This is a genomic window from Pseudomonas sp. NY15435, assembly GCF_048068295.1.
Lineage (GTDB): Bacteria > Pseudomonadota > Gammaproteobacteria > Pseudomonadales > Pseudomonadaceae > Pseudomonas.
This window is the reverse complement of record NZ_JBLUQA010000002.1, coordinates 501,185-555,995: the sequence shown is the minus strand read 5'-3', so window position 1 is coordinate 555,995 and position 54,811 is coordinate 501,185. Positions and strand designations below refer to the sequence as shown.

Sequence of the window (54,811 nt, the reverse complement as noted above, 5' to 3'; positions counted from 1 at the left end):
GGGGTTTACCTAGCCACGAACTGTTGCCAGCCGTGCGGTGCGCTCTTACCGCACCTTTTCACCCTTACCGGCGCTTGCGCGCTTAGGCGGTTATTTTCTGTGGCACTTTCCGTAGGCTCACGCCTCCCAGGCGTTACCTGGCACTCTGCCCTATGGAGCCCGGACTTTCCTCCACCCCATGGTGGAACACCACGGAACAGCGACTGTCCAATCGACTCTCAGTCAGCAAGGTTAGCGGCTGACGGCGCTCAGGACAAGCTCAAGCCTTGCCCTGACGCTCCAGCGCGATCTGATAAAGCTGGTTCTTCCGCGCCCCGGTGATCTCCGCAGCCAGCGCTGCGGCACGCTTGACTGGCATTTCAGCCAGCAGCAGGTCGAGCACCCGCAGGGTCTGCGCATCCACCGCGTCATCACCTTCCGGCGCGGGCTTGCCGGCCACCAGCAGCACGCACTCGCCCCGCTGCTGGTTGCTGTCGGACGCCACGAACTCGCGTAACTCGCCCAGCGGCAACCCTTTCAGCGTCTCGAACGTCTTGGTCAGCTCGCGAGCCAGCAGTGCCGGCCGTTCGTCGCCGAAGATCGCCGCCATGTCCTCGATGCACTCCAGCACACGGTGCGGCGCCTCGTAGAAGATCAGGGTGCGCGGCTCATCCACCAGCGCCTCCAGTCGACCACGTCGCCCCGCGACCTTGGCAGGCAGGAAGCCTTCGAAGACGAAGCGATCGGAAGGCAGTCCTGCAGCGGACAGCGCGGCAATCAGCGCGCAGGCGCCCGGCACCGGCACTACCGGGATGCCCGCCGCGCGCGCTTGCCGCACCAGGTGGTAGCCCGGGTCGGAAATCAGCGGCGTGCCTGCATCGGAAATCAGCGCGACGTCCTCGCCAGCCTGCAGCTTGGTGAGAAACCGGCCGCCCTGCTCCCGTTCGTTGTGCTCGTGGCAGGCCGCCAGCGGCGTCTCGATCCCGAAGTGCTGCAACAGACGGACGGAGTGCCGGGTGTCTTCGGCCGCAATCAGCGCCACGTCGGCCAGCACCTTCAACGCCCGCGCACTGATGTCATCCAGGTTGCCAATCGGAGTGGCCACCACATAGAGAGTGCCTAGGGTCACGCGCTAACCTCGCCGGAAGTATCTGAAAAAGCCGCATTGTATCCCGATTCCGGCAGCCGCCATCGCGTCACCCTCGCCGCTTGGGTACAATCGGCAGCTCTTTGAATGCGTCACGAGAAGCCCGATATGATCGCTCGCCTGCGTCCGCTATCCGCTCTGTTCCTGGCCGGCATGCTCGCCGCCTGTGCGTCTTCCCCGTCGTCCAATCTCGGCGAACTGCCGCGCACCCCGGACGCCAGCATCGAACAGCTGCTGCAGCAGGCCTCCACTGCCAAGCCGGACGAAGCCGCCGTACTGCGCCTGTCCGCCGCCGACCTCGCCTACAAGCAGAAGGATCTCGGCCGCTCCACGCAGATCCTCGAACAGATTCCGATGGACAGCCTGAAGCCAGCCCAGCAGGTCTTCGCCAGCACCCTGCGCGCCCAGCTGGAGCTTGCCCGCAACAAGACCAAGGCCGCCCTGAAGGCCTTCGAAAACCCCAACTTCCAGCGCCTGGGCGAAATGCCGGTGGACCTCCAGGCCCGCGCTGGCATGGTCAAATCCCTGGCCCTGGCCGCCGACGGCCAGACCCTGAGCGCCGCCCGCGAGCGCGTGTTCATCGACCCGCTGCTCAACGCCGAGGCCAGCAAGGCCAACCATGAGGAAATCTGGAAACTGGTCTCCAGCCTGCCGCTGGCCCAGATGCAGGCCAGCAGCAACGAAGGCGACCTGAACGGTTGGCTCGAACTGGCACGCATCACCAAGTCGTCCTCGACCCTGAAGGAACAACAGTCGAACATCGACAACTGGGTCGCACAGAACCCGGACCACCCGGCCGCCAAGCAACTGCCGGACGCCCTGACCAAGCTGAAGTCCCTGGCCGCCCAGCCGCTGAACAAGATCGGCCTGCTGCTGCCGCAGCAAGGCCAACTCGCCTCTGTCGCCCGCGCCCTGCAGGACGGCTTCCTCGCCGCCCACTACCAGGCGCAGCAGGGCGGCCAGACGCAGCCAGCCATCAAGCTCTATGACAGCACCCAGGTGCGCTCGCTGGACGAGTTCTACCGTCAGGCCCAGGCCGACGGCGTACAACTGGTCGTGGGCCCACTGGAGAAAAACCTGGTCAAGCAGATGAGCAGCCAGCCGCAACTGCCGATCACCACCCTGGCCCTGAACTACGCCGACGGTAGCCAGGAAGGTCCGGCCCAGCTGTTCCAGTTCGGCCTGTCCGCCGAAGACGAAGCCCGCGAAGTCGCCAACCGCGCCTGGAACGACGGCATGCGCCGCGCCGTGGCCCTGGTGCCGCGCGGCGAATGGGGCGACCGCGTCCTCGCCTCCTTCAGCCGTAACTGGCAGGCCGCTGGCGGCACGCTGATCGCCGCCGAGCACGTCGACCAGCCAGTGGAGCTGGCTCGCCAGATCGCCGACCTGCTGCAACTGCGCCAGAGCGAAGGTCGCGCCAAGCGCCTGCAGGGCGTGCTCGACAGCAGCGTCGACACTCAACCATCGCGCCGCCAGGACATCGACTTCATCTTCCTCGCCGCTACCCCGCAGCAGGCCCGCCAGATCAAGCCGACCCTGGCCTTCCAGTACGCTGGCGACCTGCCGGTCTACGCCACCTCGAACCTGTACACCGGCGTGAACAACCCGGCGCAGGATCAGGACCTGAACGGTATCCGCTTCTGCGAAACCCCGTGGCTGCTGAATCCGAACAACGCCCTGCGCCAGCAGGTCGCCGCGCAATGGCCAGCCGCCAATGGCAGCCTCGGCCGCCTGTACGCCATGGGCGCCGACGCCTACCAGTTAGCCCCTCGCCTACCGGAGCTCAAGGCTGTGCCGAGCATGCAGGTGGACGGCCTGACCGGCACCCTGAGCGTCAGCGCCGGCCAGCGCGTGGAGCGCCGCCTGCCCTGGGCCGAGTTCAAGAACGGCCAGGTCCAGCCGCTGGAGAACAGCGGTATTTGATCGGCAACAGCCCTACCCAGAAGGCCGGGCAGCAGGCCGAAGCCGCTGCCCTGGCTCATCTGGAACAGCATGGATTGCGCCTCCTGGCGCAGAACTGGACTTGCCGCCGAGGCGAGCTCGATCTGGTCATGCTGGACGGCGATACAGTAGTATTCGTCGAAGTTCGCTCCCGCCGGCATTCCGCCTGGGGAGGAGCGCTGGAAAGCGTGGACATGCGCAAGCGTCAACGCCTGGCCATCTCCGCTGAACTCTTCCTGCAACAGAACGCCCGCTGGAGCAGTCATCCCTGCCGATTCGACGTCGTCGCCATCGACAGTCGCGCCCCAGGCTCCGCAGGGCACTTGAACTGGATCCCCAACGCTTTTGACACCTGATCAGACGCCCGACGAAAGGTCACACCTGATGGACATGCAATCCCGTATCCGCCAGCTCTTCCATGCCAGCATCGAGACCAAGCAACAGGCCACCGAGGTGCTCATTCCGCATATCGAGCAGGCCAGCATGGTCATGGTCAATGCCCTGCTGAACGAGGGCAAGATTCTCTCGTGCGGCAACGGCGGCTCCGCCGGCGACGCCCAGCACTTCTCCTCCGAACTGCTGAACCGCTTCGAGCGCGAGCGCCCGAGCCTGCCAGCGGTCGCCCTGACCACCGACAGCTCCACCATCACCTCGATCGCCAACGACTACAGCTACAACGAAGTCTTCTCCAAGCAGATCCGCGCCCTGGGCCAACCGGGTGACGTTCTGCTGGCGATCTCCACCAGCGGCAACTCGGCGAACGTCATTCAGGCGATCCAGGCCGCACATGATCGCGAAATGGTTGTCGTAGCTCTGACCGGCCGCGACGGCGGCAACATGGCATCGTTGCTGCTGCCCGAAGACGTGGAGATCCGCGTCCCAGCCAAGGTCACAGCGCGCATCCAGGAAGTCCACCTGCTGGTGATCCACTGCTTGTGCGACCTCATCGACCGTCAACTGTTCGGGAGTGAAGAATGACCCGTACCCCCCTGATCGCAGCCGCACTGGCCGTGACCATGGCACTGGGTGGCTGCACCAGCTTCGTCAGCGCCACCCGCGACAAGCCGATCGACGACGACAAGGGCACCCGTACCCTTGGCAGCAAGATCGACGACTCGCTGATCGAAACCAAGGTGGCAGTGAACGTCGCCAAGGCCGACCCAGCCCTCGACCGCGACTCCCACGTCGTGGTGATCAGCTACAACGGCGTGGTGCTGCTGGCCGGCCAGACGCCGCGCGCCGACCTGAAGAACAAGGCCGAGCAGGCCGCCAAGGAAGTGCAGAAGGTCAAGACCGTGCACAACGAGCTGCAGATCCTGCAGCCCTCCTCCCTGGCCGCCCGCAGCAACGACACCTGGCTGACCACCAAGATCAAGAGCCAGATGCTCGCTGACGCGAACGTGCCCTCCACCCGCATCAAGGTCCTGACCGAGAACGGCATCGTCTACATGCTGGGCCTGGTGACCCGCAAGGAAGGCGACCTGGCCACCCAGGTGGTTCAGGGCGTGGACGGCGTGCAGAAGATCGTCCGTCTGTTCGAGTACATCGACTGATCGGACTCTTCATTGCAGGCATGAAAAAGGCGACCCTCGGGTCGCCTTTTTTATTACTTCACAACCTTGAGGCTCGGCCGGCCACTGGGGCGCGGCGGCTCGTCGGAGGGGCCGTCATCCGGCAAATCCTCGTCGTCGGTGGGTACCGGCGGCTCCAGATCGAAGACCATGCCCTGGCCATTCTCCCGGGCATAGATCGCCATTACGGCCTGGGACGGGACGTAGAGGCTCTGGGCGACACCACCGAAGCGACCTTCGAAGCTGACCGCCTCGTTGTCCATCTGCAGGTGGCGCACAGCGGTCGGCGAGACGTTCAGCACAATCTGCCCGTCGCTGGCATAACCCGGCGGCACCCGCACGCCCGGGTACTCGGAGTTCACCAGGATATGCGGGGTACAGCCGTTGTCGACGATCCACTCATAGAGGGCTCGCACGAGGTAGGGACGACTGGAGTTCATCATCGGGCTCCTTAGCGCATATCACGTTCGATAGAGGACAGGCTGGCACGGAAAGTCTCCCGTGCAAACTGCCGCTCCATGTAGTCCAACAGAGGTTTCGCCGGCCGCGGAAGTTCAATGCCCAGGATCGGCAGGCGCCAGAGGATCGGCAACAGGCAGCAATCCACCAGGCTCAGCTCATCACTGAGGAAGAACGCCTTATCGGCGAACAGCGGCGACACCCCTGTCAGGCTCTCACGCAACTCCTTGCGCGCCAAGGCTCGCTCGGCATCCTTGCGGCGGGTATCGAGGATACGGTCCACCAGGCTGCACCAGTCGCGCTGGATACGGTGCATCAGCAGGCGGCTGTTTGCGCGAGCCACCGGGTAGACCGGAAGCAGCGGCGGGTGGGGATAACGTTCATCGAGGTACTCCATGACTACCGTCGACTCGTAGAGCGCGAGATCGCGATCCACCAGAGTCGGCAGGCTGCCATAGGGGTTCACTTCAGCGAGCTTGGCCGGGATGTTGCCGGCAGGTACATCGATGATGTCAGCAACGACGCTCTTTTCCGCCAGCACCAGGCGCACGCGATGGCTGTAATGGCAGGAAGGGTCGGAGAAGCAGGTGAGCTTGTTGATAGCGGCCATGCCGCGCGCCTCCTCGCAGGATTTCTTGTGGGAGGTAGAAAAACGCACGCGCGCCCCGTAGGGCGCGCGCTTGTTACTACGACTGGTTGTGCTTAGTGCACGTCCTTCCAGTATTCGCGCTTGAGCAGGTAGGCGAACACGAAGAAGAAGGCCAGGAACAGCAGGACGTAGGTGCCGATGCGGTGGGAATCCAGCTTGTTCGGGTCAGCCGAATAAGCCAGGAAGGTCACCAGGTTCTTCACCTTCTCGTCGAACTGGGCTTCGGTCAGCTGGCCGGATTTCGGCACAATGGTCAGCTGATCGCAGGCCTCGTGGGTCAGCGGGGTACCGGTCAGAGGATCGTACTGCTTCTTGCCATCCTCGACGACCTGAACCTGCTTGCAGCCGACGACCTGGCGACCCTGCAGGCTCACCAGCACGTTCGGCATGCCGACGTTCGGGAAGATCTTGTTGTTCACGCCCCAAGGACGCTTGGGATCTTCGTAGAACGAACGCAGGTAGGTGTACAGCCAGTCAGCGCCACGAACGCGAGCTACCAGGGTCAGGTCCGGCGGCGCAGCGCCGAACCATGCCTTGGCGTCAGCCGGCTTCATGCCGATGTCCATGTGATCACCGATCTTCGCGCCGGTGAACACCAGGTGGCTCATCATCAGCTCTTCCGGGATACCCAGATCGCGGCCGACACGCTCATAACGCTGGAACTTGGCGCTGTGGCAGCCCATGCAGTAGTTGGCGAAAGTACGCGCGCCATCCTGCATGGCGGCCTTGTCGGTCAGGTCGATGTCGACCTTGTCCAGGGCCGGACCATGGCCTTCGGCAGCGAAGCCGAAGACGGGCAGCAGAGCCAGAACAAATGCAGCGAATTGCTTTTTCATCAGCCAGTCACCCTTTCCGGAACCGGTTTGGTTTTCTCCATCCGGGTGTAGAACGGCATCAGGATGAAGAAGGCGAAATACAGAATGGTGCACAGGCGGGACAGCGTGGTACCCAGCGGCGACGGCGCTTGCGAGCCGTAGTAGCCGAGGATCACGAAGGAAACCGCGAAGATCACCAGCCAGATCTTGCTCAGCCAGCCCTTGTAGCGGATCGAGCGAACCGGGCTACGGTCCAGCCACGGCAGCACGAACAGCACGGCGATGGCAGCGCCCATGGCGATGACACCCATCAGCTTGTCCGGAACGGCGCGCAGAATGGCGTAGAACGGAGTGAAGTACCAAACCGGAGCGATGTGCTCGGGGGTCTTGAACTGGTTCGCCATCTCGAAGTTGGGCTTCTCGAGGAAGAAACCACCCATTTCCGGGAAGAAGAAGATCACAGTGCAGAAGACGAACAGGAAGACCACGACACCGACGATGTCCTTGACGGTGTAGTAAGGGTGGAACGGGATGCCATCCAGCGGGATGCCGTTCTCGTCCTTCTTCTTCTTGATGTCCACGCCGTCGGGGTTGTTCGAGCCGACTTCGTGCAGCGCGAGGATGTGCAGCACGACCAGGCCGAGCAGGACGATCGGCAGTGCAATCACGTGCAGGGCGAAGAAGCGGTTCAGGGTGATGCCGGAGATCAGGAAGTCACCACGAATCCACTGGGCCAGGTCTTCGCCGACGACCGGAATGGCACCGAACAGCGAAATGATTACCTGGGCGCCCCAGTAGGACATCTGACCCCAGGGCAGCAGGTAGCCCATGAAGGCCTCAGCCATCAGGGCGAGGTAGATCAGCATACCGAAGATCCACACCAGCTCACGCGGCTTCTGGTACGAACCGTACAGCAGGCCACGGAACATGTGCAGGTAGACGACCACGAAGAACGCCGATGCACCGGTGGAGTGCATGTAGCGGATGATCCAGCCGTAATCTACATCTCGCATGATGTACTCGACGGACGCGAAAGCTTCTTCGGCCGACGGAGTGAAGCTCATGGTCAGCCAGATACCGGTGAGGATCTGGTTAACCAGGACGAGCAGTGCGAGGGAGCCGAAGAAGTACCAGAAATTGAAGTTCTTCGGGGCGTAGTACTTGCTCAGATGGTCTTCCCACATCTTGGTCGCGGGGAAGCGGGCATCGACCCAAGCCATGAACTTGTTCATCAGGCTTTCTCCTGGTCCACACCGATGGTCAGCTCGTCACCATCAAGCGAATAGGGCGGAATCGGCAGGTTCAGGGGCGCGGGCTGTCCCTTGTAAACGCGGCCGGCGAGGTCGTAATGGGAGCCGTGACACGGGCAGAAGTAACCACCCTTCCAGTCCGGACCGAGGTCCGCAGGAGCGACTTCCGGACGGAAAGTCGGCGAGCAGCCCAGGTGGGTGCAAATACCGACGATCACAGCCAGCTCAGGCTTGATCGAGCGCACCTTGGGATCGACATAGGCAGGCTGGTCCGAAGCCTTCGACTCGGGGTCCGCCAGTTGCCCGTCGAGGGTCGGCAGCGCATCCAGCATTTCCTTGGTGCGATGCACCAGGAATACCGGCTTGCCGCGCCACTCAGCGATGACCTGCTGGCCTGGCTCGATCTTGGCTACGTTGTACTTCACCGGCGCGCCAGCGGCCTTCGCCTTGGCACTGGGGAACCATGACCCCACGAACGGGACCGCAGCTCCGACCGCTCCTGCCGCACCAACCACCGAAGTGGCCGCGACAAGGAAGCGACGCCGGCCTGCATTCACGCCGTCATTACTCATTCAGTCGTCTCCCATCAGCTTCAAGCCTGTTCAAATCAGGCTTTTAAGTAAAAATTCGAGCCGCGCAAAAAATTCGCCAAATGGTAAAGAAAAGCCCTTGTGATGACAAGGTAATAGCCTGTTACGCAACCCCTGAAACCCTTGCGCCGCGCGGCTTGCGCGGATGCGACACCTTGCCGCACGAACTTATTGAAGACATAAAAAAACGCCCAGTCCAAAGGATCTGGGCGTTTTTTTCGAAGCGTCGTATTAACGCTTGGAGTACTGCGGACGCTTACGCGCTTTACGCAGACCGACTTTCTTACGTTCAACTTCGCGGGCGTCGCGAGTGACGTAGCCGGCTTTACGCAGCGAGCTGCGCAGGGTCTCGTCGTACTCGATCAGAGCGCGGGTGATACCGTGACGGATCGCACCAGCTTGACCGCTTACGCCACCGCCAACGACGGTTACGTAGATATCGAACTTCTCGGTGTTCTCGGTCAGCTCGAGCGGCTGACGGACAACCATGCGAGCGGTCTCACGACCGAAGAACTGCTCGATAGTGCGATTGTTGATGGAGATTTTGCCAGTGCCCGGACGCAGGAAGACGCGAGCGGTAGCGGTCTTACGACGGCCAGTGCCGTAATTTTGAGTCGCCGACATAATGAGCTATCCCGTTAAATCTTCAGTTCTTGAGGCTGCTGAGCGGTGTGCGGGTGATTGGCACCCTTGTACACTTTCAGCTTGCGGTACATGTCGCGGCCCAGCGGGTTCTTCGGCAGCATGCCTTTGACGGCAGTCTCGATAACGCGCTCAGGAGCCTTGGCGATCAGCTTCTCGAAGTTGATCGACTTGATACCGCCCGGGAAGCCCGAGTGATGGTAGTACATCTTGTCGGTAGCTTTGGCGCCAGTGACACGAACCTGCTCGGCGTTGATGACGACGATGTAGTCGCCGGTATCAACGTGCGGGGTGTATTCCGGCTTGTGCTTGCCGCGCAGGCGGGTAGCAATCTCGGTAGCCAGACGACCCAGGGTCAGGCCAGCAGCGTCGACGACGAACCAGTCGCGCTTAACAGTTTCTGGTTTCGCGGTATAAGTTTTCATTCGTTATAGCCTCAGGGGCCGCCTGAAAATAAGACGGCGAATCTTACTGGACAGTGGTTGCCTTGACAAGTCAAGGACAGCCGAAGACAGACACGAATTGGGGCTCGGGTCGGTGTGCGTCCGTAACGACTAGATGTATCAATCGGCAGGCTTTGGCATCCCCCACCGATGAAAGGCTGCGGAATTATGCAGATTCCGGCAGAATTTTCAACTGTATGACGCACTTGTTTTCATGAGGAGACCCGCATGGAGTACCGCCCGCTCGGCCGCACCGAACTGAAAGTCAGCTCCCTCTGCCTGGGGACCATGACCTGGGGCGAGCAGAACACCCAGGACGAAGCCTTCGCCCAAATCGAACGGGCCAAGGCCGCCGGTCTGAATTTCATCGATACCGCCGAGATGTACCCGGTGCCGCCGCGCGCGGAAACCTACACCCGCACCGAACAGATCATCGGCAACTGGTTCGCCCAGCGCGGCGATCGCGCCGACTGGGTGCTCGCCAGCAAGATCGCCGGCCCCGGCAACTCCATCAGCCACATCCGCGACGGCCAGCCGAAGCTCGACCGCAAAAACATCGTCGCGGCGCTGAACGGCAGCCTGAAGCGCTTGCAGACCGACTGGATCGACCTTTACCAGTTGCATTGGCCCGAGCGCAGCACCAACTTCTTCGGCCAGCTGGGCTACCAGCACAAGGAAGAAAGCTTCACGGCGCTGGAAGACACCCTGGAAGCGCTCGACGAGCAGGTTCGCGCCGGCAAGATCCGCCATGTCGGCCTGTCCAACGAGACGCCCTGGGGCACCATGCGCTTCCTGCAGATCGCCCAGGAGCGCGGCTGGCCGCGTGCGGTGTCGATCCAGAATCCCTACAACCTGCTCAACCGCAGCTTCGAGGTGGGCCTGGCAGAAATCGCCATCCGCGAACAGATTGGCCTGCTGGCGTACTCGCCGCTGGCCTTCGGCATGCTCTCGGGCAAGTACTTCGGCGGCGCGCGCCCGGCCAACGCACGAATCACGCTGTTCAGCCGCTTCACTCGCTACACCAACCCGCAGACCGCCCGCGCCTGCGACCGCTACGTGAACCTGGCCCGCGAGCACGGCCTGGACCCGGCGCAGATGGCCCTGGCCTTCGTCACCAGCCGGCCATTCGTGACCAGCAATATCATCGGCGCGACCAACCTCGAGCAGCTGGAAGCCAATCTCGGCAGCCTCAAGCTGAAGCTCTCCGACGAGGTGCTGGCCGGCATCGAGGCGATCCACAAGGACCAGCCGAACCCGGCGCCGTAGCGCTTTGCTCTCTTTGCTCTCGTAGGAGCGAGCTTGCTCGCGAACGATCCAGCGCTGGATTTCCCGGCGGAACCTGTTCGCGAGCAAGCTCGCCCCTACAGGGGTAGCTCGATCACAAAGCCCTGGCGATGATCTCCTTCATGATCTCGTTGGTGCCGGCGTAGATGCGCTGCACGCGCGCATCGGCCCAGGCACGGGCGATCGGGTACTCCCACATGAAGCCGTAGCCGCCGTGCAGTTGCACGCACTCATCGAGCACCTTGCATTGCAGGTCGGTGGTCCAGTACTTGGCCATCGCCGCGGTCGGTACGTCGAGCTTGCCCTCCAGGTGCTGCTCCAGGCAGCGATCAACAAAGACACGGCCGACCTGGATCTCGGTGGCCATTTCCGCGAGCTTGAAGCGAGTGTTCTGGAAATCTGCGACGGACTTTCCGAAGGCCTTGCGGTCACGGGTGTAGTCCAATGTCCATTTCAGCGCCGCCTCGGCCGAGGCCAGCGCGCCGAGGGCGACGGTCAGGCGCTCCTGGGGCAGTTCCTGCATCAGATAGATGAAGCCCTGCCCGTCCTTGCCCAGCAGGTTTTCCTTGGGGATGCGCACGTCCTGGAAGAATAGTTCGGAAGTGTCCTGCGCCTTCATACCGACCTTTTCCAGACGCTTGCCCTTGCTGAAGCCCGGCGTGCCCGCTTCCACCAGGAACAGGCTGGTGCCCTTGGCCCCGGCCTTGGGATCGGTCTTGGCGACCACGATCACCAGATCGGCCAGCCAGCCGTTGGTGATGAAGGTCTTCGATCCGTTGATCACGTACTCGTCGCCATCCAGCACGGCAGTGGTCTTCACGCCCTGCAGGTCGGAGCCGGCGCCCGGCTCGGTCATGGCGATAGCCGAAACCATCTCGCCGGAAATCAGCTTGGGCAGGTAGCGCTGCTTCAGCTCTTCGCTGCCGTAGTGAAGGATGTAGGGCGCAACGATGTCCGAATGCAGCGAGAAGCCGATGCCGGTCAGGCCCAGGCGACCGATCTCCTCGATCACCACGGCGCTGTAGAGGAAATCAGCCGCCATGCCGCCGTAGGCCTCGGGCAGGTGCGAGCAGAGCATTCCGGCCTCGCCGGCCTTGTTCCACAGCTGACGGTCGACATGACCGTCCTTTTCCCACTGGGCGTGGAAGGGCACCGCCTCCTGTTCGAGGAACTTGCGGACGCTGTCGCGGAACAGCTCGTGGTCGGAACTGAACAGGGTTCTCGGAATCATGCGGTGCACCTGCGGATCGGTTGTAGGAATTATTGGAAGGCCGACTGTAGGCCAGCACGAACCGCTCTGCACTGGACACTTTCGCCAAAAAATAAGACGATCCAGCCGCATCATGACCGCTTTAGCGTCATGCAAAGACATCCATAAGAAGTACAAGAACCGATGCCCAACCCAGCTTCCCGCGTGCTGCGCCGCGTCAGCATCCTCGCCACCCATGGCGTGTTCGGCTCCACCCTGATGCAGGCCAAGGACTTCTTCCACATGGCCGCCCTGCGCCATGGCCGCCAGCAGGGCCTCGGCCTACAGCCCAGCTTCGAGACCCGCATCGTCAGCCCCGACGGCCAGCCGGTGACGAGTTTCAGCGGCGACCTCCTGCCGGTACACGGCGCCCTGGACGAACCGGAGCTGATCATCCTCCCCGCCTTCTGGGGCGACTTCGACGAACTGCTGACCCTCTACCCACAGGTAACGGCCTGGCTGCGCGAGCGTCATACCGCCGGCTGCGTGCTATGCGGTGAAGTCTCGGGTGTGTTCTGGCTCGCCGAAGCGGGTCTGCTGGACGGCAAGGAAGCCACCACCTATTGGCGCTTCTTCCGCGAGTTCGCCGAGCGCTACCCCAAGGTGCTGCTCAACCAGGACAAGCACATTGCCGACGCTGACAACATCTACAGCGCCGGCGGCCTCACCTCGGTGCGCGACCTGTACATCTACCTGATCGAACATTTCTGCGGCGCCGCTGTGGCTCAGGGCGTAGCCCGCGACATCCTCTACGAGGTGCAACGCACCTACACGCCCGGCCGACTGGGTTTCGGCGGACAGAAACTGCACCACGACCCGGCGATTCTGCAGATCCAGCACTGGCTGGAGGAGCACTTCTCCGACAAGTTCCGCTTCGAGGATGTGGCCCGCGAACACGGCATGAGCATCCGCAACTTCATGCGGCGCTTCCAGGCGGCCACCGGCGACAAGCCGCTGCACTACCTGCAGCGACTGCGCATCGAGACTGCGCGCAACCTGTTGTCGACCAGCCGCAAGAGCATCAAGACCATCAGCTACGAAGTCGGCTACGACGACGCCAGCTTTTTCGCTCGACTTTTCCGCCAGCACACCGGGCTGTCGCCGAATCATTACCGGCGCCAATACGAACAGAAGGAAGCCTGAAACAGGCCATCCCTAGGATGGGTTCACGGACTCGGGAGCGGCCCTATGATCGGGGTAGCTTCCGACAACAAGAACTTCACGGGATATCGCCATGCGCCGCTTTCTGCTTGCCCTCCTGACCGTCTTCAGCCTCAACGCTGTGGCGGACGACAGCTGGAAACCCTTCCCCTACGACCAGAGCGCCTTCAATTACAGCGGCGACAAGTTGCGCGAGGCCTGGCCGCGCCTGACCCGCGGCTTCGGCACCAACTATCCCTTCCCCGATGCGGACTGGGTGGTCACCATGGCCACGAAGCATCCCGAAGCTCTCGAGAAGACGGTCGCAGCCGGCACCGGCTTCAGCGGCAAGCCGGAAGAGGCGCAGGTCTACGCCGAGAAGCTGCAAGACGTGTGGCGCAAGGTGTTTCGCGGCGACTTCGCCCAGGCCAAGAAGGACGGCCTGGCGCTGGGCGTCGGCGGACAAGTGCCCGGCATGTTCGCCCAGGTGCTCTACGCCATGTTCCTCGCGCCGAACCAGGAGGAGAAGCAGCGCCTGCTGGAAGAAGTGATCAGCTACACCGACGACGCCGGCCCGCTGCTCAACGCCGACCCCATTGCCCAATTCGGCCGCGCCTACGCCAAGGCGCGCCTGGCCGAAGACCTGCCGGTGCCGGTGGTGCTCAAGCGCGGCTATACCAGCGAGATCCCCAAGGAGCTGGACGCCCTGCTGGCCAAGCAGCCGAACCAGCCCTTTGCCCTGGCGCTCTACGGCGGCTATGAAGCCGGCGTGATCCGCAAGGTCGGCAAGCTGGTAGGCAAGATGACCTACGGGGTGAGCGCGGACAAGATGGAGCAGTACTTCGCCCGCTCCTTCCGCGCCGCCGACGACCTGCCCATCGGCCACTACGAATACGCCAATGCGCTGGCCTACGTGTACGGCGAAGATGAAGAGCAGAAAGCTCTGGAGCAGTTGAAGAAAGCAGTGGCAATCAAGCCGATCAACGCTATGGAGGCGCTGGAAATTGCCCACGCCCAGCAATTGCTGAAGAAGGCGCAGCAGGAAATGGCCCAACGCTGATTCTTGATGTGCAGGAACGAGCTTGCTCGCGAACCGCCCAGCTATTGAGCCGCCGACAAAAGATTCGCGAGCAAGCTCGCTCCTACAAAGAGCCAAAACGAAAAAGGCTGCCCGAGGGCAGCCTTTTTTATTCGCCGAACCGTCAGGGACGGTGTGGGCGGCTCAGGTATTCGTGGGACTGCATTTCCAGCAGACGGCTCAGGGTGCGCTGGAACTCGAACTCCAGGCGGCCGCCGGTGTACAGGTCTTTGAGCTCGACCTCGGCGGAGAGGATCAGCTTGACGTTGCGGTCGTAGAACTCGTCCACCAGGTTGATGAAGCGGCGAGCCATATCGTCCTTGGTCACGCCCATCTGCTCGACATTGGAGATCAGGATGGCGTGGAAGATCTTCGCCAGCTCGATGTAATCGTTCTGGCTGCGCGGGCCGTCGCACAGCTCGCGGAACTCGAACCAGGCCACGTCATCGCAGGTGATGCGCGCGCGGATTTCGCGGTTCTCGATCATCAGCGCGTCATCGCGGGTGGCAGCGGCACACTCCGGGGTCAGCGCCTTGAAGTCGCGGGTCATGGCCTGCTCGGCCTGCTCGGACAGCGGCCAGTGGTACAGCTCGGCCTGTTCCAGGGCGCGCAGGCGATAGTCTACGCCGCTGTCGACGTTGACCACTTCGGTGTGCTGCTTGACCAGGGCGATGGCCGGCAGGAAGCGGGCGCGCTGCAGGCCGTCCTTGTACAGGCCGTCCGGCACGATGTTGGAGGTTGCCACCAGGCTGACGCCGTTCTTGAACAGTTCTTCCAGCAGGGTCGCGAGGATCATCGCGTCGGTGATGTCGGAGACGAAGAACTCGTCGAAGCAGATCACCCGGGCCTCGTCGGCGAAACGCTTGCCGATGATGGTCAGCGGGTTCTTCTCACCCTTGAGGGTCTTCATTTCCTCGTGGACGCGCTTCATGAAGCGGTGGAAGTGCGTGCGCATCTTCTGCTTGAAGGGCAGCGCCTCGAAGAAGGTATCCACCAGGTAGGTCTTGCCACGGCCGACGCCGCCCCAGAAGTACAGGCCCTTCACCGGCTCCTGGGTCTTCTTGCCCAGCAGCTTGCCGAACAGGCCAGTCTTGCCTTTATCAGCGGCGACCAGGTCGTCGTAGAGGCGTTGCAGATGCTTCACGGCGTTCGCTTGCGCGGCGTCGTGGAAGAAGTCGGGGCGTTTGAGGTCTTCCTGGTAGCGCTGAAGAGGCGTCATGATCGGTAGCAAGGCAACGAAAACGGGGGCGCACACTTTAGCGGCGCCCCCGTTTCTTGGCAATTGGCCGGTAGTCGGACCGGCCTGCTGCACCTCACTCCTGCGGAGCGAGAGCCTCGTGCAGACGCTGCATGGCAGCGTCGCGCTCCGCGTCGGTGGAGAACTCCGGGCTGTACGCCACGGCTTCGCCATCCAGGCGCACGCTGAAGGTGTTCAGCTCGGCGTGCAGGTCCAGTTCCTCGGACTGCAGGCGCTTGGTCACCTGGCCGGCAGCCTTGCCATCGGCGAAGGCGATGGAAAGCAGCAGTTGCTCACCGGCGGCGTCCAGCAGGCGGAAGCGGAAGCCGTCGTCCTCGCGGAAGCTGACGAAACGCGCAGCCTTAGCCGCCTTTTTCTTGCCTTCGCTGGCCACCTGCACCTGCTCGCGGAACGACCGCAGACCGACGGCCTCGCGCAGTTCGCCGAGGAACGGAGTGGCGATGCGGCGAGCCTTGGCGGCACCGGCCAGGAGGATGTCCTCCAGGTCAGCCGGGCGGGTGATCAGCGCGTGGTAGCGCTCGCGGGCCTCGCCCAGCTCGTTGTCGAGCAGATCGAACAGGCGCTGCTTGGCTTCGCCCCAAGCCAGGCCACCGAGCAGTTCAGCGCGGAACGCGGCCTGTTGCTCGTGGGTGGAGAAGGCCTGATAGAGGGTGAACAGGTGCGAGTTATCTGGATCTTTCGGCTCGCCCGGCGCACGGGAGTCAGTGACGATGCGCGCGACAGCGTCCTTGAGCTGCTTGGCAGTGCCGAACAGCGGAATGGTGTTGTCGTAGCTCTTGGACATCTTGCGACCGTCCAGGCCCGGCAGGGTCGCCACGTCTTCCTCGATCACCACTTCCGGCAGGGTGAACAGCTCCTTGCCGTTGCCGAACAGGTGGTTGAAGCGCTGGCCGATGTCGCGGGCCATTTCCACGTGCTGGATCTGGTCGCGGCCGACCGGCACCTTGTGGGCGTTGAACATCAGGATGTCCGCGGCCATCAGCACCGGGTAGCTGTACAGGCCCATGGTGACGCCGGCATCCGGGTCTTCGCCGGCCTCGACATTCTTGTCCACCGAAGCCTTGTAGGCGTGGGCGCGGTTGAGCAGGCCCTTGGCGCTGACGCAGGTGAGCAGCCAGGTCAATTCGGGGATTTCGGGAATATCGGACTGGCGATAGAAAGTCGCCTTGTCCGCATCCAGGCCGCAGGCCAGCCAGGTGGCGGCGATTTCCAGGCGTGAACGCTGGATGCGCGTCGGATCATCACATTTGATCAGCGCGTGGTAGTCGGCCAGGAAGTAGAAGGAATCTGCCTGCGGATCGCGGCTGGCGACGATGGCCGGGCGGATGGCGCCGGCGTAGTTGCCCAGGTGCGGAGTACCGGTGGTGGTGATGCCGGTCAGGATACGGGTCGTCATGGGAATCCAGGAATCAACACAAATGAAATGGCGGGCCGGATGGTAACGCGGCTTGGCGGCCTAGGCGAGCCGGGCCTGAATCAGGTCCTTGAGCTCGATCAGCTTGCCGTGGAAGAAATGACTGCACTCGGGGATGCGGATCAGTTCGTGGGGCTTGGTCAGCTCGGCGCTCCAGGCGTAGACGCGCTCGGGCGTCACCACTTCATCTGCCTCCGGCTGAATCACCGTGAGCGGGCAGCGCTCGGGCAGTTCGACATCGAAGCGCTCCACTGGCGGCGCCAGCATGAACAGTTGCGCCAGCGCCGCGCCCTCCTCTTCCAGGCGCTGGGCAGCATTACCGGCCACGCAGGAACCGAAGGAAAAGCCCATCAGCGTCAGCGGCAGTCCCGGATGCTGACCGGCAAGCCAGCGCGCGGCGGCCAGCGCGTCGTCGATCTCGCCACGGCCTTCGGCATAACTGCCGGCGCTCTGACCCACGCCACGAAAATTGAAACGCAGAGTGGCGTATTCTGCATCCCGTGCGGCGCGCTGCAGGGTGGCGACCACTTTGTTCTGCATGGTGCCGGCAAACAGCGGGTGCGGATGACAGATCAGCGCGACGCCTTTCGCATCAGGCGCGGCGAGGTGCAGGGCTTCCAGCTGGCCTTCGGGGCCATCGAGGAACAGGGGGATTTCGCGGGTGGTCAAACAACAGCTCCGTGACCCCGTGGCGGGTCGTCTCGTCTAGCTCAATACCTGCGCAGGCGGCGAAGCGTTCGCCACGGTATACAAGCACAGGTGCAAGCCGCTAACGTAAAGCAAAGCCGTCTATAGAGGAAGGATTCGCGTGGAACAGTCCCTCACCACCTGGTTGCTGCCGCTACTCGCCCTGATCGTCGGGGTCGGCATCGGCTTTCTGATCGCCCGTCTGCTGCCCAACGCCGCGCCCAACAAGCTGCAGCGTCAGGTGGACGACATGCAGGATCGTTTCGATAGCTACCAGCGCGAAGTGGTGACCCACTTCAGCACCTCCGCCAGCCTGATGAAGAAGCTCACCCAGAGCTATCAGGATGTGCAGGAACACCTGTCCGAAGGCGCCGAGCGCCTGGCCCTGGACGAGCAGACCAAGCAGCGCCTGCTGGCTGCCCTGCATGCCGACGAATACCCAGAGCGCCGCGAGCGCCTGACTCCGCCGGCGAACAACGAAGCGCCGCGCGACTACGCGCCCAAGACCGGCGACGGCCCGGGCACGCTGGACGAGACCTACGGGCTGAAAAGCAAGTACTGAGCCCTGCCCCGAAGCCCCGCAATAGCGGGGCTTTTTCATGGAGTGCCACGCTGCTCGCGTAGGAGCGGACCTTGTCCGCGAAATCCTCACAACCACGCCGCATCCCAAAAGGAATACTCCCTCACCGTTCTGACCAATCCTGCACGCAACGGATTACTCACGACATAACGTGCAACCGCGACCAAGTCCTCCTCCCGGCGCAATGTCCGATCATGAAATGCTCGTGTCCAAACAGCGCCCTCCCATCCAACCGACCGGCGAATTTGGCGTGCACTGACGGCCTTCATACGCCCCACCGACTTGGCCAAGTCCTCGCCTTCACCAAGCTCTAGCAGCCAGTGAACATGGTCCGGCATCAATACCCACGCGAGCAGCCTGTTCCGCCCGATCACAGAGCTCCGCGTAAAAGTCGACGAAGCAACGCAGGCCGTCTTGAAGTCTGCGAATAGCGGAACGCGCTGCTCCGTGGTCGTGGTCAGCAGATAGACATAGCCGGGGATGGACGAACGGCCTTTGCGCAGAGCATGGTGGCCTGGGAGTTCAGGAAAAGCGGGGCGGGACATAGCCGGACATCCTGGAGTGGGATGGACGGATTTCGCGGACAAGGTCCGCTCCTACGGAAGCAGACAGCTCTGTAATAAACGTAAGGAGCGGCGAGAATTGGAAAAGAAAAAGCCCCGCCTAGGCGGGGCTTTTTCTTTTCAGCGCTGTGCGATCAGATCGCGCCGCGCTGGCGAAGCAGGTCGAGGACTGCCTTGACGCCCTCTTCCACCGACTGGCTCTGGGTGTCGATCACCAGATCGGCATCCAGCGGCACGTCGAACGGGAAGGACTCGCCCGGGATGTTGTCCTGACCGGCGGCGTACAAGCCCTGCGGGTCGCGTTCACGGCAAACCTGCGGGGAGGCCTGGACGTACACGGTGACCAGGCGCTCGGCGCCAATCAGCGATTTGGCGCGCTCACGACCTTCGGCGCTAGGGGCCACGAAGGCACACAGGCTGATCAGGCCAGCCTCGTTGAACTGCCTGGCCACATGGGCGGTGCGCAGCCAGTTCTCGGTGCGACCGGCGCGGTCCTGCGGCAAGCCCTTGTTCAGGTCGTGACGCAGGTTCTGGCCATCCAGCACATAGACCGCACGGCCCATGTCGAACAGCTTGCGCTCCACCGCGTAGGCCAGGGTGCTCTTGCCCGCCCCGGAAAGCCCGCTGAACAATACGGTGGCCGGTTGCTGGCCGAAACGTGCTGCGCGCTCCTCCCGAGCTACATGGGCATTTGCACCGTGGTGTACGGCGGTGCCATGGCTCGATTGCGGAGCGGCGATGATCATGCCGGCACCGACGGTGCCGTTGGTCAGGCGGTCGACCACGATGAAGGCACCAGTGGTGCGATTCTGTTCGTAGCCGTCCAGCGCAATCGGAGCATCCAGGCTGACCTTCACGCGGGCGATCTCGTTGAGCTTGAGTTCGCTGGCGGCGGTCTCTTCCAGGGTGTTCACGTCCACCTTGTGGGTGATGCTCGGAATCGAGCCCGGCACATAGCTGGTGGCACGCTTGATGTCGTACTTCTTGCCCGGCAGCATCGGCTCTTCAGCCATCCACACCAGCATGGCATCGAAGCCGTCGGTCACCTGCGGACGGTTGTCGGCATGCACCAGCATGTCGCCGCGGGAGACGTCGATCTCGTCTTCCAGGGTCAGGGTGACGGCCTGGCCCGGGCCGGCCTGCTCCAACTCGCCCTCGAAGGTGACGATGGACTTGACCTTGCTGCCCTTGCCCGACGGCAGGGCCACGACTTCGTCACCCTTGCGCACGATGCCGCTCGCCAGGGTGCCGGCGAAGCCACGGAAGTTCAGGTTCGGACGGTTGACGTACTGCACCGGGAAGCGCATGTCGTCGAGGTTGCGGTCGCCCGCGACTTCCACGGTCTCGAGAATTTCCATCAGCGACTGGCCGGTGTACCACGGCGAGCGCTCGGACTTGTTGACCACGTTGTCGCCCTTCAGCGCCGACATCGGCACGAAGTGCAGGGAGTTGGTCTTGAGGTTGATCTTCTCGGCGAACTGCAGGTAGTCGGCCTTGATCTGCTCGAAGACGCCCTCATCGAAACCCTTGAGGTCCATCTTGTTGATGGCGACGACGATGTGCTTGATGCCCAGCAGCGAGGCAATGAAGCTGTGCCGGCGGGTCTGGGTCTGCACGCCATAGCGGGCGTCGATCAGGATGATGGCCAGGTCGCAGGTGGACGCGCCAGTGGCCATGTTGCGGGTGTACTGCTCATGGCCGGGGGTGTCGGCGATGATGAACTTGCGCTTGGAGGTGCTGAAGTAGCGGTACGCCACGTCGATGGTGATGCCCTGCTCACGCTCGGCCTGCAGGCCATCCACCAGCAGCGCCAGGTCGACGTCGTCGCCGGTGGTGCCGACTTTCTTGGAATCCTTGGTGATGGCCTCGAGGTGGTCCTCGTAGATCATCTTGGAGTCGTGCAGCAGGCGCCCGATCAGGGTGCTCTTGCCGTCGTCGACGTTGCCGCAGGTCAGGAAGCGCAGGAGTTCCTTGCGCTCGTGCTGGGCCAGGTAGGCGAGGATGTCCTCGCTGATCAGATCGGATTGATGCGACATGGTGCGAGAACCTTAGAAGTAGCCCTGACGTTTCTTTTCTTCCATCGAACCGGCGGCGTCGTGGTCGATGACCCGGCCCTGGCGTTCGGAAGTCCGCGTCAGCAGCATTTCCTGGATGATTTCCGGCAGCGAAGTAGCGGTGGACTCTACCGCGCCGGTCAGCGGGTAGCAGCCCAGGGTGCGGAAGCGCACCATCTTCTTCTGGATACTGGCCTTCTGCTCGGGCGTGAGGTGCTCGAGGATGCGTTCGTCATCGATCATGATCAGCGCGCCGTTCATCTCGATGACTTCGCGCTCTTCGGCAAAGTACAGCGGCACGATCGGGATCTGTTCCAGGTAGATGTATTGCCAGATGTCCAGCTCGGTCCAGTTCGACAGCGGGAAGACACGGATCGACTCGCCCTTCTTCACCTTGCCGTTGTAGACGTTCCACAGTTCCGGACGCTGGTTCTTCGGGTCCCAGCGGTGCTTGCTGTCACGGAAGGAGTAGACGCGCTCCTTGGCGCGGGACTTCTCTTCGTCGCGGCGGGCGCCACCGAAAGCGGCATCGAAACCGTACTTGTCGAGGGCCTGTTTGAGGCCTTCGGTCTTCATGATGTCGGTGTGCTTGGCGCTGCCGTGGGTGAACGGGTTGATGTCCTGCGCCACGCCATCGGGGTTGATGTGGGTGATCAGGTCCAGGCCGTATTCGCTGACCATCTTCTCGCGGAAGCGGTACATCTCCTGGAATTTCCAGCGGGTGTCGACATGCATCACCGGGAAAGGCAGCTTGCCGGGGAAGAAGGCCTTGCGCGCGAGGTGAAGCATCACCGCGCTGTCCTTACCGATCGAGTACAGCATCACCGGGTTGTCGAACTCGGCGGCGACCTCGCGGATGATGTGGATGCTCTCGGCCTCCAGCTGTTTCAGATGCGTCAGTTTGTCGACCATGGCTACTCACGGAATTGCTTATGGACGGCCGGCGGGCCGTAGACGAGCGCGCACTCTATCACAGCGCAAGGCTCTAACCGGGGAGCGGGTTATACCGAAAAAATATACCGATATAGCCATACGCGCTCAGTGCGAAAGCCGGCTGCGGACAGCATCTGAAAGGCTACTCCGGGACGCTCGAACGAGACGCCCCAAGGCCCCAAACGCCATCTCGGAAATATCCTCGAGACTTTTCCTGCAACAGAGTCAGCAGCGTCCTTGAGGCGCTCCCGGCTTGTGCACGGCCGGCACTGCGCTAGCATAGCGGCACGTTTTCCTGCCCCAGAAGATCTCCCATGCGCCGCATCGTTTTCGCCCTGCCTTTGCTCGTCCTCGTCTCCGCGTGCAGCAGCAAACCGACTCCCGCTCCACAACCGGCCCAGAAGCCGAAGGCACCGACCCTGATCACCCCCAACGCCCACCCGGCGTTCGGCTCGGTACAGCCGATCACCCCGCTGCGCGGCGATTACGCGAACAACGCCAACGCCAATCGCTTCATCGACATGATGGTGAGCAAGCACGGCTTCAATCGGCAGGATCTGCATGACCTGTTTGCCCAGACGCAGGAGCTGGACTGGGTGATCCGCCTCATGGACCGCCAGGCGCCGACCTACACGCCGCCCAGCGGCCCGAACGGTGCCTGGCTGCGCTACCGGAAGAAGTTCATCACCCCGGATAACGTGCAGAAGGGTGTGCAGTTCTGGAACGAATACGAAGCCGACCTGCAGCGCGCCTCGCGCACCTACGGTGTGCCGCCGGAAATCATCGTCGGCATCATCGGCGTGGAAACCCGCTGGGGCCGCGTGATGGGCAAGACGCGGATCATCGACGCACTGGCCACCCTGTCGTTCTCCTACCCGCGTCGCGCCGAGTTCTTCAGTGGCGAACTGGAGCAGTTCCTCCTGCAGGCGCGCAACGAAGGCGACAATCCCCTGGAAATGCGCGGCTCCTATGCCGGCGCCATGGGTTACGGACAGTTCATGCCCTCCTCTTTCACCCAGTTCGCCGTGGACTTCGACGGCGACGGCCACCGCGACCTGTGGAACCCGCGCGATGCCATCGGCAGCGTGGCCAACTACTTCAAGCAACACGGCTGGGTCACCGGCGACGCGGTGGCGACCCCGGCCATCGGCCAGGCCCGCTCACTGGAAGACGGCTTCAAAACCCAATACTCGATCAGCGCGCTATCAGCCGCCGGCCTGCGCCCGCAGGGTTCGCTGGGCAACCACCAGACCGCCAGCCTGCTGCGCCTGGACATGGGCAACACCTACCAGTACTGGTACGGCCTGCCGAACTTCTACGTGATCACCCGCTACAACCACAGTACCCACTACGCCATGGCCGTGTGGGAGCTGGGCAAGGCGGTGGACCGCCAGCGCCACGGCTACCGCTGAGGCACGTACAAAAAAGCCGGCTCATTGAGCCGGCTTTTTTCATGCCTGTTTCCGGATGCGGCAGGATGATCGAGCAGCAGCCACCTTGCAGCGAACGAGGTTTCCTGCCATCTCAGCCCAGGGTGGGTTCGCGAGCAAGCTCGCTCCTACAGCCATCCCTGCAAGACCTGGCGCTGGGTCTGAACGCCATCAGGCCGGGTTCGGGCAATCGATGAACAGATGCTCGATGGCGAAGCGCTTGGCCAGGTAGTCTCCCAGCGCCTGCACGCCGTAGCGCTCGGTGGCGTGGTGGCCGGCGGCGATAAAGCTGATGCCGTTCTCCCGCGCGCTGTGCACGGTCTGCTCGGAGACTTCGCCAGTCAGGTAGGCATCGACACCAGCGGCAATCGCCTGGTCGATATAGCCCTGAGCGCCGCCGGTGCACCACGCAATGCGGCGGATTGGCTGGCCGCCATCGACCAGCAGCGGTTCGCGGCCAAGCACGTCACGCACATGGATTGCGAGATCGCTGGGCAGCATGGGCTCGGCCAGCGAGCCGACCAGCACGATGGAGCGGGGGTTGCCCGGTTCCAGCGGCCCTTCGATCTCGAAACCAAGCTGGCGACCGAGCTGCACGTTGTTGCCCACCTCGGGATGCAGGTCCAGCGGCAGGTGGTAGGCCAGCAGGCTGATGTCATGGCTCAGCAGGGTCTTCAGGCGGCGCTGCTTCATGCCCACCACGCGAGCATCCTCGCCCTTCCAGAAATAGCCGTGGTGGACCAGCACCACATCGGCGTCCGCTTCCACGGCCGCATCCAGCAGCGCCTGGCTGGCGGTGACACCGGAAACGATACGGCGCACCTGCGGGCGGCCCTCAACCTGCAGGCCGTTGGGGCAGTAATCCTGAATCTTCGCGGCGTCCAGGAAACGGTCGGCTTCCTCGACCAGCGTGCTCAGTGCGATAGCCATCGAAATTCCTCCAACATCGGCTGCGAGCGTCTATTTTCTTGGCTCGCCGCCCGTATAATGGCCGCCACCCTATCGGCCATCCCCCGGCCAAGCAACCCCAAGGATTTTCTTCGATGCTGAAGGCCCTGCGTTTCCTCGGCTGGCCCGTGCTGGTTGGCGTGCTATTGGCTCTTCTGATCATCCAGCATAACCCGCAATGGGTCGGCCTTCCGCAGCAGGAAGTGCATCTGCAACAAGCGCCATTGCTCAGCCGCCTGCAACAGGGCCCGGTCAGCTACGCCGATGCCGTGACACGCTCGTCGCCCGCCGTGGCCAACCTGTACACCACCAAGATGGTCAGCAAGCCGAACAACTCGATGCTCGACGATCCACTGTTCCGGCGCTTCTTCGGCGATAACCTGCCGCAGCAGAAACGCATGGAGTCGAGCCTGGGTTCGGCGGTGATCATGAGCCCCGAAGGCTACCTGCTGACCAATAACCACGTAACCTCCGGCGCGGACCAGATCGTCGTGGCCCTGCGTGACGGCCGCGAGACCATCGCCCGCCTGGTGGGCAGCGACCCCGAGACCGACCTCGCGGTGCTGAAGATCGACCTCAAGGACCTGCCCTCGATCATGCTCGGCCGCTCCGACGGCATCCGCACCGGCGACGTCTGCCTGGCCATCGGCAACCCCTTCGGCGTCGGCCAGACCGTCACCATGGGCATCATCAGCGCCACCGGCCGCAACCAGCTGGGCCTGAACACCTACGAAGACTTCATCCAGACCGACGCGGCGATCAACCCGGGCAACTCCGGCGGCGCGCTGGTGGACGCCAACGGCAACCTGATTGGCATCAACACCGCGATCTTCTCCAAGTCCGGCGGCTCCCAGGGCATCGGCTTCGCCATTCCGACCAAGCTGGCGCTGGAAGTCATGCAGTCGATCATCGAGCACGGCCAGGTGATCCGTGGCTGGCTCGGCGTCGAAGTGCAGCCGCTGACCCCGGAACTGGCCGAATCCTTCGACCTCAAGGACAAGGCCGGCATCGTCGTCGCCGGCGTCTACCGCGACGGCCCCGCTGCCAAGGCCGGCCTGCTGCCCGGCGACATCATCCTGAATATCGATGGCGAAGCCGCCAGCGACGGTCGCCGCTCGATGAACCAGGTCGCGCGCACCAAGCCGGGCGAGAAGATCACCATCGAAGTGCTGCGCAACGGCAAGCCGGTGACGCTCAACGCCGAAGTCGGTCTGCGCCCGCCGCCCGCCCCTAATGGCAACTGATGCCGCCCTCTTTTCCAGAGCAATGAAAAACGGCGCCCGAAGGCGCCGTTTTCTTTTGCAGCGATAGCCTTACAGCTTCATGCGCAAGGCATCCAGCAGAGCCTGATTCTGCTCCTCGGTGCCGATGCTGATGCGCAGGAACTGGTTGATCCGCTGTTGTTTGAAGTGACGCACGATGACGCCTTCTTCGCGCAGGGCGGCGGCCAGTTCGGCGCCGTCACGCTGCGGGTGGCGAGCGAAGATGAAGTTCGCCGCCGACGGCAGTACGTCGAAGCCCAGGGTCTTGAGCTCGGCCACCAGCTTCTCGCGGCTGTGGATAACCGCGTTGCAGGTCTGCTCGAAGTACGCCTGATCCTCGAACGACGCCACCGCACCGGCCAGGGCCAGACGGTCCAGCGGGTAGGAGTTGAAGCTGTTCTTCACCCGCTCCAGCGCTTCGATCAGGTCTTCATGACCAATCGCGAAGCCGACCCGCAGGCCCGCCAGGGAACGTGATTTGGACAGGGTCTGCGCCACCAGCAGGTTCGGGTAGCGGTTGACCAGGGAGATCGCGGTCTCGCCGCCGAAGTCAACGTAGGCCTCGTCCACCAGCACCACGCTGTCAGGGCTGGCCTGCAGCAGGCGCTCGATGGCGTCGAGCGGCAGCAGGCAACCGGTGGGCGCATTGGGGTTGGGGAAGATGATGCCGCCGTTCGGGCGCGCGTAATCCTCGACGCGGATCTGGAACTGCTCGTCCAGCGGCAGCGCTTCGAAGACGATGCCGTAGAGGCCGCAGTAGACCGGATAGAAGCTATAGGTCACGTCGGGGAACAGCAGCGGCTTGCCGTGCTGGAACAGCGCGTGGAAGGCATGGGCCAGGACCTCGTCCGAACCGTTGCCGACGAAGACCTGGGAGGTTTTCACGCCGTGGTACTGGGCGATGGTCTGCTTCAGGCGATCGGCGTTCGGGTCCGGATACAGGCGCAGCGTGTCGTTCAGCTCGGCCTGGATCGCGGCGACCACCTTCGGCGACGGGCCGTAGGGGTTCTCGTTGGTGTTCAGCTTGACCAGCTTGGCCAGCTTCGGCTGCTCGCCCGGAACGTAGGGCACCAGTTCCTTGACGAAGGGACTCCAGAATTTGCTCATTGATTACTCACCGTCAAGGATGCGGAATTCGGCACTGCGCGCGTGGGCGGTCAGCGACTCGCCGCGGGCCAGGATCGAAGCGGTCTTGCCCAGCTCGGAAGCACCCGGCGCGGAGCAGAAGATGATCGAGGAACGCTTCTGGAAATCGTATACGCCCAGCGGCGAGGAGAAGCGCGCAGTACCGGAAGTCGGCAGCACGTGGTTCGGCCCCGCGCAATAGTCGCCCAGCGCCTCGGCGGTATAACGGCCCATGAAGATGGCGCCGGCGTGGCGGATCTTCGGCAGCCAGCTTTCCGGGTCGGCCACCGACAGCTCCAAGTGTTCAGGGGCGATGCGGTTGGCGACCTGGCAGGCCTGTTCCTGGTCGGCGACGAGGATCAGCGCGCCACGGTTGGTCAGCGAAGTACGGATGATCTCGGCGCGCTCCATGGTCGGCAGCAGCTTCTCGATGCTGGCGGCGACTTTGTCGAGGAAAGCCGCGTCCGGGCTGACCAGGATCGACTGGGCATCCTCGTCATGCTCGGCCTGGGAGAACAGGTCCATGGCGATCCAGTCCGGATCGGTGCCGCCATCGCAGACCACGAGGATTTCCGAAGGGCCGGCGATCATGTCGATGCCGACCTGGCCGAACACGTGGCGCTTGGCGGTGGCGACGTAGATGTTGCCCGGGCCGACGATCTTGTCCACCTGCGGCACGCTCTCGGTGCCATAAGCCAGCGCGGCTACGGCCTGGGCACCACCGATGGTGAAGACGCGGTCGACGCCGGCGATACAGGCAGCGGCCAGGACGATTTCGTTGATCTCGCCACGCGGAGTCGGCACCACCATCACCACTTCGGCGACACCGGCGACCTTGGCCGGAATGGCGTTCATCAGCACGGAAGACGGATAGGACGCCTTGCCGCCGGGCACGTACAGGCCGGCGCGATCCAGCGGGGTGACCTGCTGGCCGAGCACGGTGCCATCGGCTTCGGTGTAACGCCAGGAGTCCTGCTTCTGCTTCTCGTGGTAGCTGCGCACGCGTTCGGCGGCCGTTTCCAGCGCCTCGCGCTGGGCCGGGGTGATGCGGGTCAGGGCCAGTTCCAGACGCTCGCGCGGCAGGATCAGGTCGGCCATGGTCTTGGCGTCGACGCCGTCGAAGCGCTGGGTGAACTCCACCACGGCGGCATCACCGCGCTTGCGCACATCGGCGATGATGTCCAGGACACGCTGGTTCACCGACTCGTCGGACACGCTTTCCCAGGAGAGCAGATGGTCCAGATGACGCGCGAAGTCCGGATCGGCGGCGTTGAGTCGACGGATAGCGAAGGGTGCGGTCATAGCTGGCCTCTTTAATTGGCATGATCTCGGGCGCCGCAAGACTATCAAGCCTTCCGTGCGGGCACCCGAGAAAATTTGGCTATGACACGGATAGGCTGCCGCGACCGGAGTCGCGGTGGGTATCAGTGACGGTGTCGAGCTTCGACGGCGTCGCGCAGGGTGTCGATCAGGGCCTGGATGCGAGCGTGCTGCATCTTCATCGAGGCTTTGTTCACGACCAGGCGCGAGCTGATGTGCGCGATCAGTTCCTGGGGCTCCAGGCCGTTCGCACGCAGGGTGTTGCCGGTGTCGACCACGTCGATGATCTTGTCGGCGAGGCCGACCAGCGGCGCCAGCTCCATGGAGCCGTAGAGCTTGATCACGTCGACCTGGCGGCCCTGCTCGGCGTAGTAGCGCTTGGCGACGTTGACGAACTTGGTGGCCACGCGCAGGCGGCCCTTGGGCTCCGGCGCGCCGACCGCACCAGCGGTCATCAGCTTGCAGTTGGCTATCTTCAGGTCCAGCGGCTCGTAGAGACCCTGGCCACCGTACTCCATGAGCACGTCCTTGCCCGCGACACCAAGGTCGGCGGCACCGTGCTCGACATAGGTCGGCACGTCGGTGGCGCGCACGATCAGCAGGCGCACATCATCGAGGGTGGTGGGGATGATCAGCTTGCGGCTCTTGTCCGGATTCTCGGTCGGCACGATGCCCGCCGCTGCAAGCAGCGGCAGGGTGTCGTCGAGGATACGGCCCTTGGACAGGGCAATCGTCAGCATTGTCTGGTTCTGCCTTAGCCCGGCACGCGGCGAATCTTCGCCCCGAGCAGTTGCAGTTTCTCTTCGATGCACTCGTAACCACGGTCGATGTGGTAGATGCGGTCGATCATGGTATCGCCATCGGCCACCAGAGCGGCGATCACCAGGCTGGCGGAAGCGCGCAGGTCGGTCGCCATGACCGGTGCGCCCTTGAGCTGCGGAACGCCGGTAACAATGGCGGTATTGCCTTCGACCAGGATCTGCGCGCCCATGCGGTTCATCTCGTAGACGTGCATGAAGCGGTTCTCGAACACGGTCTCGATGACCGCGCCGGTGCCTTCGGCGATGGCGTTCAGGGAGATGAACTGTGCCTGCATGTCGGTCGGGAATGCCGGGTACGGCGCAGTGCGGATATTCACCGCCTTCGGCCGGTTGCCCTTCATGTCCAGCTCGATCCAGTTGTTGCCGGTGGTGATGTGCGCACCGGCCTCGACCAGCTTGGCCAGGACCGCTTCGAGGATGGTCGGATCGGTGTCCTTGAGCTTGACGCGGCCACCAGTGGCCGCAGCGGCGACCAGGTAGGTACCGGTCTCGATGCGGTCGGGCATGACGTTGTACTTGGCGCCGCCACCCAGACTTTTTACACCGTTGATCACGATGGTGTCGGTGCCAGCGCCCTGCACATCACCGCCCATGGCGTTGATGAAGTTCGCCAGGTCGACGACCTCGGGCTCACGCGCGGCGTTTTCCAGCACGGAGCGGCCATTGGCAAGAGCTGCGGCCATCATGATGTTCTCGGTACCGGTCACGCTGACGGTATCGAAGAAGAAATGCGCGCCGAGCAGGCCGCCGGCCGGGGCCTTGGCCTTGATGTAACCGCCTTCAACGGTGATCTGCGCACCCATGGCCTCGAGGCCGCGAATGTGCAGGTCCACCGGACGCGAACCAATGGCACAGCCGCCGGGCAGCGCGACTTCGGCCTCACCGAAGCGGGCAACCATCGGGCCGAGCACGAGGATCGACGCACGCATGGTCTTCACCAACTCGTACGGCGCGACCAGGGTCTTGATGGTGCTGGCGTCGACTTCGACGTTGAGTTTCTCGTCGATGATCGGCTGCACGCCCATGCGACCGAAAAGCTCGATCATGGTGGTGATGTCGTGCAGGTGCGGCAGGTTGCAGACGGTCACCGGGGTGTCCGCCAGCAGGGTGGCGGCGAGGATCGGCAGCGCCGAGTTCTTCGCGCCGGAGATGCGGATCTCGCCATCGAGACGAGTGCCGCCGGTAATGATCAGTTTATCCATTGCTAATTTCCCCGTGGGCTCAGGAACGCTCGGCCCAGGCGGCGCGGCTGAAGAATTTCATGGTGACGGCATGGATGGCGCCCGAGGCGATCCACTCGTTCAGGTGGGCATAGATCTGTTGCTGGCGCTTGACCGGGCTCAGACCGGCGAGCTCGTCGCTGATCAGGTTCAGCTGAAAATTGCAGCCTTCGCCTTCCACTTCGATCTGGGTACCTGGGAGTTTCGATTCCAGGAAGTTTTTGACTTCTACGGCCTGCATGCTCAACCTCGTTCGGCGCCCTACGCGCGCGGGTCGGCCATGATACAAAAAAGCCCCCCGCCTGCGAACCCCGGCAGGGGAAGTCGCGGACGGAGGGCCTTCTTAGTGTTTCAATGCTGTAACGGCAGGATCTCCAGGAGCTCGCCAACCTTGGCGATTTCCTGCATGTCCTTGGGCAGGCCGGAAATCTGCAGCGTCTTGCCGGCCTTGCGCGCATCACGGGTATACGACAGCAGCAGCGACAATCCGACGCTGCTGGAGCGCTCCACCGCCGAGCAATCCAGGTGCAGCGCACTGGCCTTGCTCGCGGCGATCAGCCGGGCGCCCTGCTGACGCAGTGCGGGGCCGGAGCTGTAGTCCAGCACGCCGGAGAGGGCCAGTTCGCCCTCGACGCGCTCCGTGATACTGCCCTGATTCATTCTGCGCCGCCTTCCGGCTGGCCCTTGGCAGCGTCCTTGGCCTTGGCGACTACCTGACCCCAACCAGCAATGGTGGCCTCCAGGTCGTTGCGGTTCTTCTGCATGGAATCAGCGAACTGGTCACGGAACAGCTTGCCGATGTTGATGCCGTTGATGATCACGTTACGCAGGCGCCAGTTGCCGCCCTGGTTGACCATGGTGTACTGCACCGGATAGACGGCGCCGTTGCCGCCGACCACTTCCATGTTCACCGAAGCGCGATCCTGCTCCTGCTTGCCGGTGTTCAGCACGCGGATGTCCTGGTTGTCGTACTCCAGCAGCGCATTGCCGTAGAACTGGAACAGGCTGTTCTTGAAGGTTTCCTCGAAGCGCTTGACCTGTTCCGGCGAGGCCTGGCGGGAGTATTTGACGGTCATCACGCCCTTGGCGATGCCCTCGGAGTCCACCACGGGGCCGAGGATGCGGTTCAGGGTGTCGTAGAACGCCTGAGGATTGGCCTTGTAGCTGGCCTTGTTGGTTTTCAGGTCCGACAGCAGGCTGTCGACGGTCTGCTGCACGACCTGCTGAGCGGTCTGCTCGGCCTGGGCAAACAGCGGCAGGATAGCAAGCAGTACCAGGAAGCCACGGCGCAAGGTTTTCAACATGGAGTGAGTCCTCATTTCTTCGAGTCGTCTTTGTTGACCGAATTCAGCAGGAACTTGCCGATCAGGTCTTCCAGCACGAGTGCCGACTGGGTGTCCTTGATGGTATCGCCTTCCTTCAGCAGCTCTTCATCGCCACCGACACTGATGCCGATGTACTTCTCGCCCAGCAGGCCGGCGGTCAGGATGGAGGCGGTAGAGTCGTCCGGCAGGTTGTTGACCTGGCGATTGATCTCCATGGTCACACGACCACGATAGCTGTCATGGTCCAGGTCCACCGCAGTGACCTTGCCGATGGTGACACCCGCCATGGTGACCTTGCCACGCACGGTGACGCCGGCGATGTTGTCGAAGTAGGCGTACAGCTTGTAGGTATCGCCCGAATTGCCGATGGTCAGTCCGCTGACACGCAGGGCCAGCAGCAGCAGGGCCAGCAGGCCGGCCAGAATGAACAGGCCTACACCGATTTCCAGGGTGCGGGTTTGCATCAGAAGTCTCCAAACATCAAGGCGGTCAGGATGAAGTCCAGCCCCAGCACTGCCAGGGAGGCATACACAACGGTACGGGTGGTGGCGCGGCTGATCCCTTCGGAGGTGGGTTCACAGTCATAGCCCTGGAACACGGCGATCCAGGTCACGACGAAGGCGAACACCACACTCTTGATCACGCCATTGAGAATGTCCTTGGTGAACTGCACGCTGTTCTGCATGTTCGACCAGTACGAACCGTCATACACACCCAACCAGTCCACGGCGACCAGGGCTCCACCCCAGATGCCGACAACACTGAAGATAGCCGCCAGCAGCGGCATCGAAATGAAGCCGGCCCACAGGCGCGGAGCGATGATGTACTTGAGCGGATCGACACCGATCATCTCCAGGCTGGACAACTGCTCGGTGGATTTCATGTTGCCGATCTCGGCGGTCAGCGCGGAGCCGGCACGACCAGCGAACAACAGACCGGTCACCACCGGCCCCAGCTCACGCAGCAGCGTCAGTGCGACCATCTGGCCAACCGCCTGCTCCGAACCATAGCTCGCCAGGATGTTGTAGCCCTGCAGGGCCAGCACCATGCCGATGAACAGGCCGGAGACAACGATGATCGCCAGGGACAGCACACCCACCGAATACAGCTGCTTGACCAGCAACTGGAAGGCGCCGCTGTGTACGCGGCGGCCGAAGATGGCATGCACCAGAAACAGGCCCGAGCGGCCCAGCGACTCGAGGACATCGAGCCCCGCGCGCCCGAGCAGGCGAACTCGCTCGAGCGATGAAGTCTTGCGCATCAACGTTCTCCCAGCAGGTCGGCGCGGTAATCGCGAGCAGGATAGTGGAACGGCACCGGACCATCAGGAATGCCCTTCATGAACTGGCGCACCCGCGGATCATCGAGACCCTTCAGGTCCGCCGGCGTTCCGTGACCGAGCACGCGACCGTCACCGACGATATAGATGTAGTCGGCAATGCTCGCGGTTTCCGCCAGATCGTGAGACACCACGATAGAGGTGATCCCCAGGGCATCGTTGAGCAGACGGATCAGGCGCACCAGCACGCCCATGGCGATCGGGTCCTGGCCCACGAAGGGCTCGTCATACATCAGGATCTGCGGATCCAACGCAATGGCGCGGGCCAGCGCCACGCGGCGCTTCATGCCGCCGGACAGCTCGTCCGGCATCAGCTCCACCGCTCCGCGCAGGCCCACGGCCTGCAGCTTCATCAGGACGATGTCACGAATCATGTCTTCCGGCAGCTCGGTATGCACCCGCAGCGGGAAGGCGACGTTCTCGAAGACATCGAGGTCGGTGAACAGCGCACCGCTCTGGAACAGCACGCCAAACTGCTTGCGCATGTCGAACAGATCGCTGCGACCCAGCGACGGGAGATTCTGGCCATTGACCCACACTTCGCCGCTCGCCGGGCGCAGTTGGGCGGCGATCAGTCGCAACAGGGTGGTCTTGCCACATCCCGAGGGCCCCATGATCCCGGTGACCTTGCCGCGTGGAATGCGGATGTCCACGTTATCGAAAATCTTACGCGTGCCACGCTTGAAGCTCAGGCCCTTCAGCTCGACCGCGTATTGGTCATTGGTGCTCATAGAACTCCTTTCATCACGGCGCTGTCCGTTGCCCCGTCTGTCATACGGCAGAAACACGGCGCGGCAGGCCGAACGGCCGCGAACTATAACACCCCGCGAAGCCGCGCCCCAAGGGCTGCTAAGCCGTCGTTAAGGACCAGTTCAGCAAAATGCGCTCAACATTGAGATGCCAGTGATGAAGCCTTTGCCGCTTTCCCGTTATAATCTCGCACTTCATTTTGCCCCGCGCCTTTCGAACATGAGCCAGAAACACGATTTCATCCAGTCGGCACAGCGCACCATCCGCCTCGAGCGTGACTCGGTGGACGCCCTGCTGCCGCGCATCGGCGCCGATTTTTCCCTGGCCTGCGAGCTGCTGCTCGACTGCAAGGGCCGCGTCGTCGTGGTCGGCATGGGCAAATCCGGCCATATCGCCCGCAAGATCGCCGCCACCCTGGCCAGCACCGGCACGCCGTCCTTCTTCGTACATCCAGCCGAGGCCAGCCACGGCGACATGGGCATGATCACCAAGGACGACGTCGTCCTGGCCCTGTCCAATTCCGGCTCCACCGCGGAAATCGTCACCCTGCTGCCGCTGATCAAGCGCCTGGGCATTACCCTGATCAGCATGACCGGCAACGCCGAGTCGCCACTGGCCAAGGCCGCCGCGGTCAACCTGGACGCCAGCGTCGAGCACGAAGCCTGCTCGCTGAACCTCGCGCCGACCTCCTCCACCACGGTTTCCCTGGTGATCGGTGATGCGCTCGCCATCGCCCTGCTGGAAGCCCGCGGCTTCACCGCCGAGGACTTCGCTTTCTCGCATCCGGGCGGCGCACTGGGCCGTCGATTGTTGCTGAAAGTGGAAAACATCATGCACGTGGGTGAAGCATTGCCGCAGGTTTCCCCCGGCACGTCGCTCAGCGGCGCGCTGCTGGAAATGACCCGCAAGGGCCTGGGCATGACCGTCATCCTCGGAGACGACGGCAAGCTGGCCGGCGTCTTCACCGACGGCGACCTGCGCCGCACCCTGGACAAGGGCCTGGACGTGCGCCAGGTGAGCATCGACCAGGTCATGACCGTGCACGGCAAGACTGCCCGCCCGGACATGCTCGCCGCCGAAGCCCTGAAGATCATGGACGACCACAAGATCAACGTACTGGTCGTGGTCGACGACAAGGACCACCCGGTCGGCGTCCTCCATGTCCACGACCTGACCCGTGCGGGAGTCATCTGAATGACTGCCGACCTGCTGCAACGCGCGAAAGCGGTCCGCCTGGCGGTATTCGACGTAGACGGCGTGCTCACCGACGGCAAGCTCTACTTCCTGCCTGACGGCGGCGAGTTCAAGACCTTCAACACCCTCGACGGCCAAGGCATCAAGATGCTCATGGCCACGGGCGTGCGCACCGCGATCATCACCGGCCGCTCGAGCCCGGTGGTCGAGCGCCGGGCGAAGAACCTGGGCATCAACCACCTGTTCCAGGGCCGAGAGGACAAGCTGGTCGCCCTGGACGAGTTGCTTGCCGAACTGGGTCTAGGCTATGAAGAAGTCGCGTACCTGGGTGACGATCTGCCCGATCTGCCGGCCATTCGCCGTGCCGGACTGGGCATGGCGGTCTCCAGCGGCGACGCCTTCGTGCGCCAGCATGCCGACGGTGTGACCCAGGCCCGTGGCGGCGAAGGCGCCGCCCGCGAGTTCTGCGAACTGATCCTGCGCGCCCAGGGCAACCTCGAAGCTGCCCAGAACGCGTACCTCTAGAGCCGAACATGCCCAAGACTTTCCAACAGAAGCTGTTGCTCGCCCTGATCGCCATCCTGCTGATCGCCCTCGGCTATTACTGGAACGTGCGCCTGGACTTCAACGAGCGGCAACTCAAGTCGCAGACCAGCGACGCGATCGACTTCTATGTGGTGAATGCCAAGAGCGTTCAATACCGCCTCGACGGTTCCCTCGCCTACGAGATGACCGCCGACAAACTCGAACACCTGAAAGCAACCGACGTGACCCTGGTCACCACGCCCGACCTCTTCTTCCACCGGGAGAACGAGCCTCAGCCGTGGCATGTCCAGAGCGTTCGCGCCGAAGTGGCCCCCGAAGGCAAGCAGGTCGAGCTGATCGATGACGTGCGTGTTGCGCGCACCGACGCGCAGCAACGCACGCTCCTGCTCAACACCTCGCGCATGACGGTGTTCCCAGACAAGGACTATGCGCAGACTGACCAGCCCGTGAAGATCACCGAACCCAACGGTGTGACCACGGCAGTTGGCATGAAGGCGTATCTGAAAGACAGCCGGATGCTCCTGCTGTCCAACGTAAGAGGTCAGCATGAGGCTCGTTAACACCCTCCCCCTTCTTTTCAGCCTCGCCGCCGCCATTGGCAGCCCTGCCGCCTGGGCTCTTCCCACCGACCGGGAACAGCCGATCCGTGTCCAGGCCGACAGCGCCGAACTGGATGACAAGCAGGGCGTTGCTGTCTATCGCGGCGACGTGGTGGTAACCCAGGGCAGCATGAAGCTGACTGGCAACACCGTTACGCTCAAGCAGAACAAGGACGGCGAGATCGAGGTCGTTACCTCGGTCGGCAAGCCCGCCTACTTCGAACAGAAGCCGGCGCCGGACAAGCAGATCACCCAGGCCTACGGCTTGACGATCCAGTACTTCGTCACGCAGAACCGCGTCGTGCTGATCGACCAGGCCAAGGTAATCCAGGAAGGCAACACCTTCGAAGGCGAGAAGATCGTCTACGACACCCAGCGCCAGATCGTCAACGCAGGCCGTGCCACCGGCTCCCAGGTGACTACCCCGCGCCCGCGTATCGACATGGTCATCCAGCCCAAGAAAAAGCAGGATCAAGCGCAGTAATGGCTACGCTAACCGCCCAGCACCTCGCCAAGAGCTACAAGAGCCGGCAAGTCGTTCGCGACGTCAGCATGAGCATCGAGAGCGGGCAGATCGTCGGCCTGCTCGGCCCCAACGGAGCGGGCAAGACCACCTGCTTCTACATGATCGTCGGCCTGGTTCGCGCCGATCAGGGCGTGGTGCGCATCGACGAGCAGGACGTCACCCACCTGCCCATGCACGGCCGCGCGCGCGCCGGCATCGGCTACCTGCCGCAGGAAGCCTCGATCTTCCGCAAGCTGTCGGTGGCGGACAACATCGGTGCCATCCTGGAAACCCGCAGCGACCTCGATCGCGCTGGCCGCCAGGAAGCCCTGGAGGGCCTGCTCGAGGAGTTCCACATCCACCACATCCGCGACAACCTCGGCATGAGTCTGTCCGGCGGTGAGCGTCGCCGCGTGGAAATCGCCCGCGCCCTGGCCAGTTCGCCGAAGTTCATCCTGCTGGACGAACCCTTCGCCGGCGTTGACCCCATTTCCGTGGGGGACATCAAGCAGATCATCCATCACCTCAAGGCCAAGGGCATCGGCGTGCTGATCACCGACCACAACGTCCGCGAGACCCTGGATATCTGCGAAACGGCGTATATCGTCAACGACGGCCAACTGATCGCCGAAGGCAGCGCCGAGAGCATCCTCGCCAACGACCTGGTGAAGGAAGTCTACCTGGGCCACGAGTTCCGCCTCTAAGGCCCTGCGCCGCGCCCTTCCCAGGGCGTGGCAGCTCCACCTCCTCCCTGCGCGTGGCGCGGCTCGTCGGCCGTTCCGCGATGCATTCGGCTGCCTGTCCTGCCCGGGCGCAACCGGGTTGTAACGAAAGGTCGACAGCCCCTAGGCAAAGCGTCCAAACTCAGGCATATAATTTGCTTCCTCGCGGCACCCCGGTGTCCGTAGTCGTGGATATGGCGCGCTTCGCGCCAGCGAACAAGGTGCCTAGTTCCAGCCATGAAACCATCGCTAGTCCTAAAGATGGGCCAGCAGCTGACGATGACCCCGCAGCTGCAACAGGCCATCCGACTGCTCCAGCTCTCCACGCTGGACCTCCAACAGGAAATCCAGGAAGCCCTGGAGTCCAACCCGATGCTGGAGCGCCAGGAAGAAGGCGAGGATTACGACAACAGCGACCCCATGGCGGACGGCGCCGAGTCAGGCGCCAACGGCACCACCAGCAGCTCCCAGGACAATTTCCAGGAAAGCACAACGCCCAATGCCGACAGCCTCGATGAGGACCAGTGGGCCGAGCGCATCCCCAACGAGCTGCCTGTAGACACTGCCTGGGAAGACATCTACCAGACCAGCGCCAGCAGCCTGCCCAGTAACGATGACGACGAGTGGGACTTCACCTCTCGCACCTCAGCCGGCGAAAGCCTGCAGAGCCATCTGCTGTGGCAGCTCAACCTCCTGCCGATGTCCGATACCGACCGCCTGATCGCCCTGAGCATCATCGACGGCATCACGGACGACGGTTACCTCGACGAGTCCCTCGACGACATCCTCGCCTCCATCGATCCGGAACTGGGCGTGGAGATGGACGAAGTGGAAGTCGTGCTGCGCCGCGTACAGCAGCTCGAACCCGCTGGCGTCGGTGCACGCAACCTGCGCGAGTGCCTGCTGCTGCAGCTGCGCCAGCTGCCCACCAAGACTTACCTGCTGGCCGAGGCTATCCGTCTGGTCAGTGATCACCTGGACCTGCTCGGCAGCCGCGACTACAGCCAACTGATGCGCCGCATGAAGCTCAAGGAAGACGAGCTGCGCGAGACCATCGAGCTGATTCAGTCGCTGCATCCGCGCCCGGGCTCGCAGATCGAATCCGGCGAAGCCGAATACGTGGTCCCGGATGTCATCGTGCGCAAACACAACGAGCGCTGGCTGGTGGAGCTGAACCAGGAAGCGGTGCCGCGCCTGCGCGTCAACTCGCAGTATGCCGGCCTGGTACGCCGCGCTGACTCCAGCGCCGACAACACCTTCATGCGCAACCAGCTGCAGGAAGCGCGCTGGTTCATCAAGAGCCTGCAGAGCCGCAACGAAACGCTGATGAAGGTGGCGACGCAGATCGTCGAGCACCAGCGCGGCTTCCTGGAATACGGCGAAGAGGCGATGAAGCCGCTGGTCCTGCACGACATCGCCGAGGCGGTGGGCATGCACGAATCGACCATCTCCCGTGTCACCACGCAGAAATTCATGCACACGCCGCGTGGCATCTTCGAGCTGAAGTATTTCTTCTCCAGCCACGTCAGCACCTCCGAAGGCGGCGAGTGCTCGTCCACCGCGATCCGCGCAATCATCAAGAAACTGGTCGCGGCGGAAAGTCCGAAAAAGCCATTGAGTGACAGCAAGATCGCTGGTTTACTGGAGGCACAGGGCATTCAAGTGGCACGTCGTACCGTCGCCAAGTACCGGGAGTCCCTAGGAATCTCTCCCTCGAGCGAGCGCAAGCGACTGGTGTGACGTTGATCCACGCCAAGGTGTTCCGGCGGCAGGCCCCATAACCTGCCACTTACACACGGGCAATAAGGAGAAAGCGGTATGCAAGTCAACATCAGTGGACATCAACTGGATGTGACCGACGCCCTGCGCGACTATGTCGGCGAGAAACTTGGCCGACTGGAGCGCCACTTCGACAAGATCACCAATGTTCAGGTCATCATGGAGGTCGAGAAGCTGAAGCAGAAAATTGAAGCCACCCTCCACATCGCCGGTGGCGAAGTGGTGGCCTGCGCCGAACATGAAGACATGTACGCGGCCATCGACCTGCTCACCGACAAGCTCGACCGCCAACTGATCAAGCACAAGGAAAAATACCTCGAACGCCAGCAAGGTGTTGGCGTCCGTTAACCCCTCCCTATGATCCGACTTGAGCAAATCCTGACCCCCGGCCGTTCCCTCGTGAACGTGCCGGGAGGCAGCAAGAAACGTGTCCTCGAACAAATCGCCAACCTGGTGGCTCGCGAGCTGCCGGGTTTCGATTCCCAAGACATCTTCGACAGCCTGGTGGCCCGGGAACGCCTGGGCTCCACCGGCTTCGGCAATGGCATCGCCATTCCGCACTGCCGCCTCCCCGGCTGCCAGTCGCCGATCAGCGCCATCCTGCACCTTGACCACCCGGTAGACTTCGACGCCCTCGACGGTGCGCCGGTGGATCTGGTGTTCGTGCTGCTGGTGCCGGAAGCGGCCACCGAGGAGCACCTGGAACTGCTGCGGCAGATCGCCTCCATGCTCGACCGCTCCGACGTCCGCGACCGCCTGCGTCACGCCGCCAACGGCGAGGACCTGTACCGGATCGTCGTGGACTTCCAGAACAACGGGCACTAATCATGCGCCTGATCATCGTCAGTGGAAGATCCGGCTCGGGCAAGAGCACCGCGCTCAACGTGCTCGAGGACAACGGTTTCTACTGCATCGACAACCTGCCGGCCAGCCTCCTCCCGGACCTGGCCCAGCGCGCGCTGCTGCACACCGAACTGCTGCACCCCCAGGTCGCCGTCTCCATCGACGCGCGCAACCTGCCCAGCCAGCTGCAGCGCTTCCCCGAGCTGTTGCAGGAAGCCCGCGACAAGCACATCCAGTGCGACGTGCTGTACCTCGATGCCGATGACGAAACGCTGCTCAAACGCTTTTCCGAGACTCGCCGCCGCCACCCGCTAACCAGCGACAGCCGTTCACTGGCCGAAGCCATCGCCGACGAATCGCACCTGCTGGCGCCGATTGCCGACCTGGCCGATCTCAAGCTCAACACCACCAACCTGAACCTCTATCAGCTGCGCGACGTGCTCAAGCTGCGCCTGCTGAACAAGCCCGAACTGGGCACCGCCTTCCTGGTCGAATCCTTCGGCTTCAAGCGCGGCATGCCGGTGGACGCCGACCTGGTGTTCGACGTGCGCTGCCTGCCCAACCCCTACTGGAAGCCCGAGTTGCGCGAGCACACCGGGCTCGACGTTGAAGTCCAGGAATACCTGGCGGCGCAACCTGATGTCGAGGAGATGTACCAGGATATCCTCGGCTACCTGAACAAATGGCTGCCGCGCTTCGCCGCGAGCAACCGGGCCTATGTCACCATCGCCATCGGCTGTACCGGTGGCCAGCACCGCTCGACCTACCTGGCCGAGCGGATCGGCCAAGCCCTCAAGGAAAGCCTCACCAACGTGCAGATTCGCCACCGCGACCTGAGCTAAGCAGCGACAGACAACAAAAGGACAGCCCCTCGCGATGCCCGCCCTCGAAGTCACCATCATCAACAAGCTTGGCCTGCACGCCCGTGCGGCGGCCAAATTCGTCGGCGTCGCAGGGCGTTTCCCCTGTCAGGTTCGCGTGGGCCGCAACCCCGAGAGCACGGTAGACGGCAAGAGCATCATGGCCGTGATGATGCTGGCCGCCGGCAAGGGCACCAATCTGCATCTCGCTGCCGAAGGCGAGCAGGAAGACGAAGCGATCAAGGCGCTGGTCGACCTGATCAACAACTACTTCGACGAAGGCGAGTGACGCGCCAGGCCTTCAGCCTAGCGACGTATCCAGCACCATCATCAGACAGAAGCCGATGATCAGCCACTGGGTGGCCTGCGCCGCATGACCGCGCCGCTGTGATTCGGGAATGATCTCGCGCACCACCACATAGAGCATCGCACCCGCCGCCGCGGCCAGCCCCCAGGGCAGGAACATCCGCGAGATGCCGATCAGCCAGGCGCAGAGCACCGCGAACAGCGGCTCCACCAGCCCTGAGGCCGCCCCGGCCAGCGCTGCCTTGCCACGTGACACCCCAGCTCCTGCCAGCACCAGCGCGATCGCCAGCCCTTCCGGTACATCCTGCAGCGCGATACCCAGCGCGAGACCACTGGCGCCCTGCACCTCTCCTCCAGCGGCAACGCCCACGGCCATGCCCTCGGGAATGTTGTGCAGGACGATAGCGGCGACGAAGAGCAGGATACGCGCCGGTACTTTGCCCTCGGCTGCGCCCTGGATATTTGTCTGGGCGTCTTCGAGCACCCGGCCGAACACCGCCAGGCCGAATGCGCCCAGCGCCAGGCCCAGACTGACCAGCAGCGACGCGAGCCAGGTGGACCGTCCGCCCGCTTGCGCCGCCTCCAGCGCGGGGAGCAGCAGCGAAAATGCAGTGGCCGCCAGCATCACCCCGGCGCCAAAGCCGAGCATGGCGTCCGCAATCCGAGCCGGCATGCTGCGCACCAGCAGCACAGGCAAAGCGCCCAGGGCAGTGCCAAGGGCGCACAGCATGCCGCCATGCAGTGCCAGGTACATCGGTGCCGACAACGCCAGGCGTGCCAGCAGCATCAGGTGCTGGACCACGAGCACACCGCCGCCAAGGACGATGCTCAGCCCCAGCAACCAGCGCAAATTACGCCCTCCGCTTTCACGCAGACTCTGCACGATCAGACGCATGGGGTGACCTTCGGTTTCATCCTTTTCCCCGCGCCTGCAGCGCCAGACGGTAACGACGAAGCACTTCAGGCCAGGCGACGACGTTGTAGAAAGCGGCAATGTATTCCGGCCGACGGTTCTGATAGCGCAAGTAGTAGGCATGCTCCCAGACATCCAGCCCGAGGATCGGCTGATTGCCCTGCATCAGCGGGCTGTCCTGGTTGCCGGTGCTCTCCACCTGCAGCTTGCCCTGCGGGTTGACGGTCAACCACGCCCAGCCGCTGCCGAAACGGGTCAGCGCAGCCTTGGTGAAGGCCAGGCAGAAGGCGTCGTAGCCGCCCAGTTCCGCATCGATGGCCTGACGCAACTCGTCCTGTGGCAGACCGCCACCATCCGGCGCCATGACGGTCCAGAACAGCGAGTGGTTGGCGTGGCCACCGCCGTTGTTGATCACCGGAGCGCGCAATGCCTCAGGCAGGCGATCAAGGCTCCCCAGCAACTCCTCCACCGGAACCTCCACTAACTCCGAGCCTTCCAGTGCGGCGTTCAGATTGTTGATGTAGGTCTGGTGGTGCTTGCTGTGATGGATTTCCATGGTCTGCGCATCGATGTGCGGCTCCAGCGCATCGTAGGCGTACGGCAAGGCAGGCAGGACGTGAGGCATCTTGGTTCCTCCGGTTCGTAGCGGACGTCAGTGGTAGCGCATCGAATGCACGGCAGTGAACAGGCCCGGGCGCAGTTCGACCGCCCCCTGGCGGCGCAGCAGGCGCTGGGTGCGCGGATAGGTGCCGTGCTCGCCGATGAAATTGAGCAGCTCGACGTAGGTGCGGCGGCTGTGCTGCACAGCCGCCGCGCGCAGGTCCGGGCATTTGCGCAGGTCCTCGCCCAGCACCAGCAGGCGCTCGTGGCAGGCGCACAGGTACTCGGCGGTTTCCTCCGGCTGGCCCAACTGCAGGTGCAGGTCGCCGAGGTTGTGATGAGAGATGACGAAGGCCATCACCGCTTCCTCGGGATCGTGCCAGCGGTCCAGCAGGACCTGGGCCAGCGCCAGCGCGTGGAGGTAATGCTCACGGGCATCGATCAACTCGTTACGAATGAAGCAGCGGTTGCCCAGTTCGATGGTGCGTTGCCAATGACGCATGGCAGGTTCCTCCAGCGGGTGGGGCGGAGTCAGAGTCCGCCGGCGGTGAGCTTCTCGGGATTGAGCAGTTGCTCGAGACGAGCGCGGTCCAGATCGATGCCCCTTAGAGCAGAGAACTCAAGCGCAACATCGGCCACGGCTGCTGTCGAGCAACAGCTGGAAGCACTTCTCGAACAGGCGCCAGGCCGGCACCGGTTCCCAGGCCGCCAGGTAGCGCGCCTCGCCGATGTACTGCTCGACCAGCCGCGGTTCGTTCGGCTCCAGGGCGCAGCGGATGCGAGTGCCCAGCAGGTACCAGCGGTCAGTGATCGAGCTGTCGACTTCGGCAAACATGGCAATCTCTCAATCGATAATGCGATTGATTATTGTTTGCAAGAATCAAAAAAACAAGCCTACCTGACGCAATGCGCTGGATGGCCTGCCTGGAGAATGAGTCGAGGAAGGGCTGGAAGCCGCGGCCAGCGGGGCCGCGGCGAGGGGATCAGTTGCCGGCGACCATCATCTTTTCGATGAGCACGGAGCCGGTGTGCAGATTGCCGCGATACTCCACGTCGTTACCGATGGCGACGATGTTGCGGAACAGGTCGCGCAGGTTGGCGGCGACGGTGACTTCCTGTACCGGGAACTGGATTTCGCCGTTCTCCACCCAGTAGCCGCCTGCGCCACGCGAGTAGTCGCCGGTCACCAGGTTGACGCCCTGCCCCATCAGCTCGGTGACCAGCAGGCCACGGCCCATGCGGCGGATCAGAGCGGCCTGGTCCTCGTCGCCATGGCTGACGAACAGGTTGTGCACGCCGCCGGAGTTGGCCGTGCTGGGCATGCCCAGCTTGCGCCCGGAATAGGTGCCCAGCACATAGGAAACCAGCTCGCCGCCTTCCACGAAGGGCTTGGCATAGGTCGCCAGGCCATCGTTGTCGAACGAGGCACTGCCCAGCGCGCCACGCAGCAGCGGGCGCTCATCCAGGGTCAGCCATTCCGGGAACAGTCGCTGGCCCAGCGCGCCCTCAAGGAAGGACGACTTGCGGTACAGGCTGCCGCCGGAGATGGCGCCGAGGAAGTGGCCGAACAGGCCCACGGCAACTTCCGGGGCGAATAGCACGGGGACTTCGGCAGTCGGCACCGGGCGCGCGCCCAGGCGGCTGGCGGCACGTTCTGCAGCACGACGGCCGATGGACTCAGGGGTGGCCAGCAACTCGCCGCGACGATTCACGTCGTACCAGTAGTCGCGCTGCATCTGCCCTTCGCCTTCGGCGATCATCACGCAGCTGAGGCTATGACGGGTGCTGGCATAGCCACCGACAAAGCCGTGGCTGTTGCCGTAGACGCGACAACCCTGGTGGGTGTTCAGCGTAGTGCCGTCGGCTTTGGTGACACGTTTGTCAGTGGCAAAAGCCGCGGCCTCGCAGGCCAGTGCGCGCTCGATGGCCTGGTCGGGGGTGATCGACCAACCGTGGTACAGGTCCAGGTCCGGCAGGTCACGGGCCATCAGCGCCGGGTCAGCCAGGCCGGCACAATCGTCTTCGGAAGCGTGCTTGGCGATCGCCAATGCCGCCGCCACGGTCTCGCGGATGGCGTCCGCGCCGGTCGCCGAGGTGCTCGCCGAGCCCTTGCGCTGGCCGACGTAGAGGGTGATGCCAAAGCCCTGGTCGCGGTTGAACTCGACGGTCTCGACTTCCCCCTGGCGCACCGAGGTGGACAGCCCCTGCTCCACCGATACCGCCACCTCGCAGGCGCTGGCGCCCTGCCGGGTGGCCTCGGCGATGATCCGCTCGACCTGCTCGCGCAGTTCGGGAAGGACCTCCGGGCTCACTGCCGGGTTGTGTTCGCTCATTGCATGCCTCTCCTGTTCATGGTCCGGCCCCGCCATCAGGCGGCGGCAACCGGCGCGGGCCGGACAAGCGGCCCCTGACTCGTTATCATGACGGCGTTTTCAACGAGACCCCCGCCATGGCTGAAATTCACGATGACGACTCGTCCTTCGATGAGAAGAGCAAGTCGCAAGTAAAACGCGAAATGCACGCGCTGCAGGAGCTCGGCGAGCGCCTGACCACGCTCAAGGCCGACATGCTCGACCGCATGCCGCTCACCGATCCGCTGCGCCGCGCACTGGAAGAAGCGCCCAAGCACAAGGCCAACGCCGCCAAGAAACGCCACCGGCAGTTCATCGGCAAGCTGATGCGCGACCAGGACGTCGAGGCCATCCTCGCCCTGCTGGAACAGGTAGACACTTCGACCCGCCAGTACAACGAACGCTTCCACGCCCTCGAGCGCTGGCGCGATCACCTGATCACCGGCGGTGACGCGGCGCTGTCCGCCTTCTTCGGCGAATACCCGGAAAGCGACCGTCAGCATCTGCTCCAGCTGATCCGCCACGCCCAGCATGAGGCCGCTCACAACAAGCCTCCGGCCGCGGCGCGGAAGATCTTCAAGTACATCCGCGAGCTGGACGAGATGAAGCGCGGCCTGCGCTGAGCGGCCGCACCCTTCCCTTCCAGGCCCACCGGCAACGGCCTCAGGCGCCCGTGCCGCCGACGGTGATCGCGTCGATCTTCAGGGTCGGCTGACCGACACCCACCGGCACGGACTGGCCGTCCTTGCCGCAGGTGCCCACGCCGCTGTCCAGCGCCAGGTCGTTGCCGACCATGGACACCCGGCTCATCACTTCCGGACCGTTGCCGATCAGGGTCGCGCCCTTCACCGGGCGAGTGATCTTGCCGTTCTCGATCAGGTAGGCCTCGCTGGTGGCGAAGACGAACTTGCCGCTGGTGATGTCCACCTGGCCGCCGCCAAGGTTTGCGCAGTAGATGCCGCGCTCGACGCTGGCGATGATTTCCTGCGGATCGCTCTGCCCGGCCAGCATGTAGGTGTTGGTCATGCGCGGCATCGGCAGGTGCGCGTAGGACTCGCGACGGCCGTTGCCGGTGCGCGCCACGCCCATCAGGCGGGCGTTGAGCTTGTCCTGCATGTAGCCTTTGAGGATGCCGTTCTCGATCAGCACGTTGCAGTTGGTTGGCGTGCCTTCGTCGTCCACCGATAGCGAACCGCGACGGCCGGCGATCGTGCCGTCGTCGACGATGGTGCACAGGCTGGACGCGACTTTCTCGCCAATGCGACCGCTGTAGTTCGAGCTGCCCTTGCGGTTGAAGTCACCTTCCAGGCCATGGCCCACGGCTTCGTGTAGCAGCACGCCGGACCAACCAGCGCCCATCACCACCGGCAGGCTACCGGCCGGCGCGGGAACCGCTTCGAGGTTGACCAGGGCCTGGCGCAGCGCCTCGCGGGCGTAGCTCATGGCGCGGTCTTCCTGGAGGAAATACTTGTAGTCGGTACGACCGCCGCCGCCGTGACCACCACGCTCACGGCGGCCGTTCTGCTCGACGATCACGCTGACGTTGAAGCGCACCAGCGGGCGGATGTCCGCCGCCAACGATCCGTCCGCCGCGGCGATCAGCACCTGATCCCAGACACCGGCGAGGCTGACGGTGACCTGCTGGATGCGCGGGTCGAGGGCGCGGGTGGCGGCGTCGATCTTCTGCAGCAGCTCCACTTTCTCGGCGCGGCTCATCACGTCCAGCGGGTTCTCGCCGGCATACAGACGCGTCGGCACCACCGCCTTGAAGGCCTGCACCTTGCCGTTCTGCCCGGCGCGGGAAATCGAACGAGCGGCGCGAGCGGCCTGGATCAGCGCCTCATGGTTGATTGCGTTGCTGTAGGCGAAGCCGGTCTTCTCGCCGGACTGCGCGCGCACGCCGACGCCCTGGTCCATGTGGAAACTGCCCTCCTTGACGATGCCGTCCTCCAGCATCCAGGACTCGGAGACCTGGCTCTGGAAGTACAGATCGGCGGCATCGATTCCGGGCCCGCTCAGCTCGTGCAGGATCGGCGACAGCTGGTCGATATCCAGACCACCGGGGGCCAGCAGGTGCTGACTGACGGATGACAACAGTTCGCTCATATTCACTCCGTACGCGCCGGTCGTGGTTCGACCGGCGGGAAAAATCTTCTGTGCCGGGCAATCGGCATGCGCTGCCGGATCGCCGCCTGTTCCTCGCTGTCGCGCTCGGCCAGCAGCACCGCCTCGCCCTTGGCCTGTTCGGCGAGGATACGCCCCCAGGGGTCGACAATGGCCGACTGGCCCCAGGTTTCCCGTCCTTTGGGGTGGGTACCGCCCTGCCCGGCCGCCAGCAGGTAACACTGGGTCTCGATGGCACGGGCACGGATGAGGATTTCCCAATGCGCCGCCCCGGTCACCGCGGTAAACGCCGAAGGGGCGCTGATCAGCTCAGCGCCGGCTTCGCGCAGCGCGGTGTAGAGCTCGGGGAAACGCAGGTCGTAGCAGACCGTCAGCCCCAGGCACCCGACCGGCGTATCCGCCACCACCACGCGCTGGCCGAAGGCGTAGTCGTCCGACTCGCGATAGCGGCCACGGGCGTCGGCGACATCCACGTCGAACAGGTGCAGCTTGTCGTAGCGCGCCGCCACTTCGCCGCGCTCGTCCACCAGCAATGAACAGGCGTTGGCCTTCGCGTCCGGCTGGCCTTCAGGCGGCAGCGGCAGGGTACCGGCGACTATCCACAACCTGAGGTCGCGGGCGGTGCTTTTCAACCAGGGCAGGATGGGCCCTTCGCCAAGGGCTTCGGCGCGGCCGATGTCCGCCAGGTCACGACGGCCCATGGCGGCGAAGTTTTCCGGCAGCACGGCGAGACGCGCGCCGCTCGCGGCGGCCTGCTCGAGCAGGCGACGGGCGGCGGTGAGATTGGCCAGGACATCGTCCTGGCTGACCATCTGGATGACGGCAATGGACATGGCTAGCTCCGGTAATGCCTGGGTTTCATGCTAACCGATGCCCGGACAGTCTGCTCAATGGGGTTTTTCGAAGGGTTTCTCGAAGGTGATCGCCGGGCTCTGCCATGGGCCCTTCACGCTGTACTGCACGCTGGCAAAACGCGCGACCTTGTCGCCCAGCAGCTTGTCCACCACGAACAACGCACCGCCGATGGCTGGCGCACCGACGATCAGCGCTGCCAGAGGCAGGTTGTTGGTCACCGGCAGGGTCACCAGCAGCTTGGCGTCGATCTGATCGTGGGCGAGGTCCAGCGTGCCGTTGAGCTCCAGGTTGCTCGACGGACCATCCAGGCGCAGCGGCTCGCGGGTAAAGAAGACGCCGTCGGTGGCGGTGAGCACACCCTTCACGCGGTCGTAGCTCAGGCCCTTGCCGAGCAGATCGGAGAAGTCCAGCCGCAGGCGGCGGTTGATGGCGTTGAAGTTGAGCAGGCCGAAGACCCGCAGTGCGTTGGCACCTCCCTCCACCTCGACGAACTGCCCCTTGCGCAGGCTGGCGTCAAGGGTTCCGCCGAAGCGCCGCAGGTTCAGCGCCGCCGGCGAGCCCGGCCAGTTGCCGTTGATGTCCACACTGAAGCGCTCGCTGGTCACGCTGGGCGCGAAGTCCCAGGCCTTGAGCACGTCCCCCAGGTTCTTGCCCTCGAGCTTGCCCTGGAAGGTGCTGCGCGCGCTCGCTTCCACACCGTCCCAGCGCAGGTTGCCTTTCACCGAGAGGCCGCGCAGGTCCAGGTTCACATCGTTGAAGCCCACGCCGGTCGGCGTCGGGCGCAGATTGAAGCTCCAGGCGCCGACCGGCTTGCCGGCCTTCAGCACCTGGCGAATGGTCACGTCCATCGGTGGCAGGGTGCGCGGGTCGATCTTCGCCATCGGGTCGGGCTGCTCGACCGCCTTCGCGGAATCGATGGCCTCGCCCTTGGGCAGGTCGATGCGGTCCAGAGCGATCTGGATCGGCTTCACCTTGCTGTCAGGCAGGGTGATCTTGCCGGTGACCAGCGAGCTGACCAGCCCGACCTGCCAGCTGCTGTCGACGCGGGTCAGGTCCAGCGTGAGGTTGTCCAGCGTCTGGCCGAAGCCCTTGAAACGAGCGATCTGCAAGTCTGCGCCACGCAGCAGCCCGGCAGCGCCTTCGACACCGGTGTTGGAGTACTTCTTCGCGACCGCCATCCAGGCATCGGCATCGACTTCATCGACCTTGCCGCGCACCTGAACGCCGTTCCAGTTGGGCAGCACGGCCGGATCGCCCCCCAGGCGCAGCACGCCACGGCCTGCGAGCGGCTGGTCAGCCGGTGCGGCGTAGGCCAGGCTGGCACGGTCACCATAGGTCGCCCAGTAGCGCCGCTCGGCACCATCCAGGGTCATGCGCCACTCACTTTCGCGTGTTTCCTGCGCGGCCTTGCCCAGCGGTGCCGGCAGGTCGATGGTGACGCCCTGCAGGTTCGAGGCGACCTGCAACTGGCTGTCCTTGCCATCGAGCAGCAGGTTGAGCTGGAACGGAACGCGCCCGTCCACCGGCAACTGCTTCTGCACCTTGCCCCAGTCGAGCAGGGTCTTTACCGGCACCTGGCCAGCCACCAGCACGCGGGTACGCGGATCGCCATTGCGACCTTCGGCGCGAATGCTGCCGGTAACGCGGGCCCCAAGCACCTGGGCGGAGACGTTCTGCCCGCTCAGGCCGCTGTCGGTGTCATAACGGAACTTGCCCTTGACCTGTTCGAGGTTCAGTTCAGGCTTGGCAATCTTCAGCTGCGCCTTGTCGGTATCGAAATCGACGATCACCCGCGCCTTGCTCGCCTCGCCCTTGGCCAGGGGAATATCGAGATTGAGATGGCCGTTCAGGTCGCCCTTGCCTTCCCAGCCGGCAAAGGTATGAGTGGCGCCAATCGGCGAGTCCTGGAGGATCTTCAGGCCGTCGACGAGGTTGCTGTCGATATCGCCGTTCACGTGCAGGTGGGCGACTTCACCCGGATTCGAATGGGGTATCTCCACCGAAACATCGCGCACCTGGCTGTTGAGGATCTGCCCGCTCGTGGCATTGATGCTCACGCCACTATCCTCGACACGCACCTCGCCCTCGGCCTTGCTCAGGCCTGGCCAGCCGGGCTGGTAATCGAGCACGCCGTCATGAACCTTGAAGTACAGGCTCATTGCATGGGCCTCGGGCGCCGAGCCCTTCTGCAGCGAGCCCTGCCAGAGGAAATAGCCCTGCTCGATGCGGCCGCTCTTGATGGAGCCCTTGAGCCAGGCGGCGAGGTCCTTGCTCATCTGCGGGATCACGGTGGGCAGGTACTTGCTGGTGAAGCGCGCGTCGCCATGGCTCATGCCGACGCGCAGGTCCATGTAGTCCTCCTGCGCAGGGTCGCGCATCAGGCGGATCAACATGTCGCCGGCGATGGTGCCTTCCTCGCCCTCCACCTGCATCAGGTGGCTGCCAAGGGTGAAGGCTTCGTCGTTGAGCTGGAAGAACATCCGCGTGTACGCGGTGCGGTAGTGCCAGGGTTCGGGGAACAGCGTGGCCAGGTGCAGCATGAAGTCCTGGGCGTTGGCGTCCAGCGTGCCGCCGCCGAGGTTGCCGCTCAAGGTGCCGTCGACATTGGCCACCGCGGGAACATCATGGAAGGCTTTGACACCGACCTTTTCCAGATTGGTGGCATAGACGACGCGCTCGGCGCCCTCGCGCTGCGGCCAGTAGTCGAAATTCACGTTGTGCAGCACGCCGCTCGGCTTCAGGCCATCGAGCCATTCGACGACCTTGTCCGGCAGCGGCGCCAGGGCGGTGATGGTCGGGCCCAGCGGAGTCAGGTCAAGGCGGTCGGCACGCAGTTGCCAGTGCTCCTCGTCCTTCATTCGGCGAGTCAGTTCCAGCTCCACCTCACCCCAGCGGGTATCACCGATGTTCGCCGCCAGATCGGCGACGCGCAGATCAAAATCGTCACCGTTTCGCTGGAAGAACAGGCCCACACCCAGATCGCTCAGGCTGACCGGCTTGCGCCCGGCCAGCGCGGCCTCGATCTTCGGCGCATTCAGACGCGCCACCGCGGAAACCGGCACGCCCTTGTCGATGGTCGCCCAGAATTCGCCACCGGCCTTGGCCTGGGAGAGTTTCCAGGCGCCAGTGAGGCGCTCGGGCAGCCATTTCGCCCAATCGGCCTGAGGCAGGCTGAGATACAGCTGAGCCGAGCTTTTCGCCCAGTCGTCACGGTTCAGGCGGGTTTCCAGACGCGCCGCCACTGGCTCACCACCGGGCAGGCTGAGGCGAGCTTCCAGGCGCTGACGGCTGCCGCTGCGCAAGGTCATGCCGACATAGTTCAGCGACAGAGGATTGGCCTGCTGCGGCAACACCGTCAGTTGGCTGTCCATCAAAGACAGGCGACGCGGAGTCAGCAGCAGGTCGATGAGCTTGCGCGGATCGGTGTCGCCGCCACGGCTCGGCAGGCCGTCGGCGTGCCACTTGCCTTCCTCGTCCTCGCGCAGGGTCAGGTGCAGGCCTTCCAACTCCAGGGCATCGATGCGCGGTTGACGCGCCATCACGCTGCCAAGGATGTCCGGCGTCAGCCGTACACGCTCCAGGCGCAGCGAGTCATTGCCCTCGCCCAACTGGATGTCGCGCACCACGATGATCGGGCTGAAGGCATGCCAGTGCCCTTCGAGCGCACCGATGGCCACCGGCAGGCCCAGTTGCTCACTGGCCTTCTGCGCGAGTTCGTCGCGGTACTCCGCCACCAGAGGCACCAGTTGCCGGCCAAGGCTGACGTATAGCGCTAGCAACACCAGCCCCAGCGCCAGAAGGCCCAGGACGATGCGCAGGGAAGTGGCGAACAGGTGGCCGGCGCGCTCCATGTCAGCCGGCTACCTGTGAAGTGAAGCGAAGGGTCATCTAGCGGCCTCCCAGCCACGCAAGGTCGAACCTGGTCTGACAGTGTGCGTCAGACAAAGCTCCAAAATACCCCATTGCAGAGCGGCCGATTGCACAAAGCCCACGCCGTGCGATCCGCCGCTCAAAGCAGGACAACGTCGTACTGCTCCTGGGAGTACATGGCCTCGACCTGGAACTTGATGGGACGACCGATGAACAGCTCCAGATCGGCGACATTGCCAGACTCCTCGTCCAGCAGTCGGTCCACCACTTTCTGGTTGGCCAGCACCAGGTAGGAATCGGCCTGGTAGGCCCGCGCCTCGCGGAGGATCTCGCGGAATATCTCGTAGCAGATGGTCTCGGGGGTCTTCAGCATGCCGCGGCCCTGGCAGCTCGGGCAGGGCTCGCAGAGCACCTGCACCAGGCTTTCGCGGGTGCGCTTGCGGGTCATCTGCACCAGGCCCAGTTCGGTGATGCCGATGATGTTGGTCTTGGCATGGTCGCGTTCGAGCTGCTTTTCCAGGGTCCGCAGGACCTGGCGGCGGTGCTCTTCGTCCTCCATGTCGATGAAGTCGATGATGATGATCCCGCCCAGGTTGCGCAGGCGCAGCTGGCGGGCAATGGCGGTGGCCGCCTCGAGGTTGGTCTTGAAGATGGTTTCTTCGAGGTTGCGGTGGCCAACGAACGCGCCGGTGTTCACGTCGATGGTGGTCATCGCCTCGGTCGGGTCGATGATCAGGTAACCGCCGGACTTGAGCAGCACCTTGCGCTCGAGCGCCTTCTGCACCTCGTCTTCGACCCCGTAGAGGTCGAAGATCGGCCGCTCGCCGGGGTAGTGCTCCAGGCGGTCAGCGATTTCCGGCATCAGTTCTTCGACGAACTGCGTGATCTTCTGGAAGTTCTCCCGGGAATCGACGCGAATCTTCTCGATGCGCGGATTCACCAGATCACGCAGGGTGCGCAGGGCCAGGGACAGGTCTTCGTAGATCATCGTCGGCGCGCCGACGGTCTGGATCTGCGCGTCGATCTGGTCCCAGAGACGGCGCAGGTAGCGGATGTCGGCGAGGATCTCGTCCTCGCCGGCGCCCTCGGCAGCGGTACGCAGGATGAAGCCGCCGCGCTCGACGATGCCCTCAGCCTCAACGCACTTGGCGACCACCTGCTTGAGGCGCTCGCGCTCGTGTTCGTCCTCGATCTTCAAGGAAATGCCGACATGGCTGGTGCGCGGCATGTAGACCAGGTAGCGCGAGGGGATCGACAGGTGCGTGGTCAACCGCGCGCCCTTGGTCCCGATCGGGTCCTTGGTGACCTGCACCACCAGGCTCTGCCCTTCGTGCACCAGCGCGCCGATGCTCTCCACGGCGCTGCCCTCGCGGGTGGAAATCTCCGCCGCGTGGATGAATGCCGCTCGCTCCAGCCCGACATCGACGAAAGCCGCCTGCATGCCCGGAAGCACGCGCACGACCTTGCCCTTGTAGATGTTGCCGACGATCCCGCGGCGCAACGTGCGCTCGACGTGGACTTCCTGCAGGACGCCGTTCTCCACCACCGCCACGCGCGATTCCATCGGCGTGATATTGATCAGGATCTCTTCGCTCATGCGCCCTTCCTTATCGCGCCCGGAGTCGTGCCAGCGCTATTTTCCGATCAAGACTGCCAGCTGGCGATGGAGAAGTCAGCCAGCAATGCCGCGGTTTCACACAAAGGCAGGCCGACCACGGCGCTGTAGCTGCCCTCTACGCGGCTGACGAAGATCGCCGCGAGGCCCTGGATAGCATAGCCACCTGCTTTATCCTGGGGTTCGCCGGTCTCCCAGTAGCGCTCGGCTTCCTCGGCGTGAACCTCGCGGAAGGTCACCCGGCTGCTGACCACGCGCGCCTCGCAGCGGTCACGGTCGGCCACCGCCACGGCAGTCAGCACCTCGTGCTCGCGGCCGGACAGCGCCTGCAGCATGGCCAGGGCGTCGTCGCGGTCCACCGGCTTGCCGAGGATACGGCCGTCCAGCACCACGGCGGTATCGGCGCCGAGCACGCAGACGTCGGCGCGCTGGGCGAGGAAATTCAGCCCGGCCAGCGCCTTGCTGCGCGCCAGGCGCTCGACATAGGCGAGCGCCGACTCGCCGGACTCGGGCGTTTCATCGATGGACGCGGGCACTATGTGGAACGGCAGGCCGATCTGGGTGAGCAGCTCGCGGCGACGCGGCGAACTGGAGGCGAGGTACAGCTGGGCCATCAGGGACTCCGAAGCGGGCCCGCGCAGCGCGAGCCCGGTGATTCACCCGCAAAGGGGCGATCAGTTGATGTTCAGGCGCAGCCGCAGGGCCCGCAGCAAGGTGTAGACCCAGGGCCAGAGCAGGGCGCTGACCAGTGCCGGCAGGAGGAACACCAGGGTCGGCGGGCGGTTGCCGGTCAGGGCGCTGATCCACAACTGGACCAGTTGCGCGAGGCCGAAGACCACCAGCAACACCAGGCATTGCTGCCAGATGGGGAACATGCGCAGGCGCTGATGCAGCGAGAGCACCAGGCAGATGATCAGGCTCAGGATCAGCGCGTTCTGCCCCAGCAGGCTGCCGTAGAGCACGTCCTCGGCGACGCCGAGCACCCAGGCGCTGAGCATCCCGACCTTGTGCGGCAGATAGAGCACCCAGTAGGTAAGGAACATTGCCAGCCACAGCGGGCGACCGATCTCCATGAAGCTGGGCATAGGCGCCACCGACAGCAACAGCGCCAGCAGCAACGTCAGCCAGACGGCCCAGCCATTGTTGGAACCCTGGGTAGCCATCAGTGACGAGCCCTGGCATCGGGGTGCGATGCCGGCGCACCAGGTGCGGCCGGGTCAGCAGCATTGGTGCCGGCCGGATGGGCTGGCTGTGCGGCAGGAGCGGCAGGCTGCGCGCCCTCATGGGGCTGCGCGGCGGGAGCGCCAGGCGCTGCCGGTGCAGGCTGTGCCGGCGCGCCAGACTCGGCGGCCTTGCGGTCGGCCTCGGCCTGGGCTTCGGCGGCATCGGTGGCGCGCTGCTCGGGGGTACGGCTGTCGCTGAACACCAGCAGCACGTAGCGGCTGCGGTTCATCTTGGCCGTCGGCACGGCGCGGATGGTGGCGAAAGGCCCACCAGTGTCGTGCAGCACTTCCTTCACCACCGCTACCGGATAGCCGGCCGGGAAGCGCTGACCAAGGCCGGAGCTGACCAGCAGGTCGCCTTCCTTGATGTCGGCGGTATCGGCGACGTAACGCAGTTCCAGGCGCTCCGGGTTGCCAGTGCCCACGGCGATGGCGCGCAGGCCATTGCGGTTCACCTGCACCGGAATGCTGTGGGTGGTATCGGTCAGCAGCAGCACGCGCGCGGTGTAGGGCATGACCTCGACCACCTGGCCCATCAGACCGCTGGCATCGAGGACCGGTTGGCCCTGGAACACGCCGTCCTTCTCGCCCTTGTCGATCAGGATGCGCTGGGTGAAGGGGTTGGGATCGACGCCGATCA

Annotated in this window: 59 protein-coding genes, 1 other RNA gene and 1 pseudogene (2 of these 61 cut by a window edge); 21 read left to right on the top strand and 40 right to left on the bottom strand. The window is 63.8% G+C overall.

Annotated elements, in window-relative coordinates:
- Both rnpB and rsmI read right to left on the bottom strand, forming a co-directional pair.
- An RNA gene (gene rnpB / locus ACNFH5_RS06730) (RNase P RNA component class A) lies at window positions 1-219 on the bottom strand (it extends 138 nt beyond the left edge of the window).
- A gap of 40 nt (window positions 220-259) precedes the next feature.
- Window positions 260-1,108, bottom strand: coding sequence for a 16S rRNA (cytidine(1402)-2'-O)-methyltransferase (gene rsmI, locus ACNFH5_RS06725; protein WP_416744869.1), 849 nt, complete (start codon window positions 1,106-1,108; stop codon window positions 260-262).
- Between the two features lie 126 nt (window positions 1,109-1,234).
- Here rsmI and ACNFH5_RS06720 point away from each other — a divergent pair, with 126 nt between their 5' ends.
- From ACNFH5_RS06720 to ACNFH5_RS06705, 4 genes are read left to right on the top strand one after another with little or no spacing between them, the layout of a single operon-like run.
- The gene (locus ACNFH5_RS06720) at window positions 1,235-3,049 is read left to right on the top strand and encodes a penicillin-binding protein activator (protein ID WP_416744868.1); all 1,815 of its coding nucleotides are present in this window, start codon (window positions 1,235-1,237) and stop codon (window positions 3,047-3,049) included.
- A complete protein-coding gene (locus ACNFH5_RS06715; protein ID WP_416744867.1) occupies window positions 3,046-3,423 on the top strand; it encodes a YraN family protein in 378 nt (125 codons plus the stop codon). Before ACNFH5_RS06720 ends, ACNFH5_RS06715 begins: the two co-directional genes overlap by 4 nt.
- 28 nt (window positions 3,424-3,451) lie before the next feature.
- Window positions 3,452-4,045, top strand: a complete 594-nt coding sequence (locus ACNFH5_RS06710) for a phosphoheptose isomerase (protein WP_017518113.1) — start codon at window positions 3,452-3,454, stop codon at window positions 4,043-4,045.
- A complete protein-coding gene (locus ACNFH5_RS06705) occupies window positions 4,042-4,620 on the top strand; it encodes a BON domain-containing protein (RefSeq protein ID WP_138521301.1) in 579 nt (192 codons plus the stop codon). Before ACNFH5_RS06710 ends, ACNFH5_RS06705 begins: the two co-directional genes overlap by 4 nt.
- 53 nt (window positions 4,621-4,673) lie before the next feature.
- Here ACNFH5_RS06705 and ACNFH5_RS06700 read toward each other — a convergent pair whose 3' ends face one another.
- From ACNFH5_RS06700 to rplM, 7 genes are all read right to left on the bottom strand, one after another.
- A complete protein-coding gene (locus tag ACNFH5_RS06700; protein WP_081517483.1) occupies window positions 4,674-5,078 on the bottom strand; it encodes a ClpXP protease specificity-enhancing factor in 405 nt (134 codons plus the stop codon).
- Between the two features lie 11 nt (window positions 5,079-5,089).
- Window positions 5,090-5,707, bottom strand: coding sequence for a glutathione S-transferase N-terminal domain-containing protein (locus ACNFH5_RS06695; protein ID WP_192431550.1), 618 nt, complete (start codon window positions 5,705-5,707; stop codon window positions 5,090-5,092).
- 92 nt (window positions 5,708-5,799) lie between these two features.
- Window positions 5,800-6,582 (bottom strand): cytochrome c1, encoded by a 783-nt coding sequence (locus ACNFH5_RS06690; protein WP_081517481.1) that lies wholly within the window; start codon window positions 6,580-6,582, stop codon window positions 5,800-5,802.
- The gene (locus ACNFH5_RS06685; RefSeq protein ID WP_045209611.1) at window positions 6,582-7,793 is read right to left on the bottom strand and encodes a cytochrome b; all 1,212 of its coding nucleotides are present in this window, start codon (window positions 7,791-7,793) and stop codon (window positions 6,582-6,584) included. Before ACNFH5_RS06685 ends, ACNFH5_RS06690 begins: the two co-directional genes overlap by 1 nt.
- The gene (gene petA, locus ACNFH5_RS06680; RefSeq protein WP_045209610.1) at window positions 7,793-8,383 is read right to left on the bottom strand and encodes a ubiquinol-cytochrome c reductase iron-sulfur subunit; all 591 of its coding nucleotides are present in this window, start codon (window positions 8,381-8,383) and stop codon (window positions 7,793-7,795) included. The genes ACNFH5_RS06685 and petA overlap by 1 nt, the downstream gene beginning before the upstream one ends.
- Before the next feature lie 249 nt (window positions 8,384-8,632).
- Entirely contained in the window at window positions 8,633-9,025 is a 393-nt protein-coding gene (rpsI, locus tag ACNFH5_RS06675; RefSeq protein WP_416744866.1) for a 30S ribosomal protein S9, read from the bottom strand.
- 14 nt (window positions 9,026-9,039) lie between these two features.
- On the bottom strand, window positions 9,040-9,468 hold the full coding sequence (gene rplM / locus ACNFH5_RS06670) for a 50S ribosomal protein L13 (protein ID WP_015475857.1): 429 nt from the start codon (window positions 9,466-9,468) through the stop codon (window positions 9,040-9,042).
- Between the two features lie 246 nt (window positions 9,469-9,714).
- On the opposite strand from rplM, the gene ACNFH5_RS06665 reads away from it, so the two are divergent.
- A complete protein-coding gene (locus tag ACNFH5_RS06665) occupies window positions 9,715-10,752 on the top strand; it encodes an NADP(H)-dependent aldo-keto reductase (RefSeq protein WP_416744865.1) in 1,038 nt (345 codons plus the stop codon).
- A gap of 112 nt (window positions 10,753-10,864) precedes the next feature.
- On the opposite strand, the gene ACNFH5_RS06660 is transcribed toward ACNFH5_RS06665, so the two are convergent.
- A complete protein-coding gene (locus ACNFH5_RS06660) occupies window positions 10,865-12,010 on the bottom strand; it encodes an acyl-CoA dehydrogenase family protein (RefSeq protein ID WP_416744864.1) in 1,146 nt (381 codons plus the stop codon).
- Window positions 12,011-12,262: 252 nt separating this feature from the next.
- Here ACNFH5_RS06660 and ACNFH5_RS06655 point away from each other — a divergent pair, with 252 nt between their 5' ends.
- Together ACNFH5_RS06655 and ACNFH5_RS06650 are read left to right on the top strand one after the other, a co-directional pair.
- Window positions 12,263-13,162 (top strand): GlxA family transcriptional regulator, encoded by a 900-nt coding sequence (locus ACNFH5_RS06655; protein ID WP_416744970.1) that lies wholly within the window; start codon window positions 12,263-12,265, stop codon window positions 13,160-13,162.
- A 91-nt stretch (window positions 13,163-13,253) separates the two neighbouring features.
- Entirely contained in the window at window positions 13,254-14,219 is a 966-nt protein-coding gene (locus tag ACNFH5_RS06650) for a hypothetical protein (RefSeq protein ID WP_416744863.1), read from the top strand.
- Window positions 14,220-14,361: 142 nt separating this feature from the next.
- Here ACNFH5_RS06650 and zapE read toward each other — a convergent pair whose 3' ends face one another.
- The 3 genes from zapE to ACNFH5_RS06635 form a co-directional block, all read right to left on the bottom strand.
- Window positions 14,362-15,456, bottom strand: coding sequence for a cell division protein ZapE (zapE, locus tag ACNFH5_RS06645; protein ID WP_416744862.1), 1,095 nt, complete (start codon window positions 15,454-15,456; stop codon window positions 14,362-14,364).
- Between the two features lie 94 nt (window positions 15,457-15,550).
- Window positions 15,551-16,891, bottom strand: a complete 1,341-nt coding sequence (locus ACNFH5_RS06640) for a tryptophan--tRNA ligase (protein WP_416744861.1) — start codon at window positions 16,889-16,891, stop codon at window positions 15,551-15,553.
- A 60-nt stretch (window positions 16,892-16,951) separates the two neighbouring features.
- The gene (locus ACNFH5_RS06635) at window positions 16,952-17,578 is read right to left on the bottom strand and encodes an alpha/beta hydrolase (RefSeq protein ID WP_416744860.1); all 627 of its coding nucleotides are present in this window, start codon (window positions 17,576-17,578) and stop codon (window positions 16,952-16,954) included.
- Window positions 17,579-17,717: 139 nt separating this feature from the next.
- Between ACNFH5_RS06635 and ACNFH5_RS06630 the strand changes: the two genes are divergently transcribed.
- The gene (locus ACNFH5_RS06630) at window positions 17,718-18,158 is read left to right on the top strand and encodes a YhcB family protein (RefSeq protein ID WP_045209602.1); all 441 of its coding nucleotides are present in this window, start codon (window positions 17,718-17,720) and stop codon (window positions 18,156-18,158) included.
- A gap of 86 nt (window positions 18,159-18,244) precedes the next feature.
- Here ACNFH5_RS06630 and ACNFH5_RS06625 read toward each other — a convergent pair whose 3' ends face one another.
- From ACNFH5_RS06625 to cysD, 3 genes are all read right to left on the bottom strand, one after another.
- Entirely contained in the window at window positions 18,245-18,721 is a 477-nt protein-coding gene (locus ACNFH5_RS06625) for an REP-associated tyrosine transposase (protein WP_416744859.1), read from the bottom strand.
- Window positions 18,722-18,873: 152 nt separating this feature from the next.
- Window positions 18,874-20,775, bottom strand: coding sequence for a sulfate adenylyltransferase subunit CysN (gene cysN, locus ACNFH5_RS06620; protein ID WP_416744858.1), 1,902 nt, complete (start codon window positions 20,773-20,775; stop codon window positions 18,874-18,876).
- A gap of 12 nt (window positions 20,776-20,787) precedes the next feature.
- Window positions 20,788-21,705 (bottom strand): sulfate adenylyltransferase subunit CysD, encoded by a 918-nt coding sequence (gene cysD, locus ACNFH5_RS06615; RefSeq protein WP_236174420.1) that lies wholly within the window; start codon window positions 21,703-21,705, stop codon window positions 20,788-20,790.
- A 335-nt stretch (window positions 21,706-22,040) separates the two neighbouring features.
- On the opposite strand from cysD, the gene mltB reads away from it, so the two are divergent.
- Window positions 22,041-23,138 (top strand): lytic murein transglycosylase B, encoded by a 1,098-nt coding sequence (gene mltB, locus ACNFH5_RS06610; protein ID WP_416744857.1) that lies wholly within the window; start codon window positions 22,041-22,043, stop codon window positions 23,136-23,138.
- Window positions 23,139-23,327: 189 nt separating this feature from the next.
- On the opposite strand, the gene ACNFH5_RS06605 is transcribed toward mltB, so the two are convergent.
- A complete protein-coding gene (locus tag ACNFH5_RS06605; RefSeq protein ID WP_416744856.1) occupies window positions 23,328-24,086 on the bottom strand; it encodes a Nif3-like dinuclear metal center hexameric protein in 759 nt (252 codons plus the stop codon).
- Window positions 24,087-24,199: 113 nt separating this feature from the next.
- Between ACNFH5_RS06605 and algW the strand changes: the two genes are divergently transcribed.
- Window positions 24,200-25,348 carry a Do family serine endopeptidase AlgW gene (gene algW / locus ACNFH5_RS06600; RefSeq protein ID WP_218435693.1) on the top strand — a complete coding sequence of 383 codons (1,149 nt, stop codon included), beginning with the start codon at window positions 24,200-24,202 and terminating at the stop codon, window positions 25,346-25,348.
- Window positions 25,349-25,417: 69 nt separating this feature from the next.
- Here algW and hisC read toward each other — a convergent pair whose 3' ends face one another.
- The 10 genes from hisC to ACNFH5_RS06550 form a co-directional block, all read right to left on the bottom strand.
- The gene (gene hisC, locus ACNFH5_RS06595) at window positions 25,418-26,473 is read right to left on the bottom strand and encodes a histidinol-phosphate transaminase (RefSeq protein WP_416744855.1); all 1,056 of its coding nucleotides are present in this window, start codon (window positions 26,471-26,473) and stop codon (window positions 25,418-25,420) included.
- A 3-nt stretch (window positions 26,474-26,476) separates the two neighbouring features.
- Window positions 26,477-27,793, bottom strand: a complete 1,317-nt coding sequence (gene hisD / locus ACNFH5_RS06590; protein ID WP_416744854.1) for a histidinol dehydrogenase — start codon at window positions 27,791-27,793, stop codon at window positions 26,477-26,479.
- Between the two features lie 122 nt (window positions 27,794-27,915).
- Entirely contained in the window at window positions 27,916-28,551 is a 636-nt protein-coding gene (gene hisG, locus ACNFH5_RS06585) for an ATP phosphoribosyltransferase (protein ID WP_416744853.1), read from the bottom strand.
- Between the two features lie 14 nt (window positions 28,552-28,565).
- Window positions 28,566-29,834, bottom strand: coding sequence for a UDP-N-acetylglucosamine 1-carboxyvinyltransferase (gene murA / locus ACNFH5_RS06580; RefSeq protein WP_416744852.1), 1,269 nt, complete (start codon window positions 29,832-29,834; stop codon window positions 28,566-28,568).
- Between the two features lie 19 nt (window positions 29,835-29,853).
- Window positions 29,854-30,093: a BolA family protein gene (locus ACNFH5_RS06575; protein ID WP_017518139.1), complete on the bottom strand. Its 240-nt coding sequence runs from the start codon at window positions 30,091-30,093 to the stop codon at window positions 29,854-29,856.
- Between the two features lie 110 nt (window positions 30,094-30,203).
- Window positions 30,204-30,512: an STAS domain-containing protein gene (locus tag ACNFH5_RS06570; protein ID WP_416744851.1), complete on the bottom strand. Its 309-nt coding sequence runs from the start codon at window positions 30,510-30,512 to the stop codon at window positions 30,204-30,206.
- Window positions 30,509-31,156: an ABC transporter substrate-binding protein gene (locus ACNFH5_RS06565; RefSeq protein WP_416744850.1), complete on the bottom strand. Its 648-nt coding sequence runs from the start codon at window positions 31,154-31,156 to the stop codon at window positions 30,509-30,511. Before ACNFH5_RS06565 ends, ACNFH5_RS06570 begins: the two co-directional genes overlap by 4 nt.
- Before the next feature lie 11 nt (window positions 31,157-31,167).
- Entirely contained in the window at window positions 31,168-31,641 is a 474-nt protein-coding gene (gene mlaD, locus ACNFH5_RS06560) for an outer membrane lipid asymmetry maintenance protein MlaD (RefSeq protein WP_045209590.1), read from the bottom strand.
- The gene (gene mlaE / locus ACNFH5_RS06555; RefSeq protein WP_169941676.1) at window positions 31,641-32,438 is read right to left on the bottom strand and encodes a lipid asymmetry maintenance ABC transporter permease subunit MlaE; all 798 of its coding nucleotides are present in this window, start codon (window positions 32,436-32,438) and stop codon (window positions 31,641-31,643) included. The genes mlaD and mlaE overlap by 1 nt, the downstream gene beginning before the upstream one ends.
- Entirely contained in the window at window positions 32,438-33,247 is an 810-nt protein-coding gene (locus ACNFH5_RS06550; protein ID WP_416744849.1) for an ATP-binding cassette domain-containing protein, read from the bottom strand. The genes mlaE and ACNFH5_RS06550 overlap by 1 nt, the downstream gene beginning before the upstream one ends.
- Window positions 33,248-33,485: 238 nt before the next feature.
- Between ACNFH5_RS06550 and ACNFH5_RS06545 the strand changes: the two genes are divergently transcribed.
- The 10 genes from ACNFH5_RS06545 to ACNFH5_RS06500 all read left to right on the top strand — a co-directional run bounded on the left by ACNFH5_RS06545 (window position 33,486) and on the right by ACNFH5_RS06500 (window position 40,603).
- The gene (locus ACNFH5_RS06545; protein ID WP_416744848.1) at window positions 33,486-34,460 is read left to right on the top strand and encodes a KpsF/GutQ family sugar-phosphate isomerase; all 975 of its coding nucleotides are present in this window, start codon (window positions 33,486-33,488) and stop codon (window positions 34,458-34,460) included.
- Window positions 34,461-34,985 (top strand): KdsC family phosphatase, encoded by a 525-nt coding sequence (locus tag ACNFH5_RS06540; protein ID WP_416744847.1) that lies wholly within the window; start codon window positions 34,461-34,463, stop codon window positions 34,983-34,985.
- Window positions 34,986-34,993: 8 nt separating this feature from the next.
- Window positions 34,994-35,566: an LPS export ABC transporter periplasmic protein LptC gene (lptC, locus tag ACNFH5_RS06535; RefSeq protein WP_416744846.1), complete on the top strand. Its 573-nt coding sequence runs from the start codon at window positions 34,994-34,996 to the stop codon at window positions 35,564-35,566.
- The gene (gene lptA / locus ACNFH5_RS06530; RefSeq protein ID WP_416744845.1) at window positions 35,553-36,089 is read left to right on the top strand and encodes a lipopolysaccharide transport periplasmic protein LptA; all 537 of its coding nucleotides are present in this window, start codon (window positions 35,553-35,555) and stop codon (window positions 36,087-36,089) included. The genes lptC and lptA overlap by 14 nt, the downstream gene beginning before the upstream one ends.
- On the top strand, window positions 36,089-36,814 hold the full coding sequence (gene lptB, locus ACNFH5_RS06525) for an LPS export ABC transporter ATP-binding protein (protein WP_037009811.1): 726 nt from the start codon (window positions 36,089-36,091) through the stop codon (window positions 36,812-36,814). The genes lptA and lptB overlap by 1 nt, the downstream gene beginning before the upstream one ends.
- Window positions 36,815-37,069: 255 nt before the next feature.
- Window positions 37,070-38,572, top strand: coding sequence for an RNA polymerase factor sigma-54 (locus tag ACNFH5_RS06520; protein WP_416744844.1), 1,503 nt, complete (start codon window positions 37,070-37,072; stop codon window positions 38,570-38,572).
- Between the two features lie 78 nt (window positions 38,573-38,650).
- Window positions 38,651-38,959, top strand: a complete 309-nt coding sequence (hpf, locus tag ACNFH5_RS06515) for a ribosome hibernation-promoting factor, HPF/YfiA family (RefSeq protein ID WP_017518151.1) — start codon at window positions 38,651-38,653, stop codon at window positions 38,957-38,959.
- Between the two features lie 9 nt (window positions 38,960-38,968).
- Window positions 38,969-39,436 (top strand): PTS IIA-like nitrogen regulatory protein PtsN, encoded by a 468-nt coding sequence (gene ptsN, locus ACNFH5_RS06510; RefSeq protein WP_037009823.1) that lies wholly within the window; start codon window positions 38,969-38,971, stop codon window positions 39,434-39,436.
- Between the two features lie 2 nt (window positions 39,437-39,438).
- Window positions 39,439-40,296 carry an RNase adapter RapZ gene (rapZ, locus tag ACNFH5_RS06505; protein ID WP_416744843.1) on the top strand — a complete coding sequence of 286 codons (858 nt, stop codon included), beginning with the start codon at window positions 39,439-39,441 and terminating at the stop codon, window positions 40,294-40,296.
- A 34-nt stretch (window positions 40,297-40,330) separates the two neighbouring features.
- A complete protein-coding gene (locus ACNFH5_RS06500; RefSeq protein ID WP_081517453.1) occupies window positions 40,331-40,603 on the top strand; it encodes an HPr family phosphocarrier protein in 273 nt (90 codons plus the stop codon).
- A 12-nt stretch (window positions 40,604-40,615) separates the two neighbouring features.
- Here ACNFH5_RS06500 and ACNFH5_RS06495 read toward each other — a convergent pair whose 3' ends face one another.
- The 6 genes and pseudogenes from ACNFH5_RS06495 to pmbA form a co-directional block, all read right to left on the bottom strand.
- Window positions 40,616-41,509, bottom strand: a complete 894-nt coding sequence (locus ACNFH5_RS06495; RefSeq protein WP_416744969.1) for a ZIP family metal transporter — start codon at window positions 41,507-41,509, stop codon at window positions 40,616-40,618.
- A 22-nt stretch (window positions 41,510-41,531) separates the two neighbouring features.
- Window positions 41,532-42,158: a superoxide dismutase gene (locus ACNFH5_RS06490; protein WP_416744842.1), complete on the bottom strand. Its 627-nt coding sequence runs from the start codon at window positions 42,156-42,158 to the stop codon at window positions 41,532-41,534.
- 27 nt (window positions 42,159-42,185) lie between these two features.
- On the bottom strand, window positions 42,186-42,635 hold the full coding sequence (locus ACNFH5_RS06485) for a hypothetical protein (RefSeq protein WP_416744841.1): 450 nt from the start codon (window positions 42,633-42,635) through the stop codon (window positions 42,186-42,188).
- Between the two features lie 29 nt (window positions 42,636-42,664).
- A pseudogene (locus tag ACNFH5_RS06480) lies at window positions 42,665-42,772 on the bottom strand (hypothetical protein); the annotation flags it as partial.
- A complete protein-coding gene (locus tag ACNFH5_RS06475; protein ID WP_416744840.1) occupies window positions 42,753-42,968 on the bottom strand; it encodes a hypothetical protein in 216 nt (71 codons plus the stop codon). The gene ACNFH5_RS06475 and the pseudogene ACNFH5_RS06480, both read right to left, overlap by 20 nt.
- 148 nt (window positions 42,969-43,116) lie before the next feature.
- Window positions 43,117-44,466, bottom strand: a complete 1,350-nt coding sequence (gene pmbA, locus ACNFH5_RS06470; protein WP_416744839.1) for a metalloprotease PmbA — start codon at window positions 44,464-44,466, stop codon at window positions 43,117-43,119.
- Window positions 44,467-44,582: 116 nt separating this feature from the next.
- On the opposite strand from pmbA, the gene yjgA reads away from it, so the two are divergent.
- A complete protein-coding gene (gene yjgA, locus ACNFH5_RS06465; RefSeq protein WP_239746551.1) occupies window positions 44,583-45,107 on the top strand; it encodes a ribosome biogenesis factor YjgA in 525 nt (174 codons plus the stop codon).
- Window positions 45,108-45,147: 40 nt separating this feature from the next.
- Here the strand turns inward: yjgA and tldD are convergent, their stop codons facing one another.
- The 7 genes from tldD to mreC all read right to left on the bottom strand — a co-directional run.
- The gene (gene tldD / locus ACNFH5_RS06460) at window positions 45,148-46,590 is read right to left on the bottom strand and encodes a metalloprotease TldD (protein ID WP_045209576.1); all 1,443 of its coding nucleotides are present in this window, start codon (window positions 46,588-46,590) and stop codon (window positions 45,148-45,150) included.
- 2 nt (window positions 46,591-46,592) lie between these two features.
- A complete protein-coding gene (locus ACNFH5_RS06455) occupies window positions 46,593-47,441 on the bottom strand; it encodes a carbon-nitrogen hydrolase family protein (protein WP_416744838.1) in 849 nt (282 codons plus the stop codon).
- Between the two features lie 54 nt (window positions 47,442-47,495).
- Entirely contained in the window at window positions 47,496-51,314 is a 3,819-nt protein-coding gene (locus ACNFH5_RS06450) for a YhdP family protein (RefSeq protein WP_416744837.1), read from the bottom strand.
- A gap of 158 nt (window positions 51,315-51,472) precedes the next feature.
- A complete protein-coding gene (gene rng / locus ACNFH5_RS06445) occupies window positions 51,473-52,930 on the bottom strand; it encodes a ribonuclease G (protein WP_088421210.1) in 1,458 nt (485 codons plus the stop codon).
- Window positions 52,931-52,977: 47 nt separating this feature from the next.
- Window positions 52,978-53,562 carry a Maf family protein gene (locus ACNFH5_RS06440; protein ID WP_416744836.1) on the bottom strand — a complete coding sequence of 195 codons (585 nt, stop codon included), beginning with the start codon at window positions 53,560-53,562 and terminating at the stop codon, window positions 52,978-52,980.
- Window positions 53,563-53,622: 60 nt separating this feature from the next.
- On the bottom strand, window positions 53,623-54,111 hold the full coding sequence (mreD, locus tag ACNFH5_RS06435) for a rod shape-determining protein MreD (protein WP_416744835.1): 489 nt from the start codon (window positions 54,109-54,111) through the stop codon (window positions 53,623-53,625).
- Window positions 54,111-54,811 carry the 3' portion of a rod shape-determining protein MreC gene (mreC, locus tag ACNFH5_RS06430; protein WP_416744967.1) on the bottom strand. The gene runs 358 nt beyond the window's last position, so the window shows 701 of its 1,059 coding nt (coding positions 359-1,059); its start codon lies beyond the right edge, outside the window; it ends in the stop codon at window positions 54,111-54,113. Before mreC ends, mreD begins: the two co-directional genes overlap by 1 nt.

Coding starts and splice junctions, on each gene's coding strand:
- ACNFH5_RS06720 (WP_416744868.1), top strand. CDS start 1,235: ATGATCGCTCGCCTGCGTCCGCTATCCGCTCTGTTCCTGGCCGGCATG.
- ACNFH5_RS06710 (WP_017518113.1), top strand. CDS start 3,452: ATGGACATGCAATCCCGTATCCGCCAGCTCTTCCATGCCAGCATCGAG.
- ACNFH5_RS06705 (WP_138521301.1), top strand. CDS start 4,042: ATGACCCGTACCCCCCTGATCGCAGCCGCACTGGCCGTGACCATGGCA.
- ACNFH5_RS06700 (WP_081517483.1), bottom strand. CDS start 5,078: ATGAACTCCAGTCGTCCCTACCTCGTGCGAGCCCTCTATGAGTGGATC.
- ACNFH5_RS06695 (WP_192431550.1), bottom strand. CDS start 5,707: ATGGCCGCTATCAACAAGCTCACCTGCTTCTCCGACCCTTCCTGCCAT.
- ACNFH5_RS06690 (WP_081517481.1), bottom strand. CDS start 6,582: ATGAAAAAGCAATTCGCTGCATTTGTTCTGGCTCTGCTGCCCGTCTTC.
- ACNFH5_RS06685 (WP_045209611.1), bottom strand. CDS start 7,793: ATGAACAAGTTCATGGCTTGGGTCGATGCCCGCTTCCCCGCGACCAAG.
- petA (WP_045209610.1), bottom strand. CDS start 8,383: ATGAGTAATGACGGCGTGAATGCAGGCCGGCGTCGCTTCCTTGTCGCG.
- rpsI (WP_416744866.1), bottom strand. CDS start 9,025: ATGTCGGCGACTCAAAATTACGGCACTGGCCGTCGTAAGACCGCTACC.
- rplM (WP_015475857.1), bottom strand. CDS start 9,468: ATGAAAACTTATACCGCGAAACCAGAAACTGTTAAGCGCGACTGGTTC.
- ACNFH5_RS06665 (WP_416744865.1), top strand. CDS start 9,715: ATGGAGTACCGCCCGCTCGGCCGCACCGAACTGAAAGTCAGCTCCCTC.
- ACNFH5_RS06655 (WP_416744970.1), top strand. CDS start 12,263: ATGGCCGCCCTGCGCCATGGCCGCCAGCAGGGCCTCGGCCTACAGCCC.
- ACNFH5_RS06650 (WP_416744863.1), top strand. CDS start 13,254: ATGCGCCGCTTTCTGCTTGCCCTCCTGACCGTCTTCAGCCTCAACGCT.
- zapE (WP_416744862.1), bottom strand. CDS start 15,456: ATGACGCCTCTTCAGCGCTACCAGGAAGACCTCAAACGCCCCGACTTC.
- ACNFH5_RS06640 (WP_416744861.1), bottom strand. CDS start 16,891: ATGACGACCCGTATCCTGACCGGCATCACCACCACCGGTACTCCGCAC.
- ACNFH5_RS06625 (WP_416744859.1), bottom strand. CDS start 18,721: ATGTCCCGCCCCGCTTTTCCTGAACTCCCAGGCCACCATGCTCTGCGC.
- cysN (WP_416744858.1), bottom strand. CDS start 20,775: ATGTCGCATCAATCCGATCTGATCAGCGAGGACATCCTCGCCTACCTG.
- cysD (WP_236174420.1), bottom strand. CDS start 21,705: ATGGTCGACAAACTGACGCATCTGAAACAGCTGGAGGCCGAGAGCATC.
- mltB (WP_416744857.1), top strand. CDS start 22,041: ATGCGCCGCATCGTTTTCGCCCTGCCTTTGCTCGTCCTCGTCTCCGCG.
- ACNFH5_RS06605 (WP_416744856.1), bottom strand. CDS start 24,086: ATGGCTATCGCACTGAGCACGCTGGTCGAGGAAGCCGACCGTTTCCTG.
- algW (WP_218435693.1), top strand. CDS start 24,200: ATGCTGAAGGCCCTGCGTTTCCTCGGCTGGCCCGTGCTGGTTGGCGTG.
- hisC (WP_416744855.1), bottom strand. CDS start 26,473: ATGAGCAAATTCTGGAGTCCCTTCGTCAAGGAACTGGTGCCCTACGTT.
- hisD (WP_416744854.1), bottom strand. CDS start 27,793: ATGACCGCACCCTTCGCTATCCGTCGACTCAACGCCGCCGATCCGGAC.
- hisG (WP_416744853.1), bottom strand. CDS start 28,551: ATGCTGACGATTGCCCTGTCCAAGGGCCGTATCCTCGACGACACCCTG.
- murA (WP_416744852.1), bottom strand. CDS start 29,834: ATGGATAAACTGATCATTACCGGCGGCACTCGTCTCGATGGCGAGATC.
- ACNFH5_RS06575 (WP_017518139.1), bottom strand. CDS start 30,093: ATGCAGGCCGTAGAAGTCAAAAACTTCCTGGAATCGAAACTCCCAGGT.
- ACNFH5_RS06570 (WP_416744851.1), bottom strand. CDS start 30,512: ATGAATCAGGGCAGTATCACGGAGCGCGTCGAGGGCGAACTGGCCCTC.
- ACNFH5_RS06565 (WP_416744850.1), bottom strand. CDS start 31,156: ATGTTGAAAACCTTGCGCCGTGGCTTCCTGGTACTGCTTGCTATCCTG.
- mlaD (WP_045209590.1), bottom strand. CDS start 31,641: ATGCAAACCCGCACCCTGGAAATCGGTGTAGGCCTGTTCATTCTGGCC.
- mlaE (WP_169941676.1), bottom strand. CDS start 32,438: ATGCGCAAGACTTCATCGCTCGAGCGAGTTCGCCTGCTCGGGCGCGCG.
- ACNFH5_RS06550 (WP_416744849.1), bottom strand. CDS start 33,247: ATGAGCACCAATGACCAATACGCGGTCGAGCTGAAGGGCCTGAGCTTC.
- ACNFH5_RS06545 (WP_416744848.1), top strand. CDS start 33,486: ATGAGCCAGAAACACGATTTCATCCAGTCGGCACAGCGCACCATCCGC.
- ACNFH5_RS06540 (WP_416744847.1), top strand. CDS start 34,461: ATGACTGCCGACCTGCTGCAACGCGCGAAAGCGGTCCGCCTGGCGGTA.
- lptC (WP_416744846.1), top strand. CDS start 34,994: ATGCCCAAGACTTTCCAACAGAAGCTGTTGCTCGCCCTGATCGCCATC.
- lptA (WP_416744845.1), top strand. CDS start 35,553: ATGAGGCTCGTTAACACCCTCCCCCTTCTTTTCAGCCTCGCCGCCGCC.
- lptB (WP_037009811.1), top strand. CDS start 36,089: ATGGCTACGCTAACCGCCCAGCACCTCGCCAAGAGCTACAAGAGCCGG.
- ACNFH5_RS06520 (WP_416744844.1), top strand. CDS start 37,070: ATGAAACCATCGCTAGTCCTAAAGATGGGCCAGCAGCTGACGATGACC.
- hpf (WP_017518151.1), top strand. CDS start 38,651: ATGCAAGTCAACATCAGTGGACATCAACTGGATGTGACCGACGCCCTG.
- ptsN (WP_037009823.1), top strand. CDS start 38,969: ATGATCCGACTTGAGCAAATCCTGACCCCCGGCCGTTCCCTCGTGAAC.
- rapZ (WP_416744843.1), top strand. CDS start 39,439: ATGCGCCTGATCATCGTCAGTGGAAGATCCGGCTCGGGCAAGAGCACC.
- ACNFH5_RS06500 (WP_081517453.1), top strand. CDS start 40,331: ATGCCCGCCCTCGAAGTCACCATCATCAACAAGCTTGGCCTGCACGCC.
- ACNFH5_RS06490 (WP_416744842.1), bottom strand. CDS start 42,158: ATGCCTCACGTCCTGCCTGCCTTGCCGTACGCCTACGATGCGCTGGAG.
- ACNFH5_RS06485 (WP_416744841.1), bottom strand. CDS start 42,635: ATGCGTCATTGGCAACGCACCATCGAACTGGGCAACCGCTGCTTCATT.
- ACNFH5_RS06475 (WP_416744840.1), bottom strand. CDS start 42,968: ATGTTTGCCGAAGTCGACAGCTCGATCACTGACCGCTGGTACCTGCTG.
- pmbA (WP_416744839.1), bottom strand. CDS start 44,466: ATGAGCGAACACAACCCGGCAGTGAGCCCGGAGGTCCTTCCCGAACTG.
- yjgA (WP_239746551.1), top strand. CDS start 44,583: ATGGCTGAAATTCACGATGACGACTCGTCCTTCGATGAGAAGAGCAAG.
- tldD (WP_045209576.1), bottom strand. CDS start 46,590: ATGAGCGAACTGTTGTCATCCGTCAGTCAGCACCTGCTGGCCCCCGGT.
- ACNFH5_RS06455 (WP_416744838.1), bottom strand. CDS start 47,441: ATGTCCATTGCCGTCATCCAGATGGTCAGCCAGGACGATGTCCTGGCC.
- ACNFH5_RS06450 (WP_416744837.1), bottom strand. CDS start 51,314: ATGGAGCGCGCCGGCCACCTGTTCGCCACTTCCCTGCGCATCGTCCTG.
- rng (WP_088421210.1), bottom strand. CDS start 52,930: ATGAGCGAAGAGATCCTGATCAATATCACGCCGATGGAATCGCGCGTG.
- ACNFH5_RS06440 (WP_416744836.1), bottom strand. CDS start 53,562: ATGGCCCAGCTGTACCTCGCCTCCAGTTCGCCGCGTCGCCGCGAGCTG.
- mreD (WP_416744835.1), bottom strand. CDS start 54,111: ATGGCTACCCAGGGTTCCAACAATGGCTGGGCCGTCTGGCTGACGTTG.